This is a genomic window from Saccharopolyspora sp. NPDC050389, from assembly GCF_040655595.1.
Classification (GTDB): Bacteria; Actinomycetota; Actinomycetes; order Mycobacteriales; family Pseudonocardiaceae; genus Saccharopolyspora.
In genome coordinates, this window is the sequence record NZ_JBFAKG010000067.1 from 1 (window position 1) to 51,572 (window position 51,572).

Annotated in this window: 44 protein-coding genes; 18 read left to right on the plus strand and 26 right to left on the minus strand. The window is 70.6% G+C overall.

Translation table 11 applies throughout. The features are described 5' to 3' along the window. The first annotated feature begins 247 nt into the window (after positions 1-247). Positions 248-1,606 carry an NAD(P)/FAD-dependent oxidoreductase gene (locus tag AB0I53_RS33885; RefSeq protein ID WP_358612342.1) on the plus strand — a complete coding sequence of 453 codons (1,359 nt, stop codon included), beginning with the start codon at positions 248-250 and terminating at the stop codon, positions 1,604-1,606. An 8-nt stretch (positions 1,607-1,614) separates the two neighbouring features. Here the strand turns inward: AB0I53_RS33885 and AB0I53_RS33890 are convergent, their stop codons facing one another. The 5 genes from AB0I53_RS33890 to AB0I53_RS33910 form a co-directional block, all read right to left on the minus strand. Beyond that, positions 1,615-2,850, minus strand: a complete 1,236-nt coding sequence (locus AB0I53_RS33890; RefSeq protein WP_358612344.1) for a PAS domain S-box protein — start codon at positions 2,848-2,850, stop codon at positions 1,615-1,617. Between the two features lie 62 nt (positions 2,851-2,912). Then, positions 2,913-4,184, minus strand: coding sequence for an alpha/beta fold hydrolase (locus AB0I53_RS33895; RefSeq protein WP_358612347.1), 1,272 nt, complete (start codon positions 4,182-4,184; stop codon positions 2,913-2,915). 424 nt (positions 4,185-4,608) lie between these two features. Further along, positions 4,609-5,673: a hypothetical protein gene (locus AB0I53_RS33900; RefSeq protein WP_358612350.1), complete on the minus strand. Its 1,065-nt coding sequence runs from the start codon at positions 5,671-5,673 to the stop codon at positions 4,609-4,611. A 43-nt stretch (positions 5,674-5,716) separates the two neighbouring features. Then, complete coding sequence (locus AB0I53_RS33905; RefSeq protein WP_358612353.1) at positions 5,717-7,330, minus strand: OPT/YSL family transporter; 1,614 nt, start codon at positions 7,328-7,330, stop codon at positions 5,717-5,719. Positions 7,331-7,356: 26 nt separating this feature from the next. Continuing rightward, entirely contained in the window at positions 7,357-8,145 is a 789-nt protein-coding gene (locus AB0I53_RS33910; RefSeq protein WP_358612356.1) for an IclR family transcriptional regulator, read from the minus strand. Between the two features lie 163 nt (positions 8,146-8,308). Here AB0I53_RS33910 and AB0I53_RS33915 point away from each other — a divergent pair, with 163 nt between their 5' ends. Continuing rightward, positions 8,309-8,962, plus strand: coding sequence for a GntR family transcriptional regulator (locus AB0I53_RS33915; RefSeq protein ID WP_358612359.1), 654 nt, complete (start codon positions 8,309-8,311; stop codon positions 8,960-8,962). A gap of 93 nt (positions 8,963-9,055) precedes the next feature. On the opposite strand, the gene AB0I53_RS33920 is transcribed toward AB0I53_RS33915, so the two are convergent. After that, positions 9,056-9,247 (minus strand): WD40 repeat domain-containing protein, encoded by a 192-nt coding sequence (locus AB0I53_RS33920; protein ID WP_358612362.1) that lies wholly within the window; start codon positions 9,245-9,247, stop codon positions 9,056-9,058. A 138-nt stretch (positions 9,248-9,385) separates the two neighbouring features. Here AB0I53_RS33920 and AB0I53_RS33925 point away from each other — a divergent pair, with 138 nt between their 5' ends. Further along, on the plus strand, positions 9,386-10,867 hold the full coding sequence (locus AB0I53_RS33925) for an MFS transporter (RefSeq protein ID WP_358612365.1): 1,482 nt from the start codon (positions 9,386-9,388) through the stop codon (positions 10,865-10,867). A gap of 67 nt (positions 10,868-10,934) precedes the next feature. Here AB0I53_RS33925 and AB0I53_RS33930 read toward each other — a convergent pair whose 3' ends face one another. Continuing rightward, positions 10,935-12,275 (minus strand): WD40 repeat domain-containing protein, encoded by a 1,341-nt coding sequence (locus AB0I53_RS33930; protein WP_358612368.1) that lies wholly within the window; start codon positions 12,273-12,275, stop codon positions 10,935-10,937. Positions 12,276-12,485: 210 nt separating this feature from the next. Between AB0I53_RS33930 and AB0I53_RS33935 the strand changes: the two genes are divergently transcribed. From AB0I53_RS33935 to AB0I53_RS33955, 5 genes are read left to right on the plus strand one after another with little or no spacing between them, the layout of a single operon-like run. Further along, positions 12,486-13,268, plus strand: a complete 783-nt coding sequence (locus tag AB0I53_RS33935) for an enoyl-CoA hydratase-related protein (protein WP_358612371.1) — start codon at positions 12,486-12,488, stop codon at positions 13,266-13,268. After that, entirely contained in the window at positions 13,265-15,340 is a 2,076-nt protein-coding gene (locus tag AB0I53_RS33940) for an acetate--CoA ligase family protein (RefSeq protein ID WP_358612374.1), read from the plus strand. The genes AB0I53_RS33935 and AB0I53_RS33940 overlap by 4 nt, the downstream gene beginning before the upstream one ends. A gap of 3 nt (positions 15,341-15,343) precedes the next feature. Beyond that, on the plus strand, positions 15,344-16,675 hold the full coding sequence (locus tag AB0I53_RS33945) for an MFS transporter (RefSeq protein ID WP_358612377.1): 1,332 nt from the start codon (positions 15,344-15,346) through the stop codon (positions 16,673-16,675). Beyond that, a complete protein-coding gene (locus AB0I53_RS33950; protein ID WP_358612380.1) occupies positions 16,672-17,760 on the plus strand; it encodes an acyl-CoA dehydrogenase family protein in 1,089 nt (362 codons plus the stop codon). The genes AB0I53_RS33945 and AB0I53_RS33950 overlap by 4 nt, the downstream gene beginning before the upstream one ends. After that, positions 17,757-18,704, plus strand: coding sequence for an acyl-CoA dehydrogenase family protein (locus AB0I53_RS33955; protein ID WP_358612383.1), 948 nt, complete (start codon positions 17,757-17,759; stop codon positions 18,702-18,704). Before AB0I53_RS33950 ends, AB0I53_RS33955 begins: the two co-directional genes overlap by 4 nt. A 7-nt stretch (positions 18,705-18,711) precedes the next feature. On the opposite strand, the gene AB0I53_RS33960 is transcribed toward AB0I53_RS33955, so the two are convergent. Further along, complete coding sequence (locus AB0I53_RS33960; protein WP_358612386.1) at positions 18,712-19,404, minus strand: GPP34 family phosphoprotein; 693 nt, start codon at positions 19,402-19,404, stop codon at positions 18,712-18,714. Positions 19,405-19,542: 138 nt separating this feature from the next. Between AB0I53_RS33960 and AB0I53_RS33965 the strand changes: the two genes are divergently transcribed. Next, positions 19,543-20,160 (plus strand): TetR/AcrR family transcriptional regulator, encoded by a 618-nt coding sequence (locus AB0I53_RS33965; protein WP_358612388.1) that lies wholly within the window; start codon positions 19,543-19,545, stop codon positions 20,158-20,160. A gap of 20 nt (positions 20,161-20,180) precedes the next feature. Here AB0I53_RS33965 and AB0I53_RS33970 read toward each other — a convergent pair whose 3' ends face one another. Continuing rightward, on the minus strand, positions 20,181-20,552 hold the full coding sequence (locus AB0I53_RS33970) for a MerR family transcriptional regulator (RefSeq protein ID WP_358612390.1): 372 nt from the start codon (positions 20,550-20,552) through the stop codon (positions 20,181-20,183). A gap of 48 nt (positions 20,553-20,600) precedes the next feature. On the opposite strand from AB0I53_RS33970, the gene AB0I53_RS33975 reads away from it, so the two are divergent. Both AB0I53_RS33975 and AB0I53_RS33980 read left to right on the plus strand, forming a co-directional pair. Next, positions 20,601-21,482, plus strand: coding sequence for an NAD(P)H-binding protein (locus AB0I53_RS33975; protein ID WP_358612393.1), 882 nt, complete (start codon positions 20,601-20,603; stop codon positions 21,480-21,482). A gap of 551 nt (positions 21,483-22,033) precedes the next feature. Continuing rightward, positions 22,034-22,954: an MFS transporter gene (locus AB0I53_RS33980; RefSeq protein ID WP_358612396.1), complete on the plus strand. Its 921-nt coding sequence runs from the start codon at positions 22,034-22,036 to the stop codon at positions 22,952-22,954. Between the two features lie 86 nt (positions 22,955-23,040). Here AB0I53_RS33980 and AB0I53_RS33985 read toward each other — a convergent pair whose 3' ends face one another. From AB0I53_RS33985 to AB0I53_RS34010, 6 genes are all read right to left on the minus strand, one after another. After that, positions 23,041-24,798, minus strand: coding sequence for an acyclic terpene utilization AtuA family protein (locus AB0I53_RS33985; RefSeq protein ID WP_358612399.1), 1,758 nt, complete (start codon positions 24,796-24,798; stop codon positions 23,041-23,043). Between the two features lie 58 nt (positions 24,799-24,856). Beyond that, complete coding sequence (locus AB0I53_RS33990; RefSeq protein ID WP_358612402.1) at positions 24,857-25,882, minus strand: phosphotransferase family protein; 1,026 nt, start codon at positions 25,880-25,882, stop codon at positions 24,857-24,859. 86 nt (positions 25,883-25,968) lie between these two features. Further along, positions 25,969-27,627 carry a class I adenylate-forming enzyme family protein gene (locus AB0I53_RS33995; protein ID WP_358612405.1) on the minus strand — a complete coding sequence of 553 codons (1,659 nt, stop codon included), beginning with the start codon at positions 27,625-27,627 and terminating at the stop codon, positions 25,969-25,971. A 30-nt stretch (positions 27,628-27,657) separates the two neighbouring features. Continuing rightward, entirely contained in the window at positions 27,658-28,578 is a 921-nt protein-coding gene (locus AB0I53_RS34000) for an SMP-30/gluconolactonase/LRE family protein (RefSeq protein ID WP_358612408.1), read from the minus strand. After that, positions 28,575-29,915 carry a phosphotransferase family protein gene (locus AB0I53_RS34005; protein ID WP_358612410.1) on the minus strand — a complete coding sequence of 447 codons (1,341 nt, stop codon included), beginning with the start codon at positions 29,913-29,915 and terminating at the stop codon, positions 28,575-28,577. The genes AB0I53_RS34000 and AB0I53_RS34005 overlap by 4 nt, the downstream gene beginning before the upstream one ends. After that, positions 29,912-31,168, minus strand: a complete 1,257-nt coding sequence (locus AB0I53_RS34010; RefSeq protein WP_358612413.1) for an acyl-CoA dehydrogenase family protein — start codon at positions 31,166-31,168, stop codon at positions 29,912-29,914. The genes AB0I53_RS34005 and AB0I53_RS34010 overlap by 4 nt, the downstream gene beginning before the upstream one ends. Positions 31,169-31,336: 168 nt before the next feature. Between AB0I53_RS34010 and AB0I53_RS34015 the strand changes: the two genes are divergently transcribed. Then, positions 31,337-32,161 (plus strand): crotonase/enoyl-CoA hydratase family protein, encoded by an 825-nt coding sequence (locus AB0I53_RS34015; RefSeq protein WP_358612416.1) that lies wholly within the window; start codon positions 31,337-31,339, stop codon positions 32,159-32,161. A gap of 63 nt (positions 32,162-32,224) precedes the next feature. Here AB0I53_RS34015 and AB0I53_RS34020 read toward each other — a convergent pair whose 3' ends face one another. Together AB0I53_RS34020 and AB0I53_RS34025 are read right to left on the minus strand one after the other, a co-directional pair. Further along, positions 32,225-33,112 (minus strand): crotonase/enoyl-CoA hydratase family protein, encoded by an 888-nt coding sequence (locus AB0I53_RS34020; RefSeq protein ID WP_358612419.1) that lies wholly within the window; start codon positions 33,110-33,112, stop codon positions 32,225-32,227. Beyond that, on the minus strand, positions 33,109-33,894 hold the full coding sequence (locus tag AB0I53_RS34025) for an enoyl-CoA hydratase-related protein (protein ID WP_358612463.1): 786 nt from the start codon (positions 33,892-33,894) through the stop codon (positions 33,109-33,111). Before AB0I53_RS34025 ends, AB0I53_RS34020 begins: the two co-directional genes overlap by 4 nt. Positions 33,895-34,089: 195 nt before the next feature. On the opposite strand from AB0I53_RS34025, the gene AB0I53_RS34030 reads away from it, so the two are divergent. The 5 genes from AB0I53_RS34030 (at position 34,090) to AB0I53_RS34050 (ending at position 39,776) form a co-directional block, all read left to right on the plus strand. Beyond that, positions 34,090-36,003, plus strand: a complete 1,914-nt coding sequence (locus AB0I53_RS34030) for an NAD(P)-binding domain-containing protein (RefSeq protein ID WP_358612422.1) — start codon at positions 34,090-34,092, stop codon at positions 36,001-36,003. 2 nt (positions 36,004-36,005) lie between these two features. After that, complete coding sequence (locus AB0I53_RS34035; protein ID WP_358612425.1) at positions 36,006-36,698, plus strand: histidine phosphatase family protein; 693 nt, start codon at positions 36,006-36,008, stop codon at positions 36,696-36,698. A 177-nt stretch (positions 36,699-36,875) separates the two neighbouring features. Beyond that, entirely contained in the window at positions 36,876-37,148 is a 273-nt protein-coding gene (locus AB0I53_RS34040) for a circadian clock KaiB family protein (RefSeq protein WP_358612428.1), read from the plus strand. Between the two features lie 2 nt (positions 37,149-37,150). Next, positions 37,151-38,674, plus strand: a complete 1,524-nt coding sequence (kaiC, locus tag AB0I53_RS34045) for a circadian clock protein KaiC (protein ID WP_358612431.1) — start codon at positions 37,151-37,153, stop codon at positions 38,672-38,674. Further along, entirely contained in the window at positions 38,667-39,776 is a 1,110-nt protein-coding gene (locus AB0I53_RS34050) for a PAS domain-containing sensor histidine kinase (protein ID WP_358612433.1), read from the plus strand. Before kaiC ends, AB0I53_RS34050 begins: the two co-directional genes overlap by 8 nt. Positions 39,777-40,170: 394 nt before the next feature. Here AB0I53_RS34050 and AB0I53_RS34055 read toward each other — a convergent pair whose 3' ends face one another. The 4 genes from AB0I53_RS34055 to AB0I53_RS34070 all read right to left on the minus strand — a co-directional run bounded on the left by AB0I53_RS34055 (position 40,171) and on the right by AB0I53_RS34070 (position 44,439). Next, entirely contained in the window at positions 40,171-41,127 is a 957-nt protein-coding gene (locus AB0I53_RS34055) for an LLM class F420-dependent oxidoreductase (RefSeq protein ID WP_358612435.1), read from the minus strand. A 22-nt stretch (positions 41,128-41,149) separates the two neighbouring features. Then, positions 41,150-42,685 carry an acyl-CoA synthetase gene (locus AB0I53_RS34060; protein ID WP_358612437.1) on the minus strand — a complete coding sequence of 512 codons (1,536 nt, stop codon included), beginning with the start codon at positions 42,683-42,685 and terminating at the stop codon, positions 41,150-41,152. 333 nt (positions 42,686-43,018) lie between these two features. Next, on the minus strand, positions 43,019-43,678 hold the full coding sequence (locus AB0I53_RS34065) for a PaaI family thioesterase (protein ID WP_358612438.1): 660 nt from the start codon (positions 43,676-43,678) through the stop codon (positions 43,019-43,021). Continuing rightward, entirely contained in the window at positions 43,675-44,439 is a 765-nt protein-coding gene (locus AB0I53_RS34070) for a crotonase/enoyl-CoA hydratase family protein (protein ID WP_358612440.1), read from the minus strand. The genes AB0I53_RS34065 and AB0I53_RS34070 overlap by 4 nt, the downstream gene beginning before the upstream one ends. 322 nt (positions 44,440-44,761) lie before the next feature. Here AB0I53_RS34070 and AB0I53_RS34075 point away from each other — a divergent pair, with 322 nt between their 5' ends. Next, entirely contained in the window at positions 44,762-45,646 is an 885-nt protein-coding gene (locus AB0I53_RS34075) for a LysR family transcriptional regulator (RefSeq protein ID WP_358612442.1), read from the plus strand. Between the two features lie 76 nt (positions 45,647-45,722). Here the strand turns inward: AB0I53_RS34075 and AB0I53_RS34080 are convergent, their stop codons facing one another. The 5 genes from AB0I53_RS34080 to AB0I53_RS34100 all read right to left on the minus strand — a co-directional run bounded on the left by AB0I53_RS34080 (position 45,723) and on the right by AB0I53_RS34100 (position 51,417). Further along, the gene (locus AB0I53_RS34080; protein ID WP_358612443.1) at positions 45,723-46,595 is read right to left on the minus strand and encodes a LysR family transcriptional regulator; all 873 of its coding nucleotides are present in this window, start codon (positions 46,593-46,595) and stop codon (positions 45,723-45,725) included. An 85-nt stretch (positions 46,596-46,680) separates the two neighbouring features. Further along, on the minus strand, positions 46,681-47,241 hold the full coding sequence (locus tag AB0I53_RS34085) for a GNAT family N-acetyltransferase (protein ID WP_358612445.1): 561 nt from the start codon (positions 47,239-47,241) through the stop codon (positions 46,681-46,683). 58 nt (positions 47,242-47,299) lie between these two features. Beyond that, the gene (locus AB0I53_RS34090) at positions 47,300-48,445 is read right to left on the minus strand and encodes an acyl-CoA dehydrogenase family protein (RefSeq protein WP_358612447.1); all 1,146 of its coding nucleotides are present in this window, start codon (positions 48,443-48,445) and stop codon (positions 47,300-47,302) included. Between the two features lie 186 nt (positions 48,446-48,631). Next, positions 48,632-49,768, minus strand: a complete 1,137-nt coding sequence (locus AB0I53_RS34095; RefSeq protein WP_358612449.1) for an acetyl-CoA C-acyltransferase — start codon at positions 49,766-49,768, stop codon at positions 48,632-48,634. 113 nt (positions 49,769-49,881) lie between these two features. Beyond that, positions 49,882-51,417, minus strand: a complete 1,536-nt coding sequence (locus tag AB0I53_RS34100; RefSeq protein WP_358612451.1) for an AMP-binding protein — start codon at positions 51,415-51,417, stop codon at positions 49,882-49,884. Between the last annotated feature and the right edge of the window lie 155 nt (positions 51,418-51,572).

Sequence of the window (51,572 nt, forward strand, 5' to 3'; positions counted from 1 at the left end):
CCACCCACCGCTGATGATCACAGCAGCAGGCCAGCCAGCGTTCACGAGGTCCTGAGACACAAACTGTTCACGAGGTCCTGAGCGAGGACAGGTCGTCAGAGCGACCATCATCGCTCACGAGGCGAGGCGGTCGTGAGTGATCATGGTCGCTGGAGCGGCCATGATCACTCACGGCATTCGACGTGCGCGGGCCGGGCCGTGGTGTTGGGCTGGAACCGACACCGGAAGCTGAAAAGGGGTGGGTGCGGTGACCGAAGAGGTCGACGTCGTGGTCATCGGCATGGGCCCGGGCGGCGAGGACATGGCGGCCCGGCTGGCGAACGCGGGCCTGAGCGTGATCGCGGTCGAATCGCGGCTGGTCGGCGGCGAATGCCCGTACTTCGCCTGCATCCCGACCAAGATGATGGTGCGGGCCGCCGACGCCCTCAGCGAGGCGCGGCGGGTGCCCGCGCTCGCCGGGCAGGCCACCGTGCGGCCGGACTGGACGCCGGTGGCGGACCGCATCCGCGACGAGGCGACCACCGGCTGGAACGACGAGATCGCGGTGCGGCGCTTCGAGGACACCGGCGGCCGGCTGGTGCGCGGCGTCGGGCGGATCAGCGCGCCCGGCGAGGTCACCGTCGGCGACCAGGTGTTCCGGGCCCGCCGCGGCATCGTGCTCAACCCCGGCACCGACCCGTTCGTCCCGCCGATCGACGGGCTCGCCGAGAGCCCGTACTGGACCAACCGCGACGCGGTGCCCGCGCCCCGGGTGCCGGAATCGCTGCTGGTGCTCGGCGGCGGCCCGGTCGGCGTGGAGTTCGCGCAGGTCTTCGCCCGCTTCGGCGCCTCGGTGACGGTGTTGGAGTCGCGGCCGCGGCTGCTGGCGGTGACCGAACCGGAGGCCTCCGAGGTGCTCACCGCGGCGTTTCGCGCCGACGGCATCGAGGTCCGCACCGGCTGCGCCGTGGACCGCGTCAAGCACGACGACCTGTTCCAGGTGCACCTGGAGTCCGGCGAAGTGTTCACCGGCGAACGCCTGCTGGTCGCCACCGGGCGGCAAACCGACCTGCGCGCGCTGGGCGTCGCGGCCGTCGGGCTGGACGAGCGGGCCAGGAGCATCCCGGTCGACGGGCGGATGCGGGCCGCCGACGGCCTTTGGGCGATCGGCGACGTCACCGGCCACGGGGCCTTCACGCACACCTCGATGTACCAGGCGCGGATCGCGGCCGCCGACATCCTCGGCCAGGACTCCGAGGTCGCCGACTACCGCGCGATGCCTTCGGTCACCTTCACCGACCCCGAGGTCGCCACCGTCGGGCTGACCGAATCCCGGGCCCGGGAAGGCGGAATCCAGGTGCTCACCGCGGTCACCCAGATCCCCGCGTCGACGCGCGGCTGGATCCACAAGGTCGGCAACGAGGGCATCATCAAGCTCGTCGCCGACGCCGAACGGGGCGTCCTGGTCGGCGCCACCGTGGTCGCGCCGGCGGGCGGCGAGATCATCGGGGCGCTCGCGGTGGCGGTGCACGCCGAGGTGCCGGTGCGGCGGCTGCGGGAGATGATCTTCGCCTACCCGACGTTCCACCGGGCGATCGAAGCGGCCCTGGCCGAACTGGACGCCTGACGCGCCGGTCAGCGGCCCCCGCCATGCGACTCGCGGCGGCGCCGCTTGCTCGCGTACATGTCCCGGTCGGCGGCGTGCAGCAGCATGTCCGGCGCGATCGCGGGATCGGAGGTCGTGGTGTAGCCGACGCTGGCGCGCAGCCGGATCCGGGCACCGTGCACCGTCACGTCGGTGTTCAGGTGCCGCTCGACGCGATCCCGCAGGGCCCGCGCGGAGTCCTCGTCCGGCAGCAGGCTGACCACGACGAACTCGTCGCCGCCCAGGCGGGCGACGGTGTCGCCGGCCCGCACCGCCAGCTGCAGCTCCCGCGCGGCGGCGATCAGCAGCTGATCTCCCAGCGCGTGCCCGAAGCGGTCGTTGACCGGCTTGAGCTGGTCCAGATCCGCCAGCACCACCGCCAGCACGCCGTCGCCGCGCGCCAGCTGCTGCAGCCCGTGGTCGAGCCGGTCGGAGAGCAGCGCCCGGTTCGCCAGTCCGGTCAGCGGATCGTGCAGCGCCAGGTGCGCGAGGCGGGCGTCGACCAGGCGCTGCTCGCCGATGTCCTCGTACTGGCTGACCACGTACGCCGGGGCTCCGTCGGCGCCCGGCACGGTCGTCGCCCGGATCAGTATCCAGATCGGATGGCCCTGCTTGTGCCGGTAGCGCTTCTCCACGCTGGCGCTGTCCACGTGGCCCTCGACCAGTTCGGAAAGCGCGGCCATGCCCTGCTCTTCGTCTTCCTCGTAGGTGATGTCGGTGAACGACATCGAGAGCATCTCTTCGCGCGTGTAGCCGAGCATGGCGCAGAGCGTGTCGTTGACCGCGGTCCACGCGCCCTTGAGGTCCAGCAGCGCCATGCCGATCGGCGCGTTGGCGAAGCTGCGCTGCCACAGCAGCTCCGCCTCCCGGCGCCGGGTGATGTCCTGGATCTGGGACAGGAAGTGGATGGCCCGGCCGTGGCTGTCCCGGATGAACGACCGCGCCACCAGGGCCCAGATGACGCTGCCGTCGGAGCGGATGTAGCGCTTCTCCAGCAGGTCCGGGGACTCCATCGGCCCCTCCGGGTCGATGTCGTCCGGATGCGTCACGGCCCGGTAGTCAAGGCCCTCCAGCTCCTCCCGCCGGTAGCCGAGCATCCGGCACATAGCTTCGTTGACGTACAGGTAGTGGCCCTGCAAGTCGAGGATCGCCATCGCGGACGCCGCCTGGTCGAAGACGCGCTGCCAGGGCACGCCAGCGGCGAAATTCGGCTCCGAGGGGGACATGAGAACCGAACCATAGCGGGCGCGACCGCAGCACGCATCGGCGTGGTGGCCCACCGTGCACGTCAGGCGTCGCCGCGGTTCATAGCCAGCAGCCGATCCAACACGGCCGGTGACGACTTGACTCCGTCGTGCTCGTACTCGTTGGTTACCCACGCCCGCGCGTTTCGCACCTGCTGCGCCGACTCCAACGCCTGGTCGCGGTCGACGAACATGTCGTCGTGGTAGACCGCCGCGGCGACCGGCACGTCGTTTCGGGCCAGCCGGTCGAGGTCGTAGAGGTGCGGCCAGTCCTGCTTGGCGGCCAGCAGCTCGGCGGCCTCCCGCAGCGGCACTAGCGACGGGTCCTGCTCGAACATCCAGGGGTAGATCATCTCGCCGGTGAAGTTGACGCGGCCGGCCCGGGACCAGTCGAACTCGTCGAACTCCGCGCGCACCCGCTGCGCCGACCACTGCGACGCGGTGCCCTGGCAGTAGATGGCCTCGTGCAGCGCGGCGTACAGCGGGCGCTCGGCGAAGGAGAGCGCCGCGTCGACGCCGCGCAGGAAGGTGTCCGAGAGGACGCTGCCGGCGAACGCCTCCTCCAGGTGGTAGTGCAGCGCGTCGAACCGCGACGCCTGGCCGAACTGGATGCCCAGCGACTGGAAGCGCTCCGGTGTCAGCCGCTCCCCCGTCGGCATGATCACCTCGTGCTCCGCGAGGTGGTCGACGACGCGGCGCGCGATGGCGGCGTCCTCCGGATAGCGGGCGAAGTAGGCGTCGTTCTTGCGCAACGTGCGCGGATACGCGGCGCGGTAGACGTCGTCCGCGTGTCCGGTCAGCGTCGGGATGCCGCCGGTGATCATCACCTGGCGCAGCCCCTCCGGCGCCAGCGAGAGGTACGTCAGCGCGCAGAAACCGCCGAAGCTCTGCCCCAGCACCGACCACGGCTCATCGCCGATCAGCTGCTTGCGCAGCACCTCGGCGTCGCGGACGATCGAATCGGCGCGCAGCAGGCTCAGGTGCTCGGCCTGCTCCGCCGGCGACAGGCCCGCCAGCGTCTGGCGGTTGGCCGGCGTGCTGCGTCCGGTGCCGCGCTGGTCCAGCAGCAGCACGCGGTAGTCCTGGAGGGCGCGGCGCAGCCACGCGCTGGTGCTCAGCGGCCGTTCCGCCTTGCCGCCCGGCCCGCCCTGGAAGTAGATCAGCCACGGCAGTTCCTGGTCCTGCTTGCCGGGCGCCACCACCGCCCGGCCGAAGACCTCGATCTCCCCGGCACCCGGGTCGTCGTGGCGCAACGGAACCCGGAAGACGTGGTCCCGGGCCACCAGGCCCGGGCGGCGATACGTGACGGCGGACATCCGACCTACCTTCCAAAGTGGACCAAGAGCTTCGCGGTTGGCGGGGAGCACGGTGCCGTGAGTCTTTTGGGCTGCTATAGAGCCTGTTTCCGAACTCGTCCTGCGTGGCGGTGTGGGTGGCGGCCCCCCTGCGGGAGTCACCGCGGTCTTCCCGCTGTGGGATCCCCGACATCATGAATGCCAATTCACCACGTCGGGGCTGTCCTCGCTGGAAGAACCCCAGAGGGGTGGGCACCGTGAACCCGCGGCGGTGCCGGTTGCGAGGGTGGGCTAAGCGGCTGCGCCGCTTCAAAGACAAAACGCCCGCGTTACCACACCCGCACGTCACCACATCCAAAACAGCCTCTACAGCGACCCAAAAGACTCACGGCCCCGTGCCCTGCCGCAGATTCAATTAATACCCGGGCTCTCAGTACCCGGGCTCTCAGTACCCGGGGACGCCGATCTCGCGGCAGATCCGCACCAGCTCCGGGTGCACGTAACGGCCGTCGAGCTCGATCGCCGCGCCGTCGAGGTAGATCGACGGGCCGAGCACGCTGCCGTCGGTGTGCGCCGCCGCCACCCACGGCTCGCCGCCGATCCACGCGCCCTTGGTGCCGATGCCGATCTCCACGCAGCCGAACACCCGCTCGTCCTCCACGATGCGGCCGGTGGGCACCAGCACGCCCGGGTTGAAGCCCAGCGACCAGTGCGCCAGCCGGAACATGTTCGGGTCGTCGAAGGACTCCATCCAGTTCCGGAACACCTCGGCGTCGCGGTCGCCGGTGATCTCGGTGACCACGCCGTTCTCCACCTTGCAGCGCACCGGGGAGCGCAGCAGCCCGATCTCGGCCGGCGGCCACAGCGCGCCGTCGAACACCAGGGTGCCGTTCTGGGTCTCCTCGATCGGGTTCCAGGAGATCTGGCCGGAGAGCATCACGGTCTCGCCTGGCTTCTCGGCGGGCTTGCCACGCAGGTTGATCGGGCGGCCCTGGTTGCGGCCGACCAGGTCGGTGCCGTTGGCGGCGGTGATGCGCACCTCGTCGGCCTGCTCCAGCAGCGCGACCAGCGCGCGGCCCAGCCGCATCACGCCCTCGAAGTCGGGCTTGCCGACGGTGTCGACCAGCATCGGGATGTCCATGCCGGTCAGGTTGGTGTAGCGGGCGCCGTTCGCGATGGCGGCGCGGAAGGCGTCGCTGTGCATGATGTAGGCGACGCTAAACTCGATCCACACGTCGGCCTTGGCGATCGCGCCGGCCACCGGAGCCGGCGGTTCCATCGCCGAGCTCGGCCGCGTCTCGTACCAGATCACGGTCGGCGTGGCCCCGGCCGCGGCGACCGCCTGCGCGGTGAGCTCCACGACGCGCCGGTCGGTCGAGGTGTCACCGGTGAGCACCACCTCTTCGCCCGGCTTGACCAGCATGACCTGCTCAACGAGCTTGCGGGCGCCGATCGCGGCCTCCCACGACAGGTACTCCGGCCGGGATTCGACTCGGCTCACAACCTCCACGACAACTCCCCTTCTCTCATTACATTTCCGCGAAAAGACCGGGTCACTTGGATTCGAAGATCCGGCTGGTCGAATAGAGCGCGTCGCCTGCGATGAGGCCCGCGCCGACGAGGTTGAGGTCCTCGTCGGCCTTGTCGCCGCGCCGCCAGCGGTAGACGATCCGCACCACCAGGGCGCCGAAGACCAGCCAGCAGGCCTGCGGGGTGGCGATCAGCAGGCCGGTGGCCAGCAGCACGCCCATCTGCCGGCTCGCGCCGCCGAAGAACTGGATCAGCGCGCCGGGAATCGCCCACAGCAGCAACGTCATCAGCACGTTCGGATCGGACAGCCCGGCGTGGATGGTGGCGGCGTAGACCTTGGCGACCGGCGGCAGCAGCCCGTCGCCGAAGAAGGCCTGCCACGAGACGGCGACCGCGACGGTCGCCACGGCGAAGCCCACCAGCGAGGCGAGGTACTGCTGGAACCGGCCGGAGCGCTCGAAAGCGTCGTAGGGCCGGTGTTCCTTGCGCAGCAGCCAACCCGCCTTGAAGTCGTAGCCCATGTCGGCGAACGCGGGCCCGGTCGCGGAGGTGTAGCCGACGAACAGCGCCAGGGCCACCGGCGGCACCCCGAGGATCAGGCCGAGCACCAGGAAGATGAGCGTGACGGCGAAGGCCGGGAACCAGCCGGAGTGCATCGCGGCGAGCCCCACGATGATCTCGTGGATGATCGCGGCCAGCGCGGCCGCCAGGACCCAGAGGATCAGCGCCGGCACCGACAGCTCCGAGATCAGCCCGCCGGCCAGGGCGACGACGGCGGCACCGAGCACGAACAGCGCGTAGCCCTGCAGAACGCCCTTGCGCAGCGCCTTCTCGTCGACCTGCGGCACCTCGCTCGGATCGACCGAGGTGGTGCGCTCGGTGCTCCGCTCCTTCTTCCGGAACATCAGGTAGGCGGCCTGCCCGAGGGCGACCAGGCCGGCGCCGATCATCACGCCGTGCGGGATGTAGAGGCTGCCGATGTTGACGTTGAACCAGGTGGGGCTGTACTGGCTGAACAGCAGCCCGACGCCGAACATGCCGAGTGCCCAGATGTTGCCGATGAAGGCCACGCCGGCCGCCGAGACCGGCAGCTTGAAGAAGGCGCCGATGAACCCGACGATGGCGCCGCCGGCCAGCACGGCGGCCCGCCGGCCGCCCTTGTCCCCGGCGATGATGGTGTCGGCGGCGGCGATGCCGGGCGGCCAAGGGGCCTGCGCGGGCAGCAGCCGCGAGTTGAAAAGCCGGTACAGCACGAAGGAATCGGCGAACAGCCCGATCGCGACGCCGGCGAAGACCGGCCACACCAGGTCGGCGCGGCCGAACGCGAAGGGCACCGCGATGGGCGCCAGCAGCGAGTTCGCGGCGGCGAAGGTGGAACCGGAAACGGCGCTCTGCACCAGGTTCTGGCGGTGCACGGAGCGCATCTTGCGCAGCGCGGCGACGTTGATCCGGCCGATGATCATCGCGATCAGCGCGCCGATGACGGAGGTGTTGGCCGAGATCCCGAGCGTGGTGATCAGGTGCAGGCCGATTATCGCCCCGACCACGGAGAGCACGATGGTGATCACCAGCACGGTGGGCTCGAAGGCCCGCGGATGCGCGCGTTCGGCGCCGGCCACGGGGTCGCTGATGGTCATGAACAGCCTTTCCGGAAAACGGTCGGTCAGCTGGGCGACCCGGCGCTGCCGGGCGCGAGTCGGCTGGACAGGTCGGCGCCGGCGGCGCGCAGCGGGGCGATCAGGTCGCCGATCCGGCCGGTGACGCGTTCGGCCGGGCCGATCAACGTCAGGGAGGCGACCGTCGCGCCGGAGAGCAGCAACGGCACCGCGACGGCGCCGACGTTCGCGTCGAACTCGCCGTCCGACACCGAAACCCCGGTGTCCCGGACCTCCTGCCACCGCTGCGCCAGTTCGGCGTAGGTGGTGGGGGTGTTCGGGGTGAACCGGGTGAGCGGTTCGGGCCCGAAGAACTCGCGGACTTCGTCGAGCGGCTGCCCGGCGAACAACGCGTGCCCCGAACACCCAGCGTGACCGGGCATCACGTGCCCGACGATCGCCGAGTAGCTCAGCGGCCCGCGAGCGTCCACCGCGGCCACCGTGCGGTAGGAGCCGCCGTGCGCGACGTTGAGCACGGCGCTCTCCCCCGTCTCCCGGGCCAGCTTCGCGAGCACCGGCCTGGCGATCAGGCTCAGCGCACCGCTGCGCTCGGCGACCCGGGCGAGCTGCGAAATCGCCGGTCCGAGCCGGTATCGCCGGGTCTCGGGGTCGGCGATGACGAAGCCGCGGCTGGCGAGCGTGGCCAGCAGCCGCTGCGTGACGGACTTGTCGAGCCCGAGTTCACGGCCGAGCTCGCTGACGCCCCACTCCGGCCGCTGGTCGGAGAAGGAAAGCAGCACCTGCATGGCCCGATCCGCGGTCTGCAGGAGTCCCGAGCTCGCCAAACCGGCCTCCAACCTTTAATGTTGCGATATGCACAACGCTGTCGCTATTTACGCACCGCGTTGGGGGATACGGTGCGCTCGGCCAGCGGGTTTGTCAATACGTTGCGCCCGAAGTCGGATCACCACGGTGCGTTACTCTCGCGAGCACCGATCCAGCGGAGCGTGAGGTGAGGGCATGGCGGAGACTTCGGTGGGCCGCGCCGTCGAGTTGATCCGGCAGATGATGCGCAGCCAGGAGCTGCTGCCGGGCCAGCCGCTGCGCCAGGAGGCGCTCGCCGAACGCTTAGGCGTCAGCCGCGTGCCGGTCCGCGAAGCGCTGAAGTCGCTCGAAGCGGAGGGCGTGGTGCGCCACCAGCCGAACGTCGGCTACACGGTGGCCCGGCTGTCGTCGGAGGAACTGCGCCAGGCTTATCTGATGCGCGCAGCACTGGAGGCGATCGCGCTGCGGGAGCTGCCGCGGCTGAGCACCGCGCAGATCATCGAGCTGACCGAGATCAACGAGCGCATCGCGGACGCGGCCGAGGCGGTCGACGTCCTGCGGATCATCGAGCTCAACCACGACTTCCACTTCGTCATCTTCCGCAGTTCGGGCCTGAACCTGGTCGTCGACGAGATCGAACGCATCTGGAAGATGACGGAGGCGTACCGCGCGGTGTACCTGTACGACGAGTCGGCGCGCCGCCGGATCGTCCGCGAGCACCGGCAGCTGATCAACGCGCTGCGCCGCGGGCAGACCGAGCGAGCGATCGCGATCATGGACTCGCACCGCGACGCCACCCCGGCCCAGCTCGCCCCCACCCTCGGCGCCAGCCTGCCGCTGCCCGGCTGATCTCGTCCACAGTGGACGATGACGCGAATGCCAGATCTGATCCACTTTGGACAACTCGGCGCCCGCAACCGGGAGCCCGCCCGGCTGAGGCGGTCAGGGACGGCTCGGCGACCGCAGGCCCTCAGGGGCTTCCTGCGGCAGGCCGGTGCGCATCACCCGGATCACACCGTCGACGAGGCCGATGACGAGCCAGCGGCCATCCGGTGACCACGCCATGCCGACGAAGTGGTCGCCCGGCCGGTGGCTCATGACGATCTGGCCGTCGGCGATCCGGCGAACGCACAACTCGCCGCCTCGGTCGTCCCAGAGGTCCTCCTCAGTCTTGGAGGCGCGACCACAACTCCTCCGACTTCCCGGCGCGCGAGCACCTTTTCGGGTCCTTCGGTTCTGTGGACGGTGCCGGATCCGGGCGATCGTGGCGGTATGAGCGCTCTGGCGGGTGGCGCGGAATCCGGCGTGCGCGCGGGATGGGGTGTCCTGGGCACGGCGTGCTTGTCCACGTTCGTCGTCAACGCCAACACCTCCGCTGTGAGCATCCTGATCCCCTCGATCAGCGCGGACCTGGGAACCCCGATCAACGTGCTGCAGTGGGCGGTGACCGGCTACCTCCTGGTCGGGGCCGCCGTGATCGTCACGTCCGGCGCGCTGGGCGACGTCTTCGGCCGGCGGCGCTTGTTCCTGGCGGGCTTGGCCCTGTTCGTGGTGTCGTGCGTGCTCATCGGCATTGCCGGAACCGGGGTGCAGGTCATCTTGGGCCGCTTGATCCAGGGCGCGGCCGGCGCGACGATCCTGGCCAGCGGGCTGAGTTTGCTCGCGGTGAGCTCGTCCGGGGCCGCGCAGATGAAGGCGGTCGCCCTGTGGGGCGCTGCGGCCGCGGCCGGGGCCGCGGCCGGCCCGGTGGTCGGCGGCGTGCTCAACGAGGTCACCGGCTGGCAGGGATTGTTCTGGATCGACGCGGCGATCGCACTGGTGTGCATCCCGTTCACGCTGGGCACGGTGCCGGAATCCCGCGACCCGAACCGCGCCCGCACGATCGATCTGGCGGGCACCGGCCTGGTCGCCGCCACGCTCGTGCCGTTCGTGTTCGCCATGACCGAGGGCTCGTCCTGGGGTTGGTTGTCGCCGCCCACGGTGCTGTGCCTGGTCCTGTCCGCGCTGGCCGCGGTCGGATTCGTGGTGGTCGAACGCCGGGTGACCGCCCCGCTGGTCGACCTGAACCTGCTGCGCAACGCCCTTCTGGTGGGTTCGACCGGCGCGATTCTGATCGGGGCCGGGGCGATCGCCGCGCTCAGCTTCCTGGTGAGCCTGTACTTCCAGGCCCCGCAAACCCTCGGCATGACGAGCCTGCAAGCGGGGCTGGCGACGTTGCCGGTGGCCGCGGTCGTGGTCCTCGTGGCGCCGTTGGTCGCGCCGTTGGCGTACTACTTCGGCGCGCGCCCGGTCATCGTGGCCGGATTCGCGATCCTCACCGCGGCGTTCGTGGCGCTCGCCGCGGTTCGGCCATCGTGGGGTTACGGCGCGTTCGTCCTCCCGCTGCTCGGTGTCGCCGTGGGGCTGGCCCTTTCCAACAGCCCGGCATCGTCGGTCGCCACCGCGGCCGTGTCACGCGAGCAGGTGGGCGCGGCTTCCGGGATCTCGAACATGGCGCGGTACGTGGGCGGCGCGGTCATGACGGCCGTCGTCGCCGGGATCTACGCGCAGGTCGCCACCAGAAGCGCAACCGGAGGCGAACCGCCCGCGGACGCCCTCTCGACCGGCCTGTCGCGAGCGTCGATCGCGCTCGCCGCCTTCTCCGCAGCGGGCGTCGTACTCGCGTTGCTGGTCGCCCGCCGCCCGGCCAAGCCACGGCTCGGCGACTACGCCGCCGCCACGGCCGCAACGACGCACACGCTGCCCATCACCTGACCACGACCGCGGCCCATCATGAAAACTGCGGCGCTCCAGCCGAGGGAGCGCCGCAGCACGGGGCGAACTAGGCGGTAGGCGCGGCAGGAAGCAGCTCTGCGGGCGATTCCGCTGGCAGTCCCATGCGCAGGACCCGGGTTTCTCCTGAACCGTCGGAGTCCTCGAACGAGACCGCGAGCCAGCGGCCGTCCGGAGACCACGCCAGGTCCACGATGTCGGCGCCCGGCGAGTGGCGCACGACCACCTCGCGGTCGCTGAGCCTGCGGACGCACAGCTGGTGCCCGCAGTCCTCCCAGGGGTTCTGCGCGGGCTTCTCCGCGGTGGCCAGGTATCGGCCGTCCGCGCTCAGCGCCAGCCCGACCACGTCCGCCGCGACGTCCGGGATCTTGTCGACCACTCTCCTGGACGAGGTGTCGATCACGTGCACATCGGGCCCGCTCCCGGCCGCGAACAGCCGGGACTCATCCTCGGCGAAGGCCACGAACTCGATCCGCAGTCCTTCGGCCGGGCTCACGCGCACCGATTCGCCGCCCTCGACGTGGAATTCCACGCCGTCCTCGTAGCCGAAGTCGATGCGGTGGGCATCGTTGCGCGAGCGCGCGGTGCCCAGTTCCAGAGAGATCTCAACCTTCGCGCGGGCGTCCACGTCGTACGCCAGCTGCCTGGTTTCCAGCGATTCCAGGTCCGTCTGCACGATCACGTGCCGACCGGGAGCCCAAATCAACCGCCAGTTGAACATCCTGTACCCCAAGGTGAAGCGGTCGTGCTCCGACCAGTCGGCGCAGTCGTACACCACCAGTTCCTCGTCGTAGCCCGAGACGACGAGGAAGCGGCTGTCGTCGGAGAAGGCCACCTTGTGGATCCCGTCCTCATCGGAGGGCACCGCCAGGACCGGGTCGTGCACGTTCGGCAAATGCGGCAGGTCTTCGGGAGATGGGCAGTCCGCGTGCACCGGATACGCGGCGGCGCCCCACGCCTGACCCGGCTTCAGGTGCTCGATCCAGGCCGGGTCGGTGACCCGGACGGTGTAGTCGGCCTGCACGAGCAGGTCCTCGTCTTCCCAGGAGCCGAAGCGCTCGTAGTAGAAGTCCTGGAGCTGCTCCCAGTTCTCTTCCGAAGGCGGGTCGTTCTCCACGGCCGTCCGCTCGACGTGCTCGACGAACCAGCGGGCGTTCTCGACCATCCAGTCCCGGTCGCCGATCTGCTCGACCGACACGGCTTCGCCGATCCGGTGTTCGAAGCGACCGGCCTGCCACAACAACGCCAGGAAGAATCCCGGATCCCGTTCGGGCGGCGACAGGTAGGTCCGAGAACCCGAGTCGTAGTAGACGACGTACACGCACAGCTGCGCTTCGCGGCGGTCGAGATCGACGTCGAGGACGCGAATCCCGAAGAGGTCAGTGGCCATGGGCGCTCAACTCCGGGGAAACGACAGGCCGGGGGCCCGACGAGGGAAGCCAGTTGATCACGGCTCAGGACCGTATCGCCGCGGTCCGGCCCCCCACCCGCGGTTCGGCCGCATCCGCGAGCTCCCGAAAATTGAATACAATTTTGTATGGACTCCGCTGGTGTCGAGTGCTTAACTCGGGCCCGGACCAACGACGGGGAAGGGACGGACATGGCGGATCTCGAGTACCAGGTCAAGGACGGGATCGGGACGATCCTGCTCAACCGCCCGAAGCGCAAGAACGCCTTCACCATGGAGATGATCGACGAGTGGGCCGCGGCCATCCGCTCCGCTCGCTTCGACCCCGAGGTGCGGGTCCTGGTGCTCACCGGCGCCGGCGACGCGTTCTGCTCGGGCGTCGACCTGGACGCCTTCACCTCGGGCGAGAAGTCGGTGCTGGACCACAAGACCGTCCTCACCGACCGGATCCACCAGGTCGCCCTCGCCCTGGAAGACCTGGACAAGCCGGTCATCGCGGCGGTCAACGGCGTCGCGGTCGGCGCGGGCATGGACATGGCCCTGATGTGCGACATCCGGTTCGTCGGCGAGTCGGCCAGGCTCTCCGAGGGCTACGTCCGCGTCGGCCTGGTCCCCGGCGACGGCGGCTGCTACTACCTGCCGCGCCTGGTCGGCACCGCGAAGGCGCTGGAGCTGTTGTGGACCGGCGACTTCGTGGACGCCAAGACCGCGGTGGACGTCGGCATCGCCAGCAGGTGCGTCCCCGACGCCGAACTGATGGACGAGACCTACGCGTTCGCCCGGCGCCTGGCCGACGGCCCGCCGGTGGCGATCCGGGCCATCAAGCGGACCGTGTACCAGTCGGCTCGCACCGACCTGCGCACCTCCCTCGACCTGATCTCCTCGCACATGGCCGTCGTGCAGTCCACTGAGGACTCCGCCGAGGCGATGCAGGCCTTCCGCGAGAAGCGCAAGCCCGAGTTCCGGGGACGGTGACCACTGTGGACGGACTGCTGCGCCCGCGGGCGGTGGCCATCGTCGGGGCCTCGGAGCGCTCCGCGATGGCCGGGCGGCTCACCCGCTACCTGCGGGACTTCGACGGCGCTGTCTACCCGATCAACCCGAACCACCGGGAGATCCACGGGCTGCCCTGCTACCCGTCGCTGCTGGAACTGCCGGGCCCGGTGGACCTCGTGCTGGTGCTGGTTCCGGCGTCGCGGGTGCTGCCGGTGGTGGACGAGGCGGGCCGCGCGGGTGCGTCCTGCGTGGTGGTGCTGTCGTCGGGGTTCGCCGAGATCGGCGCGGACGGCCGGGAGCTGCAGGATCAGCTGGTGGCGGCGGCGAAGCGGCACGGGCTGCGGCTGATCGGCCCGAACTGCCAGGGCCTGATCTACCGGCCCACCGGGCTGACCGCCACGTTCACCGCCGCCGCGGACGGTGCGCAGCCGGGCGATACCGGCATCGCCTACGTGGGCCAGAGCGGCGCGCTCGGCGGCAGCTTCCTCGGGCTGGCGCGGGATCGCGGGATCGGGCTCACCGCCTGGATCAGCGTCGGCAACCAGGCCGACCTGACCGCGACCGACGCCGCCGAGCTGCTGGTGGCCGACCCGAACGTCCGGGTGCTCGCCTGCTACCTGGAGGAACTGCCCGACGGGGCGCGGTGGGCACAGCTCACGGCGCGCGCCGCCGAACTCGGCAAGCACATCGTCGTGCTGCGCTCCGGCCGCTCCTCGGCGGGCGAACGCGCCATCGCCTCGCACACCGGCGCGCTGGTGCGCTCCGGCGCCGCTTTCGACCTGCTCACCCGCGAATCCGGCGCGATCCAGGTCGACGACCTCGACGAACTGCTGGACACCTCGGTCGCGTTGACCGGCGCCCCGAGCCTGCTGGCGGGCCGCATCGGCGTCATCACCAGTTCCGGCGGGGCGGGCGGGCTGGCCGCCGACCAGGCCGAGGAAAACGGCCTGGAGCTGCCCGAGCTCGACGCCGCGACGCAGGCGGTCCTGGAGCCGCTCATCCCGTCGTTCGGCAGCGTCGTCAACCCGGTGGACGTCACCGCGCAGGTCATCAACGACCACGCGCAGCTCGGCGCGGTGTGCGAAACCGTCGCGGAATCGGCCGAGGTGGACGCCGTGCTGGTGGTGCTGACGACCATCGGCGGCGAGCCCGCAGTGGCGGTGGCGGAGTCGATCCTTCGAGCCGCTAAACGCACCGCCAAACCCTTCGTCGTCGCCTGGATCTACTCCCACGACCAGATCGCCGCGGCGGCCTCGTTGCTGCGCCGCAACGGCGTTTCCGTGCTGGGCACGACGACCGCCGCGCTGCGCCTCATCGCGCACCTGGTTCCCCACGACGAGCGCCGCGCCGCCGTCGCCGCGCCGCGCGGCCTGGCCGGTTTCCTGGACCGGCCGGCGCTCACCGAGGCCGATGGCGCGGAACTGCTCGATGCGATGCGGATCGCCCGGCCGCGGGGACGGCTGGCGGCCGATCCGGCCGAGGCCGGATCGGCCGCCGAGGAGATCGGCGATCGGGTCGTGCTGAAGGTCCAATCTCCTGATCTGGCGCACAAGAGCGATGTCGGCGGCGTCGTGGTCGGCGTTCCGGCCGAGCAGGTTGTCGACGCCGCCAAGGACATGCTCGAAACCGTCGCGGTGAACGCACCGCAGGCCCGCATCAACGGCGTGCTGGTGCAGGAACTCCTGCCCGGCGGCGTCGAGCTGCTGGTCGGCGTGCAGGGCGGTGAGCACGGCTTTCCGCCCGTGCTGACCGTCGGCATGGGCGGCACCACGACCGAGCTGTACCGCGACGTCGTCTCCGCCCTCGGGCCGGTGGACGCCGAGCAGGCAACCGCGTTGTTGCGGCGGTTGCGCGGCTGGCCGCTGCTGGACGGCTTCCGCGGTCGCCCGCGCTGCGACGTGGCGGCGGCCGCCGCCGCGATCGCGTCGATTTCCCAGGCCGCCGTGGAACTCGGCGACCGGCTGGGCGAACTGGAGATCAACCCTCTCGTGGTCCACGGGTCCGGCGCGGTCGCCGCCGACCTCGTCGTGACCGGAAGAACCCGGAGGTAGCACATGAGCGGGTCGACGAAGCCCCGCCGATTCACCCACGCCCGCGCGGTGCTCAGCGGGTCGATCGGCAACACCGTCGAATGGTACGACTGGTTCGTCTACGCGAACTTCGCGCTGTACTTCGCCGGGCAGTTCTTCCCGAAGGGCAATCCGACCGCGCAGCTGATGAACACCGCCGCGGTGTTCGCGGTGGGTTTCCTGGCCCGCCCGCTGGGCGGCTGGGTGCTGGGCCGGATCGCCGACCGGCGAGGCCGCAAGTTCGGCCTGACCCTGTCGGTGACGATGATGTCGTTCAGCGCGCTGCTGATCGCGATCGCCCCGACCCACCAGCAGGCCGGCTACCTCGGCGCGGTGCTGCTGCTGGTCGCGCGGATCATGCAGGGCATCAGCCTCGGCGGCGAGTACGCGGCCAGCGCTGCCTATCTCACCGAGGTGTCGCAGCGGGGCCGGCGCGGCCTCGGTTCGAGCTTCCAGTACGTGTCGGTGACGATCGGGCAACTGCTCGGGCTCGTCGTGCTGATGGTGCTGCAGGCCGTCATGACCGAGGAGCAGCTCACCGCGTGGGGCTGGCGCATCCCGTTCGTCATCGGGGCGATCGCCGCGCTCGTGGTGTTCTACCTGCGGCGCCGGATGCACGAGACTTCGGCTTACGTCGAAGAGGAATCGCACGACGCGCAGATGCGCCGGGGCACGTTGCGCGAGGTGTGGAAGCACCGCCGGGCCGCGGTGCTGGTGTTCGCGCTGACCCTCGGCGGCAGCGTGGCCTTCTACACCTACACCACGTACCTGACGAAGTACCTGGCCAACTCCGTGGGCTTGAGCAAACCCGACGCCGCTCGGGTCATGTTCATCGCGTTGTGCCTGTTCACCGTCCTGCTGCCGCTGGGCGGGGCTCTCTCGGACAAGATCGGCCGCCGACCGGTGCTGATCTTCTTCGGCGTCGGCACCACGCTGGGCACCTATCCGATCATGACGTCGATGCAGCGCTGGACGAGCTTCGGCGTCGCGCTGGCGCTGACCATGCTGGCGTTGACGATCGTGGCCGGGTACTCGTCGGTGAACGCCTGCGTGAAGGCCGAGCTGTTCCCGACCGGCATCCGCACGGTCGGCGTCGCGATCCCCTACGCGCTGGCGCAGGCGATCTTCGGCGGCACCGCGGAATACGTGGCGCTGGCGTTCCGCGACGCGGGCGTCGAGAACTACTTCTTCTTCTACGTCTCGGCCTGCGGTCTGGTGTCGCTGCTGACCTACCTGCTGATGCCGGAGACCAAGACCGCGGCGCTGAGCCGTGCCGAGCAGGAGCTGCAGAGCACCGGAAAGGAGACCGTCGCATGAGTCCGTTGTCCGACCTGCGCCGGGAAGTGCGCGATCTGTGCCGGAGCTGGCGGGCCGACGGCCGGTACCGGCCGCGGCCGGACGCCTGGCTGCGGTCCTTCGACCTCGCCTTCAGCAAGGAACTCGCCGAGCGTGGCTGGCTGGGCATGACCTGGCCGCGTTCGGTGGGCGGCGCCGAGCAGTCCAACCTGGCACGGCTGGTCGTCACCGAGGAACTGCTGCGGGCCGGCGCGCCGGTGGCCGCGCACTGGATCGCCGACCGGCAGATCGGCCCGTCGATCCTGCGGCACGGCACGCCGCGGCTGCAGCAGGAGATCCTGCCCGGCATCGCCGCGGGCGAATTCGTCTTCTGCCTGGGCATGAGCGAACCTGACGCCGGATCGGACCTCGCCGCGGTGCGCACCACCGGCACCCGCGTCGCGGGCGGCTGGCGCATCGACGGCCGCAAGATCTGGACCAGCCACGCGCACCACGCCACGCACGCCTACCTGCTGGCGCGCACCGAGAAGTCCGAGGTGAAGCACGCCGGGCTGACCGAGTTCGTGCTGGACATGAGCGATCCCGGCGTGTCGGTGTCGCCGATCATCGACATGGCCGGTTCGCACCACTTCAACGAGGTGGTGTTCGAGAACGTCTTCGTGCCCGAGGAGCGGGTGATCGGCGTCGAGGGCAACGCCTGGCGGCAGGTCACCGAGCAGCTCGCCTACGAGCGCGGCGGGCCCGAGCGGGTGCTGTCCACCTATCCGGTGCTGGAGGAGCTGCTGGGCAGTGGTGACGAAGGCCTGGCGGCCGAAGTCGGCGAGCTGGTGGCGCGGTTGGCGACGCTGCGGGCGTTGTGCGTGCAGGTCGCCGAGGCGGTCGACGCGGGCGAGGCTCCCGTGCAGGCCGCCGCGACGTTGAAATACCTCGGCACCGCCTTCGAGCGCGACGTGCTCGAATGTGCCCGCCGGGCAATGGATTCCGGGATCGTCTCGCCCGAGAGCACGCTCGGCGAGGCCATCCTCGCCTCGCCCGGTTTCAGCATCCGCGGTGGCTCCTCGGAGGTGCTGCTGTCCATCCTCGCCAAGCAGGAGGCCCGACGTTGAGCAACTCGCTGATCACCGATGTCGCCGCGGACGTGCTGTCCGGGGCTTCGCCGGAGGCGCCGGACGGTGCGCTGCACCCGTTGTGGCCGACGCTGGTCGAACTGGGCTGGCCGCAGGTCGGCACCGCCGAGGAGCGCGGCGGGGCCGGCGGGACGCTGGGCGACCTGGCGGAGCTGATCGCCGCGACGGCGGCGAGCGGCGTGAGCGTGCCGCTGCTGGAAACGTCGTTGGCGCAGTGGATTCTCGGCGAGCAGCTCCCGGCGGGGCTCGTCGTCGCGGCCACCGGCCTCGAGAACGTCCCGTGGGCCAGGCACGCCGACCACGTCGTGGTGCGTCCGGAGCGGGAATCCGCCTATCTGGTCGAGCTGAACGGCGACGTCGAGCACGGCCAGAACCTCGCCGGTGAACCGCGCGACACGATCCGGGTTTCGGGTGCCACGACTCCCCTGCCCGACGCTCCTTCGCACGACGCCGTCCTCGCCCGCGCCGCTGTGCTCAACGCGGCCGCGCTGCTCGGCGCCGCGCGTGGCGCATACGCGCGCACCCGCGAGCACGTCACGCAGCGGGAGCAGTTCGGTCGTCCGCTCATCGCGCTCAAGGCGGTGGCCAACGGGCTGGCCGAGATGAGCACCCACCTGGTCGCCACCGAAGCCGCGGTGGCGCGGGCGGTGCGGATCCACGAGGAGGACTCCGCAGAACGCGCCTTCACCGCCTCGGCGACCGCGAAGATCACCGCAGCCCGGACGGCCACCAGCATCGCCCGTGCCGCGCACCAGCTGCACGGGGCGATGGGCGTCACCCGCGAGCACTCGCTGCACCACGTCACACGGAAGTTGTGGGCGTGGCGCGACGAATACGGCAGCGAGCGCCGCTGGTCGGCCGAGCTGGGGCGGGCGGCGCTCGCCGCGGGCGAAACCGGCCTCTGGGAGCACCTCACCGCCTGAACGGCCGTCACCCGCTCTTCGCGCTCATCGGCACTGTCGAATCGAGCGCCACGCTGGTGTCGCGCAGTTCCTCGGGAACGGACGCCACCGCTCCGATGCCGCGGCCTTGATCCAAGCGCTGGCGCATGGTCAACCGGTTCCCCAGCTCCAGGTCGGCGGCTTGGGCGAGGCCGCACAGCAACAGCATGTGCTCGTCGTACCGATCCTGGCCGATGGCGGACTGGATCGCCGCGAGAAGCATGCCGCGCGCCGCGTAGTCCGGGTAATGGCGTTCGCCGCGGAAGATTCCGGCGAGGTCCTTACCCGGCTCGTGGCGCAGCAGGTCGCGCTCGACCAGCGCGGCCCGGTGCAAGGCCAAAGCGACGCGGCGCTGCCGGACCCAGCGGCGCAGGCGGACGTTCCCACCGACTTCGGCGGCGCCGCGTTGCGCCAGCTCGGCCAGCAGCTCGTCCACCCAGCCCAGTCCGGTGGGCGAGGCGTCGAGCAACTGGATCCTGGCATCCGACGGGAAGTAGACGTCGAAGCCGAACTTCTTGCCCTTCCGGATCCGGACCAGCAGCTTGCGGCGCAATGCGAGCTCGCCGAGCTCCGCTGCCGCGCAACCGGCCGCGACCTGGGAGGAGTCGTGCACCGTGCCGCCGTCGCGGTAGGAGAGCAAGACGAATTCCTCGGGCAGCGACAGACGCGATGGCAGGACCACAGGCACCTACCGTGCCAGGCCCGGAACCGCCATCGATCGGACCGGCTGCAAGATGCGCCGAAGGGGCAACTCGACTGCCCGAGCACCCCGAGCCCCGCACCATGTTCGATGCCGGGCCGCAGCCCGTATTCTGATGGCGTGACGGCGGCATCCGAATCCTCTGCCCACAATGGCTCCGCCATCCCGCGTGGCCAGGGCGGCGACGCGCTTTCCGTCGCGGCGCGCGAGATCTTCGCCGAACGCGGATACCACGGCGCGTCCATCCGGGACATCGCCAAGCGGGCCGGGTTGAGCCTGTCCGCGTTGTACTACTGGCATTCCAGCAAGCAGGAGCTGTTCGCCGGGCTGCTGGAGGACAGCGTCAACGACTACGTGCAGGCCTGCGACGCGGCACTGCGCGACTGCGGCGAGGATCCGGCCGAGCGCCTGAGCGCGATCGTGCGCGCAACCGTGGACTACCGGGTGCGGCGGCGGGTGGAAAGCACCATCGCGGTGCGGGAGATCCGCAACCTGGAGGACGAGCACGCGCGGCGGCTCGGCGCGCTGCGTGAGTCGGCGACCCGGCTGTTCCAGGACATCATCGACGACGGCGTGCGATGCGGGAGCTTCCGCTGCGAGCATCCCGCCGAGGCCCGCCGCGCGATCCAGGCCGCCTGCAACGCGATCCCGCAGTGGTACGACCCGGAAAGCGACGTGGGAGCGGCCGAACTCGCCGACCGCTACGTGACGATCGCGCTGCGCGTCGTCGGCGCCTGACCGGGCGTTCGCCGGGCGGCTCAGAGCTCGCGGACGAAAGCCGCGCATTCCGGGCATTCGTCCAGATACCGATGCCGGCAGTCGACGGTGTGCTGGAGGTACGTGATGGCCTGCTGCGCGCGGCCGACCTCGCTTTCCAGCGCGGCGATCTTCGCCCGCACGACCGCCTGCGCCGCCGACTTCTTCGGCGCCATGGCGGCGGTCACCTCCGGCAACGAGAGACCCACGCGCCGTAGTTTCAGCACGGTGCGCGCCTGCTCCAGAGCGTCGTCGTCGTAGCTGCGGTAGCCGTTGCCATCGCGGCGCACGGTGAGTGCACCGACCTGCTCCCAGTGCCGCAGCACGTGAGCCTCGATTCCGAGTTCTGCGGCCACTTCCCCGATCGTCCTCATCACGCGCATCTTGCCTTCATGTCGACCTGAACCCCTAGCGTCCGCGGCATGCCTGGAACCATTCTCCCCGCGGTCGACGGCCGGACTCCATCAGTCCTGGTCACCGGCGCAACCGGCAACCTCGGCCGGGAAGTCGTCGACCGCCTGCGAACCCGCGATGTGCGGGTGCGATGCCTTTCGCGCGACCAGATCGATCCGCGCCCCGGAGTCGAGTCGGTGCGCGGCGACCTCACCGATCCCGCGGTCGTCCGCTCCGCGCTTGCGGGCGTCGATGCCGTCCTCCTCATGTGGCCGCTGCTCGATTCGGCCCCGGCCCGTGATCTGGTCGCCGAACTCGCGGCAGCGGCACCTCGCGTCGTCTACGTGTCCTCGACGGCCATCGACGACGAAGTCGCCCGCCAGAGCGATCCCATCGTCCAGGTGCACGCGGACATGGAAGCCCTGCTCAACGACGCCGGTCTGCGGCCGGTGGTACTGCGCAGCGACACGTTGGCGTCCAACGCCCGCGGCTGGGCAGCGCAGGTGAAGGCTGGCGACGTGGTGGCCGGCCCGGACATCGCGCGGACGGCCGTCGTGGACGAGCGTGACGTGGCTGATGCGGCTGTTGCCGCACTGCTCTGGGACGACGACCAACGAGAGCACGGCCCGCACGTGTTGACCGGCCCTGAGATCCTCAGTCGTGCCGACCAGGTCGCCTCCCTCGGTGCCGCACTGGGACGCAGCCTGCTCTTCGACGTGGTTCCCGCGGACCTCGCGCGATCCCGAATGCTCGCGGATGGTCGTCCCGAGCACCTGGTGGAGGCGCTGATCGCCGCTCCGGTGCGCCGCCCGGAGTCGAACCGCATCACCGACCACGTCGAACGCCTGACCGGCCGACCGCCCGGCACTTTCCGGCAATGGGCCGTCGATCACGCGGCCGAGTTCAGCTGACCGGGGCGTCGTGCAGGGTTCCTTCCTGAAGTTGGGACGCTCTGGGATCGGGCGAACGTGGCGTCCGATCCCGGAATCGGAAGTTGACCTCTAGTATTGTCGAAGTTCTAGCGTCGACCGCGTGATCGAAAACGAACCCGCCGCTGCGGCCCCCTGGAGTCGTGAGCGGCCATGACGAAGAACGACACCGCGGTCGACCCGCCGGTACCGCCACCATCCGCCCCGCCGGGATTTCCCCGCGTGCTGCTGCCTTTCCGCCGTTCCTCCTACCGCCGGCTCGCCGCCGCCCTCTTCTTCGCGCTGTGCACGAGCGGGCTGTGGGTTGTCGCGCAGGTCTGGGAAGTGGTGCGGATCGGTGGCGGTGCCAGCGAACTGTCATTCGTCGCGGCAGCGGCTTCGCTCGGCGCGCTGCTACCCGTCCTGCTCGGCGGCGCGATCGCCGACCGGGTGGCGCAGAAGACGATCCTGATCGTCGTCCAAGGCGCCCACACCCTCGTCCTGACCACCGCGGCCGTGCTGTCACTGACCGATCAGCTGCGGCTGTCCTCGTCGTGGTCGCGTTCCTGGGCGGCACCGCGACGGCGTTCTACTTCCCCGCGTATTCCGCGTGGCTGCCCGCCTTGCTGGCCGAGGACGAGCTCATGGCGGTCAACGGCTTCGAGGGAATGTTGCGGCCGACCATCCAGCAGGCCGCCGGGCCCGCGATCGGCAGTCTCATCATCGCCGCCGTCTCCCCCGGCGCGGCGATGGCCGTGGCCGCGGCGACGGCCTTCGCCGCCTGCTGCGCGTTCCTGACGGTTCCGCGCACGCCGGTGCGCAGGAGGGACGATGCGCGCAGCGTCATCGCCGACATCGCCGAGGGATTCCGGTACATGGTGGCGACGCGGTGGCTGCTCGCCTCGCTGCTGTTCGCGTCGCTCATGGTGATGGTGGTGCTGGGTCCTCTGCAGGTGGTGCTGCCGTTCCTCATCAAGGACCGGCTCGGCGGCGGTGCCGAGCAGCACGCGATGGTGCTGGCCGCGTGGGGAATCGGCGGCGCCGTCGGCTCGCTGATCATGGGCTCCCTGCGGATGCCTCGCCGCTACCTGACCGTGCTGATCGGGTTGTGGGGAGTGGGTTGCCTGCCGCTGGTCGTCATCGCGTTCGCGGGCGAGCTCTGGATCGTCGTCGCGGCCGCGTTCGCCGTCGGGGCGATGTTCGCCAGCCCGATGGTCCTGTGGGGAACGCTGCTCCAGCGCCGGGTTCCGCCGCATCTGCTGGGCCGGATCACCAGTCTCGACTTCTTCGTGTCGATCGCGTTCCTCCCCGTCTCGATGGCGGCCGCTGGCCCGGTCGCGGAGCTGATCGGCGCACCTGCGACGTTCGTGGTCGCCGGGACGGTGCCAGCGGTCGCGGCCGCGGCGGCGATCGTCCTCGGCAGCCTTCCCGCCGACGAACTCGCGCATCCGCTCGACCCGGAGCGCACCGCCTAGCAGTGCGCGCCAACGTCGGGTGGAGCGAAACAGCCTCTGCAGCTAGGCAGGTGGCGCGAGCGGATGTGTCGCTCGCGCCACCTTTGTCATGCCTGGTCCAGCAGATCCACCGGCACTTCTACGTGGCGGGCGCGGAGGAACTCTCCGACCGCCTTGCCGATCGGGTCGACCCGCAGGTTGCTGGAACCACCGGTGCCCAGCAGTCCACGCAGGACGAAATGCACCGCGCGGAGGTTGGGGAACTCGTGCCGGACGATCTCCAGATCCTTCGCCTCCGGCATCAGCCGCCGCAGCTCCTCGGTGCTGAGCAGGCCGCGCAGCCACGGCCACGCCTTCGGATCGTCGACCCACAGGCCCACATTGCTGTTGCCGCCCTTGTCGCCGCTGCGCGCGTGCGCGATCCGGCCGAGCGGGACGCGGCGCGTTTCGCCCGCCGGGTTCGGCTCGGGCTCGGGATGCGTGGGCTGGGTCGGTTGTTCGGTGGCGGGCGGGGCGATCGGGATTCGGGTGCCGTCGTCGAGCACCGCTTCGTGCGGCACGGCGTCCATCGCCAGCAGCGACGGCCAGTAGTCGATGCGCGGCTTGGGCGTTCCGGACTGCCGGGCGGCGCTGTCGGTGTAGAAGCCGGGGATGCTCGACAGGAACAGGCCGCCGAGCCCTTCGGCCAGCTTTTCCAGCGGTGCCCGCTCGGCAGCGGTGGCCATGATGCGCACCTGGACCGTGGCGTCCCACTGCCGTTCCGGGTCCTCGGCCGCGGCGCCGAGGGCGCTCACGTCGAGCTCCGCTTCCGCGTCGTCGAGCAGCGCCTCGGCCTGGGCGCGGACCAGCGCGACCTTCTCGTCGATGTCCAGCCCGGTGGCGTAGAGCGTCGAGACGAGCTGGTGGCCGATCGGGGCGAACACCGCGACCTTGGTCGTGGGCGGCGGCGGCGAGCCGGTGGTGCCGGAGAGCTCCACCCGGTCCGGGCCGAGCTGCCGCAGCCGCACGGTGTCCAGGTGCGCGGTGACGTCCGGGTTCAGGTAGCGCGGACCCTGGATCTCGTACACCAGCTGCGCGGTCACGGTGTCCACTGTGACCATTCCGCCGTCGCGGGCGTGCTTGGTGATGACCGCGGTTCCGTCGGCGGCGATCTCGGCGACCGGGAATCCCGGCGCCACCATGCCGGGCACCTCGGTGAACCCGGAGAAGTTGCCGCCGACCGCCTGCGGGCCGCACTCGATGATGTGCCCGGCCACCACCGCGGCGGCGAGTTCGTTCCAGTCGGTGTTGCGCCAGCCGTGCCACCAGGCGGCCGGGCCGACGGTCAGCGAGGCGTCGGTGACGCGCCCGCAGACCACGATGTCGGCGCCTTCGCGCAGCGCGGCGGCGATGCCCCAGCCGCCCAGGTAGGCGTTCGCCGCGATCGGCCGGACTCCCCAGTCCGACAACGGCGCGCCGCTGTCGAGGCTCTGCAGCGGGTGCCCGGCAGCCTGCAGATCATCCAATGTGGACAGCACGTTGTCGCCTTCGACGTGCGCGACGCGCAGACGCACGCCCGCCTCGGCGATCAGCGCCCGCACGGCGTCGGCCAGGCCCGCCGGGTTGAAGCCGCCGGCGTTGACCACGACCCGGGTGCCGCGCTCGGCCAGCGTCGCCAGGTGCGGGCGCAGCTGGTCGAGGAAGTACTCGACGAAGCCCTTCGACGGGTCGCTGCGGTGCCTGGCCGCCAGCATGGCCAGCGTGAACTCGGCGAGGTAGTCGCCGATCAGCACGTCGCACGGATCGCCGGCCACCGCCTCAGCCAAGGCGCTGCGCCGGTCGCCCAGGTAGCCGGAGAAGCCGGCGATGCGGATCGCCCTGGTCATGAGTTCCTCCTGTTCCGCGGTCGTGAGCGTTCATTCCGGTAAGAACCGGAGTGAGCGCTCACGAGAGCTCTTGCACCGCTTGCCAGGCGGCTTCGGCTTGGCGTAGTTCGTTCTTCGCGCGGGATTCGGCGACGTAGCCGTCGTCGCCCATCACGCCCGCCAGGTAGCGGGCCCGCACACCGGCGCTGATGCAGCACGACCGCCACCGCTGGAACGCCACGTAGTACGGCAACTCCGAGGCGTCGCGGCCGGAGAGGGCGACGTAGCGGTCGATCAGCTCCGCGCGGGTGGGGAAACCCGGCTCTGCGGTCGGGCCGAGAGCGGTGGCGGGAGGCAGTTCGTCGCCCGGCTCCACCCACGTCGCCAGCAGCCAGCCCAGGTCGGCGAGCGGTTCGCCGAGGGTGGCGAGCTCCCAGTCGAAGACGGCCAGCACGTCGCCGTCCGGCGAGAACGACAGGTTGCCCGGCCGGAAGTCGCCGTGCACGATGCCGGTCTCCTGCCTCGGCACCTTCGCCAGCAACGCGTCGTGCACCGCGTCCAGCAGCGGCAGATCCGGTGCGCCGGACTGGTGCACCTGGCGCTGCCAGCGCCGGAGCTGCCGCTCCAGGTAGCCGTCGCGACGGGCGGCATCGCCCAGCCCGACCTCGTCCGGGTCGACGCCGTGCAAGGCCGCCATGCACTCGACCGTCGCCAGGCCCGCGCGCCGCCTTGCCGCCGGCGAGAACGATTCCGCCGAATCCGGACCGGCGAGCACATGGCCGTCCACGAAGCCCATCACGTAGAACTCGGCGCCGGTCACCGACTCGTCGTCGCAGAACGCGAGCGGCTCGGGAACCGGCACGTCGGTGCCGTGCAAGGCGGAGATGAACCGCCACTCGCGGCTCATGTCGTGCGCCGTCGTCAGCACGCCGCCGGTGGGTGGGCGGCGCAGGGCCCGCACCACGCCGTCGGCGTCGATGACCTGGTAGGTCAGGTTCGACCGGCCGCCGGAGACCAGCGAGAACGTCACCGGCGTGCGGAGCCCCGGCACGTTCTCGGCCAGCCAGCGTTCGGTCGTCTCCGGCTCGATGCCACGCAGTTCCACGTCAACCTCGCACTACCTTGGCGTTCGTCTTGTCAGCGGCGACAGCCGTTTGCGGTGTGGGACTCGGCTCGCACCGCCACTTCGAATCAGTCCTTCGTGCCGATCTGCTCGCGCAGTTGGCGTTTGAGGACCTTGCCGGTCGGCGTCCGCGGCAGTGCTTCCGCACGCACCACCACGTGCGCCGGGACCTTGAACGCCGCCAGCCTCGCCGCCACGTGCGACCGGAGTTCCTCCGCGGGCACCGGCGAATGCAGGTTCACCACCGCCGCGACCTCCTCGCCGAGCGTCGGGTGCGGCAGGCCGATGACCGCGACGTCGGCCACCTCCGGGTGCTCGTAGAGGGCCGCTTCGACCTCGGCGCAGTACACGTTCTCGCCGCCCCGGATCACCACGTCCTTGAGCCGGTCCACCACGTACACCCAGTCGTCCTCGACGTACCCGAGGTCGCCGGTGTGGAACCAGCCGTCGGTGAAGGATTCCTCGGTGGCCTGCGGGTTGTTCCAGTAGCCGCGCACGATGTTCGGCCCGCGGAACCACAGCTCGCCGATCTCGCCGGGCGCGGCGTCCTCGCCGGTGGCCGGTTCGACGACACGCAGGTCGGCGCCCGGCATGCAGCGGCCGACGCTGTTGGAGCGCGCGAGGTAGTCCGCGCCCGCGTTGCTGACCACGGCCGAGGTCGTCTCGGTGAGGCCGTAGCCGTTGGAGGGCGCGACGCCGGTGCCGAGGGAGCCGATGCGCTGCACCAGGTCGGGCGGGATCGGCGCGCCGCCCATGTTCACGCCGTCCAGCCCGGCCACCGCGTCGCCCTGCTCGACCAGGTCGCGCATCACGGTCGGCACGCCGGCCGCGCTGGTCAGCCCCTCGGTCTTGATCAGCTGCGCGGCGGCCTCCCGGTCCCACCGGTACATGGTGGCCAGCTTCGCCCCGGCCAGCGTGCCGAAGTACAGCGTGGTGAGGCCGGCGATGTGGAACATCGGGAAGGTCAGCAGGACGCCGGGCTGCGGCCCGTCGCCCAGCGGCGGGAACTCGCCGCCGTTGGCCAGCGCCGCCTGGACGCGCCGGTTCACCACCGTGTTGAGCAGGTTCGTGCAGTGGTTGCGGTGCGTGCCGATCGCGCCCTTGGGACGGCCGGTGGTGCCGGAGGTGTAGAGGATCGTGGCGTCGTCGTCGGGCCCGATCGCCACATCCGGCAGATCCGCGTCCGCAGGCAACGATTCCAGCAGCTCCGCCCACGCCCGCACGCCCGGCGCCGGTTCGTCGCCGCGCACCTCGACGACCGGGATGTCGCGGTCCAGCAAGGCGGTTCGCTGCGCGTCGGCGAACACCAGCTTCGCGCCGCAGTCGGTCAGGCCGTAGCGCAGCTCCGCGTCGGTCCACCAGGCGTTGAGCGGCACCGCGACGAGCCCGGCCGCCTGGATCGCCCAGAAGATCGGCACCCATTCCGGGTAGTTGCGCATCGCGATCGCCACGCGGTCGCCGGAAATCAGGCCGTACTCCTCGCGCAGGCTGCGCGCCAGGCCCGCCACCAGCCGGTAGTGCTCCGCGTAGGTGCACCGGTAGCCGTCGTAGACGAGGAAGTCGCGCGCGCCGTAGCCCTGGCTGAACAGCACCACGTCGCGCAGCGTCGTCGGCCCCTTGGCGTACACCCGCATCGGGACGCCACCGACGTCCTGCGGCACGATCTCGAACTCACCGCCCGGACCGGTGAGCTCCTCGAACAACCGCCGTCGCTGGTCCTCCGGCACATCCCCTCCTTGAATGTCCACTGTGGTCTATCAAGCTTCGTGGTTGAGGCGCAGGCCTGGGCAATGCCATTCGGCGGCGTAGAGGATTCCCCAGCCGGACGAGGTGATGTAGGCGGTGCGCAGGTCCGGGCCGCCGAAGCAGATGTTGGTGACGTGGAAGTCGTGCTTCGGCGTCTTGATCACGTCCTTGAGCTCGCCGTCCGGAGACAGCACGCTGATCCCGCCGGTCACCAGAGTCGCCACGCAAACGTTGCCCTCGGAATCCACGGCCAGCGAGTCCAGCAGCTGGTAGCCCTCGAATCCGTGCAGCAGCTTGGCGCCGGCCGGGCCCTTGCCGCCCCGGCCCAGCTTCCCCGGGCCTTCGACGTCCCAGTACCAGACGCGGCCGGTCGACGTTTCCGCCACGTAGACCCGGGAACCGTCCGGCGACAGCCCGACCCCGTTGGCGTCGGCCAGCGGGTAGGCGATCTCCTCGATGCGGCTGCCGTCGGCGGTGGCGTAGTACAGCCCGCCGCGGTCGGTTTCGCGCGGCCGGCGCTTGCCGAGGTCGGTGAAGTAGAAGCCGCCTTCGGCGTCGAAGACGATGTCGTTGGGGCCGCGCAGGCCGTGGCCGTCGACGGCGGTGTAGAGGTCGGTGACCTCGCCGTCCATGGTGACCCGCTGGATGCGGCCGCCGATGTAGTCGTCGGGCTGCATGCCGGGAACGTCCCGGCCGCCGATGTCGTGCCACTCGAACCCGCCGTTGTTGCACACGTACACCGCGCCGTCCGGCCCGATCGCCGCCCCGTTGGGCCCGCCGCCGCAGTCGGCGACCACCGACACGGTGCCGTCCGGCGCGACCCGCGACAGCGTGCCGCGCTTGATCTCCACCAGCAGCACGGAACCGTCGGCGAGGGCCACCGGTCCTTCCGGGAACTGCAGGCCCGATGCGATCTTCGTCAGCTCGGTCATGAGATTCCTCTCGGGTGCCGCGGATTGGCCACCGCGAGCCGGTCCAGCACCGACCCCCACACGGCGGCGGCCGCTTCCGGTTGCCAGGGATCGAGTTCGCCGTCGCGGATCGCGGCGGCCAGCGCCGCCCGATCGGCGAGGCCCAGGCCCGCGAGCCGGCCCTGGTGCCGTTGTTCCTGCCGCTCTCCCAGCGCCAGCTCGCGCCCCACAATGGACAACGTGTTCGCGGCGACCCGGGACTGGAACCGCATCCGGCCGGTGCTGGCCGGCACGACCTCGTCGCGCAGGAAGTCCGCCACCGCCGCGACGAGCTCCGCCGCCGAAGGCCGCCCGTGCAGATCCGACACCGGCTCCCGGCGTTCCTGCCCGGGATCGACCGGGCGGGGCACGCCGAGCTCCGCCAGCAGGTCGTGCTCCTGCTCGCAGACGCGCCGGCCGATCGCGGCGAGCTCCATCGACGGCCGCTCGCCGCTGAGGTGCCGCTGCGCCTGCGAGCGGCAGATCACGCCCCACCGCGCGGTGCCGAAGATCTCCCACCAGCGCACCGCGTCCGGATCCGGCCGCTGCCCGGCGACCTCGGCGTAGCCGTCGAAAAGTTCCTCCCTGGTGCCGAAACCGCCGACCGGCAGCGGCGAACCGAACCGCCAGGCGTTGACGCACAACCAGCCCAGATCCTCCATCGGATCGCCGAGGTGCACCAGCTCCCAGTCCAGCACCGCGCGCAGCCCGTCCGGGCCGACGATCAGGTTGCCGTTGCGGAAGTCGCCGTGCACCAACGTCCTTCCGGTTCCCGCCGGCCGGTTCGCGCGCAGCCAGCGGAACGCGATCTCCACCGCGGGCAGCGGTTCGCCGAGCTCCTCGTAGGTCGCCACGAGCTGGTCGAGCGGGTCGGCGGCCGGCAGGTCCGGCGCGGGAATGCGGTGGATCCGGGCCGCGGCGCGGCCGAGTTCGCGGGCCAGTTTCCCGCGCGCCGCGGCGAATTCCGGCTCGCGCAGCAGGCGTCGGGGAATCGACTCGCCGTCGATGTGCTCGGTGAGCACGTACGGCGATCCGAGGATCGATGTGTCGGTGCTGTGGTCCACCAGCGGCGGCACCGGAACTCCCCCGGCCCGCGCCGCTTCCAGCACCACCGCTTCGCGTGCCATGCCCTCCGGGCGCGCCGCGCCGACCGGGTCGCGGCGCAGCACCAGCCGCCGGGCTCCGCCGTCGAGCTCGACGAACCACGTCTCGCGGCTCGCCCCGCCGCTGGCCTGCGCCAGCCCGGTCACCTCGACCGGACGGCCGAGCACCGCGGGCAGGCGGCGAGCCAGCTCATCCAGCGGCTCGGCCGCGCTCACCGGCGCTTCCCCGGCCCGGCGAAGCCGAACAGGTAACCGGCGACCTTCCGCTTCTGCACCTCTTCGGAGCCCTCGGTGATCCGGTAGCGGCGGTGGTGGCGGTAGATGTGCTCGAACGGGGTGTGCCGGGTGTAGCCGAGCCCGCCATGCACCTGCATCGCCTGGTCCGCCGCCTCGCACACCAGTCGGTTGGCGCGGAAGTTGCACATCGACACCCGGTCGCTGATCTCGAAGTGCGGCCTGCGGTCCAGTTCCCAGGCGGTCTTGCGCACCAGGCCGCGCAGCAGCTCGGCGTCGGTCTGCAGCTCCACCAGCGGCCACTGGATGGCCTGCCGGTTCGCCAGCGGCTGCCCGAAGGTGACCCGTTCGCGGGCGTATTCGACGCTGCGGTCGATGCAGTACTGCGCCGCGCCGACACCCGAGGCCGCCTGCCTGATCCGGTTCTCGTGCACGAAGTGCTGCGCCAGCGCGAGCCCGCCGCCGACCTCGCCGAACACCGCCGAATCCGGCACGCGCACGTCGCGCAGCGTCACTTCGGCGTGGTCGGTGGGCATGTTGAAGGTCCACCAGTGGAAGTCGACGGAGAAGCCCGGCGCGTCGGTGGGCACGATGAACGCGGTGATGCCGGTGGCCTGGCCGGGCTCGCCGGAGGTGCGGGCGAAGACGATGTCGTGGGTCGCGGAGTGCATCCCGGAGTTGAACCGCTTGGCGCCGTTGATGATCCAGTCGCCGCCGGCGCGGACCGCGGTCGTCTCCAGCCAGGTGGCGTCGCTGCCGTGGTCGGGCTCGGTGAGGCCGAACGCGAGCCGCTTGCGGCGCTCCAGCACGGGTTGGAGGAATCCTTCGCGCTGCTCCGAGGTTCCGAACGCCAGCAGCATGTGCACGACCGGGAAGTTGCCCACCACCGACGACTCGTTCTGCAGGTCGTTGTGCAGGCCCAGGCCCTTCGCGGCGAGGTGTTCGCGGATCACCGCCATGTCGAAGTTGGTGCCGTCGGAGCCGCCGACCTCCGCCGGCAGCCCGTAGCGCAGCCAGCCCGCGCGGTCGGCGCGGCGGAACATCTCGCCGAGCAGTTCCTCCCACTCCCGGCGCGGCGTGCCGCCCGCCTCGAAGTCGGTGCGGGCGAATTCCCGGCGGTGGTCGAAGAACCGCTCGTTGTCGTCCTGTTCCTGCAGCGGGCGGATTTCGGCGTCGATGAACGCGTCGAGCTCGGCGAGACGGCTGACCAGCTCGGCCGGGAGAGCGAAGTCCATGCGTCCTCCTTAACGCTCGTTCAGTGACCCTAGACACGTCGTCGCAGGTAGCACAAGGGGACGAACGAGGGCGTTCTTGACGTCTCGTTCGACCGCGCCATAACGTGCGGAAATCCCTGGTGCGCAAGGCGAGTGCCCGCACCGGTTCCAGCGCTCTCAGGAGGGTTCGTGACCACAACGGCCGAGCAACGGGTCAGCTGCACCATCACCGACGGCGTGGCGGACGTGCGGCTGACCCGACCGGACAAGCTCAACGCGCTCGACCAGGCCATGTTCGACGCCCTGGTCGCGACCGGGCTGCGGCTGCGCGAGGACAACGGCGTGCGGGCCGTGGTGCTCTCCGGCGAGGGCCGGGCCTTCTGCGCCGGGCTGGACTTCGGCAACTTCCAGCAGATGGCCGACGGCAGCGGCCTGGTTCCCGACCGCAAGGCCGTCACCACCGAGCCGATCGGCCCGGCTAAGGCGCGCGGCCAGCAGGCGGCGCACGTGTGGGCGACGCTGCCGGTGCCGGTGATCGCGGCGGTGCACGGCGTGGCCTTCGGCGGCGGCCTGCAGGTGACGCTGGGCACGGACATCCGGCTCGTGGCGCCGGACGCGAAGCTGTCGGTGATGGAGATCAAGTGGGGCATAGTGCCGGACATGACCGGCACCCAGCTGCTCCCGGAACTGGTCGGCCGGGACGTGGCGAAGGAACTGACCTACACCGGCCGGGTGATCAGCGGCGAAGAAGCGGCCGCGCTCGGCCTGTGCACCCGCGTCGAAGCCGATCCGGTCTCGGCGGCCCTCACCCTGGCGGCCGAAATCGCGACCAAGAGCCCCGAGGCGATCCGCTACTCCAAGCAGCTCCTCGACATGGCGGGCCGCGCGACCCTCGCCGAAGGCTTCGAAGCGGAGCAAACGGCGATCAAGGCCCTGATCGGCAGCCCCAACCAGGTCGAGGCGGTCAAGTCCAACCTCGAGAAGCGCTCTCCCGACTTCACCGACCCCGCCTGAACACCGCAGTCGTGAGTGGCAACGGCCGTTCCAGCGGCCATTGCCACTCACGACGAGACGGGTTCAGATGCCGTTGGGCCGTTGCGGCCAGGGCGGGATGAACTCCGGGTAGTCCTGGCTGACCTTGAGCGGGAACTCGGCCGGGCGCTTGGCCAGGAACGACGCGACGCCTTCGGCCGCGTCGGCGGCCGCGCCGAGGTGGTTGATGCCCTTGGAGTCCAGGCGGTGCGCCTCCCACGGCGAATCCGCGCTGAGCATGCCCCACAGGAGCTGGCGGGCCACCGCGACCGAAACACCCGAGGTGTTGTCGGCGATCTCGCGGGCGATCGCCCGGGCCGTCGGGAGCAGTTCGTCGTCGGGAACCACGCGTGAAACCAGGCGGCCCGCCAGCGCCTCGTCGGCGCCGAAGACGCGGCCGGTCGCCACCCACTCCATCGCCTGCGAGATGCCGACGACGCGCGGCAGGAACCACGTCGAGGCCGCCTCCGGGAGGATGCCGCGGCGGGCGAAGACCAGGCCGAACTTCGCCGACTCGGCGGCCAGCCGGATGTCCATCGGCAGCGTCATGGTCACGCCCACTCCGACCGCCGGGCCGTTGAACGCCGCGATCACCGGCTTGCGCGACGCCGCAATGCGCAGCGCCACGGTGCCGCCGCCGTCGCGTGGCACACCGCCGATTTCCCCGGCCGCCCAACGGGCCTTCGCGCGCTCCTCGTCGGCGTCGGCGTTGAAGGTGTCCGAACCGGAGCTGAGATCCGCGCCGGCGCAGAAGCCGCGGCCCGCACCTGTGACGATCACCGCGCGCACCGAGTCGTCGGCGTCGGTGGTGTCGAAGGCGTCGATCAGCTCCTCGCGCATGACGTGCGTGAAAGCGTTGAGCTTGTCGGGCCGGTTCAGGGTGATGGTCGCGATGCCGTCGGCGGCCTCGTAGGCGATCTGCTCGTAGCTCATCGCACCATCCATTCGCCGGTGAACGACGGTTCCGCCTTGTTCACGAACGCTTCCCGCGCGGCCGGGCCGTCCGCGGTGGCGAAGTTGATGGTCTGGGCGCGGGCCTCGTTCTCCAGCGCCTCCCGGTAGCTCTGGTGCGAGCCGGCGTGCAGCATCTCCTTGCTCTGCGCCATCGCGATCGGCGGGCCCTGCGCCAGCCGGCCGGCGAGGTCGGCGACGAACTCGTCGAGCTCGTGGTCCTCCTTGATCCAGGTGACCAGCCCGAGCCCCAGGGCCTCCTTCGCGCCGATGATCTCGCCGAGCAGCGCGAGCCGCTTCGCCTGCTGCATGCCGACGATCCGCGGCAGCAGCCAGGATCCGCCGAAGTCCAGCGACAGCCCGCGCTTGGCGAAGATCTGCGAGAACCGCGCATCCGGGGCGGAGACCACCAGATCGCAGCCCAGCGCCAGGTTCCAGCCCGCACCGACGGCGACGCCGCGCACCTTCGCCACCACCGGCTTGGGCAGCTCGTACAGCGCCAGCGCGATGTCGTTGATGCCGTGCATCCGGTGCAGCGGGTGCTGCGAGCCGCGGTCGCCACTCAGGTCCGCGCCGGCGCAGAAGTCGCCGTCCGCGCCGGTGAGCACCAACGCCCGCACGCTGTCGTCGGTCGCCGCCTTCTTCAGCGCATCGTGCAGCGCCGCCCAAGTCGGCCCGTCGATGGCGTTCTTCCGGCGCGGCCGGTTGATCGTCACCGTCAGCACGGGGCCGTCCTGGGCCAGCAGAACCGTGTCACCGTCCATTGTGCTCACATATCCCCATCGTTTCGGGTGCGGCGGCGCGACCCGCCAGCCGTGTATCGTTCGTTAAGTTAGCATCCGGCGGCATCACCTCCCAAGCATCGATTCGCGCTTGAAAACCACCCGGCGCAATGGAAAAGTCGAGCCTCATGCGCCCCGGCGCGCGCCGGGATCCGACCCCTGCGCGGAAGGGAAACGATGGCCATCAACGAAGATGACGACTTCCTGCGCGCGGCGATCGACGAGGCCGAGATCCCGGCACTGCTGCCCGCGCTCGCCCAGCTGACCGGTGACCTGTCGCTGCTGCGCGACGACCTGCGCCCCGATCCGACCGACCGCTTCAGCCCGCAGGGCGCGCTCGGCGACGAGCAGCTGGCCACCGCCCGCGAGCTCGCGCTGCGCACGCTGGCCGACTGGCGCGACCGGGGCTGCCCGGCCGCGCCGGAGCTCGCCGCCGACCAGATCCGCCGGCTCATCGAGTTCACCACCGGCGGCGCCCTGGACCGCTACCTGCCGCTGCTGGTGGAGGAACTCGCCAACGACGGAGACCCGGGCCGGCCCGACTGGACGAAGGCCGAACTCGCCGCCGAGGCGCCGCTGCACGTGGTGATCATCGGCGCCGGGATGTCCGGGCTGGCCGCCGCGCACCGGCTGCAGCAGGCCGGGGTGTCGTTCGAGATCTTCGAGAAGAACGGCGATGTCGGCGGCACCTGGCTGGAGAACACCTACCCGGGCTGCCGGGTCGACGTCACCAACCACCTCTACAGCTTCTCCTTCACCGACAACCACGACTGGCCGGGGCACTTCTCCACGCGGCAGGCGCTGCTGGACTACTTCCGGGACTTCGCCGACGAGCAGGACCTCAAGCGGCACATCCGGTTCAACACCGAGGTCGTGGCGGCGGAGTACGTCGAAGCCGAGCACTGCTGGGAGCTGGAACTCCGCGACGCTGGCGGCTCGCGGCGGCTGCGGGCGCAGGCGGTGATCAGCGCCGTCGGCCAGCTCAACCGGCCCAGCTACCCGAAGATCAGCGGCGTGGCCGACTTCGCCGGGCCGAGCTTCCACTCCGCCCGCTGGGACCACGACGTCGACCTGACCGGCAAGCGCGTCGCGGTGATCGGCACCGGGGCCAGCGCCGTGCAGTTCGTGCCGATCATCGCCGAGCAGGCCGCCGAGGTGCGCCTCTTCCAGCGCACCCCGCCGTGGCTGGTGCCCACCCCGGACTACCACGATCCGGTGTCGCCGGGCCTGCGGTGGCTGCTGCGCAACGTGCCACATCACTCCCAGTGGTACCGGTTCTGGCTGTTCTGCCGCTCCGCGGAGGGCGTCCTCCCGGCCGTCGAGGTCGACCCGGACTGGACCGGCGATCCGCGCTCGGTGTCCGCGCGCAACGAGGAACTCCGGCAACTCCTGGTCGCATACCTCGAAATGGCCCTGCCCGACGATCCCGAACTGGTCCGCAAGATCACCCCGCAGTACCCGCCGGCGGCGAAGCGGATGCTGCGCGACAACGGCACCTGGCCCGCGACGCTGCAGCGGGAGAACGTGCACCTGGTGACCGAGCCGATCCAGGAGGTGACCGCGACGGGCGTGCGCACCGCCGACGGGCAACAGCACGACGCCGACGTGCTGATCCTGGCCACCGGCTTCCAGGCGTCGAACTTCCTGACGCCGATGCGGGTCACCGGCCGCGACGGCGTCGACCTGCACCGCCGGTGGGACGGCGACGCGCGCGCCTACCTGGGGATCACGGTGCCGGGATTCCCGAACTTCTTCGTGATCTACGGGCCGAACACCAACATCGTGGTCAACGGCAGCATCATCTTCTTCTCCGAGTGCGCGGTGAACTACATCGTCGGCTGCCTGCGGCTGCTGCTGGAGCGCGGCTCGGCCGCGCTCGAATGCCGCGAGGAGGTGCACGACGAGTTCAACGCCGACGTCGACCGCGCCAACCTGCTGATGAGCTGGGGAAAGTCCACAGTGCACAGCTGGTACAAGAACGAGCACGGCCGGGTGGCGCAGAACTGGCCGTTCTCGCTGATGGAGTACTGGAAGCGCACGAAGCGGCCCGATCCGGCCGACTTCCTGCTGCGCGGCGGAGAAAGCGAGTGAGCATGTCCGAAGTGGAGTACCGGCAGGCGCGGTTCTCGGCACCGGCCGGATCCACCGATGTCCTGCTGATCCGGCACGGCGAATCCGAGCCGGCGCGACCGGACCGGCCGTTCCGGCTGGTCGACGGCCAGGGCGACCCGGAGCTGGCACCGGCGGGCCGGGAACACGCCGAGCGGGTCGCGCAACGCCTGGCCGGCGAAGACCTCGACGCGATCTACGTGACCACGCTGCAGCGAACCGCGCAGACCGCGGCGCCGCTGGCCGCCCGCCTCGACCTGACGCCGAGGATCGAGCCCGGCCTGCGCGAGGTGCACCTGGGCGCCTGGGAAGGCGGGCTGTTCCGGCAGAAGGTCGCGCAGAACGACCCGGTGATCCAGAAGATGCACGCCGAGCAGCGCTGGGACGTCATCCCGGGCGCGGAATCCACCGAGGCGCTGACCACCCGGGTGCGCGAGGCGATCGAACGCCTCGCGGCCGCGCACCCGGACCAGCGCGTCGCGGTGTTCACCCACGGCGGCGTCATCGGCCAGGTGATCGCCATGGCCAGCGGCTCCCGGCCGTTGGCGTTCCTGGGCGCGAACAACGGCTCGATCTCGCAGATCGTGGTCACCGAAGACCGCTGGATAGTCCGCCGCTTCAACGACTCGGCCCACCTCGACGACGGCCTCGGCCGAGCGGCCTCCGCCCTGAGCTGACCGCCGCGGCAGTCGCCGGAGCCGCACCTCCACGCACGTGGGCGGGCAAGTTGGGCGATCCCGGGTTACAAACGGGGGTGCAGTAGGCCAGTACCACGACCGCGCCCCGTTGCGGGCCGGTCCCGGTGTGGGGCGGAAGTGCTTGCTCAGGTGGCTGTGTACTCGTTCAGGTTGTACGTGGCGGGACAGACGGAGCGGTCCCAGGCCGCGCTGACGAACCTGCGCTCGCTGTGCGAATCCATGATCCCGGGACGCTACGAACTCGAGGTCATCGACGCCGCCGAACGCCCCGACGCGGCGTCGGAGGAACGAATCCTGGCCACGCCCACGGTGGTCAGGCTCGCGCCGCTGCCACAACGGCGGGTCATCGGGGATCTGTCCGATCACGGCCGCACCGCCGCGGCCCTCGGCCTCCCGGTCCCGGGCGCGTCGCCCTCGGAGAGGCGGTGACCATGGCCGGTCGCAACGAGATCGAGCGGATACCCACCGGTATCAGCGGCTTCGACCAGGTCGCGCTGGGTGGTCTTCCCGCTGGACGGTCCACGCTCGTGACCGGCACGACCGGCAGCGGGAAGACGCTGTTCGCCGTCGAGTTCCTCGCCCGCGGCATCCGCGGTTTCGACGAGGCCGGGGTGTTCGTCACCTTCGAGGAGACACCGACCGACATTCGCCGCAACGCCGCTTCGCTGGGGTTTCCCGTCCAGCAGTGGGAGGCCGACGGGAAGTGGGCCTTCGTCGACGCGGCGGCCGACGTCGGCGAGACCTCGACCATCGGGAACTACGACTTCAGCGCGCTGGTGGCCCGCATCGAGCACGTGGCCCGCCGGATCGGCGCCAGGCGCGTCTCGCTCGACTCCCTCGGCGCGATCTTCAACCGCTTCAACGACATCGGCAACGTGCGCAGCGAGTTGTTCCGGATCGCCTCCGCCCTCGAAGCCCTCGGAGTCACGTCGGTGCTCACCGCGGAGCGGGCCGCCGAGCACAACGGCGTGTCCTGGTACGGCATCGAGGAATTCGTGCTCAACAACGTGATCGTCTTGCGCAACGTCCTCCAGCAGGAGAGGCGACGCCGGACCATCGAGATCGTCAAGTTCCGGGGTGCCTCGCACCGCACCGGGGAATGGCTGTTCGCCATCGACCCGCAGGACGGGATCGTCGTCATGCCCCTCGCCTTCCTCGCGTCGCGCGAGCGCGCGTCGCAGGACCGCGTCTCCACCGGCATCGCCGAGCTGGACGAGATGTGCGGTGGTGGTCTCTACCGGGACGCGATCGCCCTGCTCAGCGGGTCCACCGGTGCGGGCAAGACGTTGACCTGCCTGTGCTTCGCGGCCGCCGCGCTCACCGCGGGAGAGCGCTGCCTGTTCTACACCTTCGACGAGACCCGCGAGCAACTCGGCCGCAACGCCGTGGGCTGGGGACTCGATCTCGACGCCATGGAAGCGACCGGGAGGCTCCGGATCGTGTCGGAGTACCCGGAGGTGGCTTCGCTGGAAGACCACTTCATCCGGCTCAGGCGCAGCGTGGTGGAATTCGCCCCGGACCGGATGGTCATCGACACGCTGTCCGCGCTGGAACGCGTGGCCACACCACGGGCGCTGCTGGACTTCCTCATCTCGCTGGGTGCGGTGCTGCGGCCCCGCGAGATCACCGCGCTGCTCACTTCGGCGACCGGTGTCCACCTCACGTCGTCGCTCGCCTCCGCCGGGGCGGTGGAGATCGCCAGTCTCGCCGATGTCACGATCCTGCTCCACGACTTCGAACACGCCGGCGAGATCCAGCGGGCCATCGCCGTCGTGCAGGCCCGGGGAACCGCGCACGACCACAGCATCCGCCAGGTCACGATCGACGGCACCGGCATGCACATCGGCGAACGCCTGCGCGGTTTCTCCCACATCCTCGCCGCGAATCCCCTCGTCGAGGGTCCGCAGTGGACGACAGCGCCCGAGCGATCACAGGGACCGACGACCGATGGATGATCCTCGCTCCGACGAGCGTTCGGCGGCGAACACCGGGCCCGGGCGAGCCACCGGCTCCAGGTTCCGCGACGGCGCGAACCAGGTCATGGTGGAGGCGTCGGCGGACGGAATCGTCGCCGTCGACGAACAGGGGATCATCCGCCTCGCCAATCCGGCCGCCGAGGCGCTCTTCGCCCGACCCACCGGTGATCTCGTGGGCAGCGCGTTCGGTTCCCCGACGGTCGTCCACCAAACCAGCGAGATCGACCTGATCCGACCCGACGGTTCCGCCCGCGTGGTCGAGATGCGGGTCACCGGCACGACCTTGCACGGAGAGCACATCTACGTCGCCGCGCTCCGCGACGTCACCCGGCGAAAACAAGCCGAACAGAACCTGGAAGTCGCGCTGGAACACCAGACCACCGTGGTCGCCGTGGCCGCCCACGAGCTCCGCACGCCCGTCGCCGCGATCAAACTGCTCGTGCACCAACTGCGCGACCGGCGCGCCGCGCTCAGCGAGGAACAGGCCGTCGAGATCATCGACCAGATCGCCGCTCGCGTCGACCTCCTCCAGGCCCTCATGAACAAGCTCCTCGTCGCCTCCAGGATCGACGCCGAGGGCACCCGGGCGCCCTCGCAACCCGTGCGCGTGCTCGAAGCACTGCTGGAAAGACTTGCCGAACTCGCCGAGAAAGCCCAGGAGGTGAGCCTGTCGTGCGCCCCCGAGCTGGAGGTCTTCGTCGACCGGCAGGAGCTTTCCGAAATGCTCACCAACTACCTGGAGAACGCCTTCGCCTACGGAAGCCCACCGATCGAGGTGCGGGCCACCGAGCAGTCCGGGTGGGCCGAGATCCGGGTGTGCGACCACGGGCCGGGTGTTCCGGGCGCGTTCGTGCCCCGCTTGTTCGAACGCTTCAGCCGCGAGGCGCGCGCCCAGCGGGAGAGCGAAGGCACCGGGCTCGGCCTGTGGATCGTCCGAAGCCTCACCCGGGCGATCGGCGGCGACGCCTGGTACGAGCCCAACGACGCCGGAGGCGCCTGCTTCTGCCTCCGCCTGCCAGGAGGGACGTCCTCCTCCGGCGCGGTCGAGCGAGCGCCGTGCGACGGCCCCCGCACAAATTGAGGGCCCCCGCACCTGCGGAGGCCCTCAACTGAACGCTGCCCGAGTCAAACGAGCGTCTTTCGTACTTCTGAACTCCACTTTACCCCTCACCATGGGGCTCAGGACTACGAATGTCCTTTACGTTGGACCATGCGTTCCCTCGGGGCTGTCGTGCCATCGCCCCTGCGGTTTCCCGATCCTTCCAATCGCTTGACCGCACGTTCAGTACACACCCGAACAGGGTAAACGTCAATGAACCGGGACCGATGGCGGAGCGCCGCCACCGACCTGTCGTGAGTGCCCATGGTCGTCACAGCGGCCACCGGCACTCACGACACCACCACGGATATGCCGTGCGAGGCCGAAAGGGGCTGAATGGAAATCGGCGGACCGATTTCCATTCAAATCGGCCCGACTACTTCAGGCCCAGGGAGCGGACCGCCGCGGTGGGGTCGCCCTGGGTCATCAGGGCGATCGCCGGGGTCGTGACTCCGTTGGCCATGTACTGCTGGACGCGCTCCCGGCAGTACGCCGCCGGGCCGTGGACGACCAGGTCGTCGACCACGCTGTCCGGGATCGCCGTCAGCGCCGCCTTCCGGTCTCCCGACTCCCACGCCTGCCACATCGGCTTGAGCTCCTCGCGCCCCAGCCACTCGTGGAACGCCCGGTAGACCGGCACGTTCATGTACGCCGCGATCTGCCGCCGGGCCACGCCGCGCGCCGTGTCGGCGTCGGTGTCCGGCATGACGAAGATCCGCGCCACGATCTCCTTGTCCGCCCCGCCCTCGTGCACGTGCGGGACCACGGTGCGCACGTCCTCGGCGGACAGCCAGTTGATGATCGCCCCGTCGGCCTCCCGGCCCGCCAGCCGCAGCATGCCCGGCCGCAGCGCGGCGACCAGCAACGGCGGCGGCGGATCGGCGACGACACCCGCGGTGAAGCCCTGCACCTGGAAGGTGTCGTAGTTCTCGGTGACCTTCTCGCCGCGCAGCGCCTTGCGCAGGAACCGCACCGTGTCGCGCACCCGCTTGTAGGGCTCGTCGAACGGAATGCCGTTCCAGCGCTGCACGATCACGTTCGACGACGTGCCGATGCCCAGCGCGAACCGGCCCGGCGCGGCCGCCGCCAGCGTCGCCGCGCTCATCGCCAGCGTCGCCGGGCCGCGGGTGTAGACCGGGACGATCGCGGTGCCCAGCCGCAGCTGCGGCGCCCACACGCTGGCCAGCGCCAACGGGGTGAACGCGTCGGTGGCGTTCGCCTCCGCCGACCACACATCGGTGTAGCCCAGGTCCGGCAGTTCGGCGATCAGCTCCCGCTGGTCGGCCAGCGGCAGCCCCTGCAACGGGACCGTGATGCCCCAACGTCGTTCCACGACAATCCCTTTCGTCGTTGCGTCACGGACGCGCGTAGCGCGCCTTGAGCTTTCCCTTGACCAGCTTCCCGGTCGGTGTTCGCGGCAGCTCGTCGAGGAAGTCCACGCTGCGCGGCGCCTTGTAGTGCGCCACCCGCTCCCGCGCGTAGGCGAGGATCTCCCGCTCCAGCTCCGGCCCGGGCTCCGCGCCCGGCGCCGGCTGCACCACCGCCTTGACCGACTCGCCCATCTCCTCGTCGGGCACCCCGAACACCGCGACGTCGAGGATGGCCGGGTGCAGCGCCAGCACGTTCTCCACCTCCTGCGGGTAGATGTTCACCCCACCGGAGATGATCATGAACGCCTTGCGGTCGGTGAGGAACAGGTAGCCGTCCTCGTCGAGGTAGCCGAGATCGCCCATGGTGGCCCAGTTCTCGTGCTCGGCGTGCTTCACCGACCGGGTCTTCTCCCGGTCTCCCAGGTATTCGAAGGTGATCTCGTCCCGCTGGAAGTAGATGCCGCCGACCTCGCCGGGCGGCAGCAGCCGGCCGTCGTCGTCGCAGATCCGGACCTCGCCGAGCACCGCGACGCCCACCGAGCCGGGTTTTTCCAGCCACCGCGAAGAATCGATCATCGTCATGCCGATGCCCTCGGTGGAGGCGTAGTACTCGATCAGGATCGGGCCCCACCAGTCGATCATCTGCCGCTTGACGTCGACCGGGCACGGCGCGGCGGCGTGCACCGCAACCCGGTGGCTGGAGAGGTCGTAGCGCCGCCGGACCTCCGGATCGAGCTTGAGCATCCGGACGAACATGGTCGGCACCCACTGGCTGTGCGTGACGCCGTAGCGCTCGATGGCCCGCAGCGCGCCTTCGGCGTCGAAACGCTCCATCATCACGACCGTTCCGCCGAGCGCGTGCACCGAAGCGCAGTACCGCAGCGGCGCCGCGTGGTACACCGGCGCAGGCGAGAGGTAGACGGCGTCCTCGTCGAATCCGTACACGTTGCGCAGGAGCTCGACGAGCGTGTCGCCGGGCTCGTCCACCTGCCGGTCCGGCAGGTTCGGCTTGATTCCCTTGGGGCGCCCGGTGGTTCCGGAGGAGTACAGCAGATCCGCGCCGCGCGGCTGCACCGCGGGCACTTCGTCGGACGCGGCGGCCAGGGCCTTCTCGTAGTCCTCGTAGCCGCGCACCGAGCCGCCGTAGGCCATCCGCACGCGCACGCCGGGAACCTGGCCCGCGACGTCGTCCGCGAGCTCGCCCAACGCGGCCGACACCACCAGCGCGCTGGCGCCGGAATCGTTGACCACGTATGCGATTTCGTCGGCTTGCAGGTGGTTGTTGACCGCGCACACGTACATCCCGGAACGCACCGCCGCCCAGTAGACCTCGTAGGCGTGGACCGAGTTGTCGGTGAGCAGCGCGACCACGTCGCCCTTGGTCAGCCCGGCGGCGCGCAGCAGGTTCGCCAGCCGCAGGGATCGGTCGTCGAGCTCGCGATAGGTCAACCGCTCCCCCGATCCGGCCATGATCAGGGCCGGCTTGTCGGGGTTCGCGGCGGCATGCATTCCTGGGTACATGCGGCTCCTGCTTCCTACTCGTTTCATACTTGTTCGAGTAGGACACTTCGCTCTCCGCCGCACCACCAGTGCACGGCTGGAGTCCAGGCTGGGCAGTCTCAGCCGATCGGCCATCGTTCCGCAACCTGCGGCGATGACTACGTTCCATTCCCTTCCCAGAGAACCCCGCACGAACGGTGACGCACCAGCACAAGCCGATACGTGTGATCCCTGGGTCCTGAACGGGCCGTTACCGGGAACATCCCGACCCTGGCAGCCTACTCGATCTCTCCAGTTTTGATCGAACCGGGCAAGAAAACCGACTTCTCCTTGAATCTAACCAATTCGCGACGGTCACACGATGCGCTCCAGCTCCCCGAACAGACGCTTGTTCTGCTCGGCGTTGGGCACCACGAAGGTGCCTTCGGCTTCCACCAGCACGGTGTCGGGATCGTCGGCGGTGCTGATCGTGGCGACCGAATGCGTCCACCGCCCGTCGAGCTGGACCACGCGGCCGACGATGCGCAGCGGCGCCTTCAGCGGCACCGGCCGCCGGTAGCGCAGCGCCAGCTTCACGGTCATGCCGGGCTTGCCGTTCGCGGCGTGCGCGTGCCCGAGGATCTGGTCCAGCAGCATCGCGCTGATGCCACCGTGCACGTAGCTGGGCGGGCCCTCGTAGGCCAGGCCGAGTTCGCAGGTGCCGATCGCGATGCCGTCGACGATCTCCACCCGCATCGGCGGCGCGATCGGATTGCCCGGCCCGGCCGCCGGGCTGTACATCCGCCGGGGCCGCCTTCCATCGTCCACAGTGGCTAGTTGGCCGCGGTCCCGGCGCGCTGCGGCCAGAGCGGGCACCAGAGCGCGGATCTGCTCCGCGGCCTCGACCAGCGTCTCGGTGTCGACCTCCGTCGACACCGCGGCGTCGGTCAGCTCGCGCAGGGCGGCACCGAGCTCGCGCACCGCTCGACGGCGCTCGCGCAGGTCGGATTCGGCGTCGTGCGACAAGGCGCTCACTCACCTCGCCAAACCGGCGCGCGCTTCTCGGCGAATGCAAGCGCGCCTTCCTGGGCATCCGCGGATTTGAACACCGGCGCGGTGATCTCGGCCTGGTTGGCGAAGGCCTCCGCGTCGGTCCAGCGGACCGCCCCGGCCACGATCTGCTTGGTGGCGCGGACGGCCAGTGGCCCGTTGGCGGCCACCCGGGCGGCCAGCGCCTTCGCCCCGGCCAGCGCGCCGCCGGGCTCGGTGAGCTCGTTGACCAGGCCGTGCGCGTGGGCGACCTCGGCGGTCAGCGGGTCGCCGGTCAGCGCGACCTGCATGGCCAGCTGGTACGGCAGCGTCTTCGGCAGCCGCAGCAGGCCGCCCGCGGCCGCGACCAGGCCGCGCTTGACCTCGGGCAGGCCGAACTTCGCCTCGCGGGAGGCGACGATCAGGTCGCAGGCCAGCGCCAGCTCGCAGCCGCCGGCCAGGGCCCAGCCCTCGACGGCGGCGATCAGCGGCTTCGACGGCGGGCGTTCGGTGACCCCGCCGAAGCCGCGGCCGGGGATCGACGGCCGCTCGCCGCGGGTGAAGGCCTTGAGGTCCATGCCCGCGCAGAAGGTGCCGCCGGCGCCGGTGAGGATGCCGATCACCGCGTCCGACCGCTCTTCGAGCTCGTCGATCGCGGCGGCCAGCCCCTCGGCCACGGTGCGGTTCACCGCGTTGCGAGCTTCGGGCCGGTCGATCGTGATCACGGCGACGCCATCGGCGATCTCGGTCAGGACGCTGTCACCCACGCTGTCTCCTCCGGTTGCAGGCAATGAGCGGCTTCCAGTTTTACCCGCCCGCCACCGGCAGTCCAGACCGACCGTCCGGTCTGACGCAGATCCAGCGCCGCACAGACCCATAGCCACGACCAATAGCACCCCGTCCGCACGTCTTTTTCACCACGCACGCAACCCGCACCGCCGCGGGTTCTCAGGAGTCTTTCTCGGAGGACAGCCCCAGCGCCGCGCATTGGTCATACACAAGTCGGGGATCCCGGACCGAGAAGGCTTCTGAGGTTCCGCCACCCGCGCCGCGACGCAGAACGACCCGAGAACCGCCTATCCTGCGGTGATGGATCTGCGGTTGGTCGAGTACTTCGTGGCGGTCATCGACCACGGCAGCGTCACCAAGGCTGCGCAGGCCCTCTACATCGCGCAGCCGTCGTTGTCGCAGGCGATCCGGAGCCTGGAGCGACAGCTCGGGGTTCAGCTGTTCCACCGCACCGGCCGCCAGCTGGTGCTCAGCCCCGACGGAGAGGCGTTCGTCGAACCGGCCCGCCGCATCCTCCGGGACGTCGACCGGGCGCGCAGCGCCGTGCACGACGTGCGCGCGATGGGCAGCGGGCAGCTGGACATCGCGGCCCTGGCGACGCTGGCCGCGCACCCGCTGCCGGAGCTGGCCGGCGAGTTCCAGCGGCGCTATCCCGGAGTCCTGCTCAACGTCATCGACCCCGGCGGATCCGCCCGCGTCGTCGACGAGGTGCGGCGCGGCAACGCCGAGCTCGGCCTCACCAAGCTGCCGCCGCAGAACTCGTCGCTGCGGTCCCGCGAGCTGTGCACCCAGGAGGTCGTGCTGGTGCTGCCGCCGGAGCTCGCCGACCGGCTGCCCGACCCGGTGCCGCTGGAGGCGGTCGCCGGCATCCCGCTGGTCCTGGAGTTCACCGACAGCACCACCCGCACCATCGTCGACGACGTCCTGGATCCGGCGGTGCAGGCGGTGGCGGTGGAATGCGCGAACCGGCAAGCGGTGTGGGACCTGGTGACGCACGGCGCCGGTGCCACGTTCCTCCCGCGCCACCTCGCCGAAACGGAACTCGAAGGCGTGGTGCTGCGCTCCACCGCGCCGGAGACCTGGCGCAGCGTCGGATTCGTGCACCGCCCGGGACCGCTGTCCCCGGCGGCCGAGGCGTTCCTGGAAATCGCGGGGATCGACGTTTCCGCTGGTCAGCAACCGTGAGTGTTTTGTGTCGCTATAGCAGCACAAAACGCGCACGGGTCATGGCCTGCCGAAACGCCGATCCGATGCCGTGCGATCAGCGCGGGGTTCGGGCCATCCGGAGGAGCGCCCGCCCGGCCGGCGACAGCACCGCCGGGTCGTAGAGCACCCCGTACGGGAGGCTGATCGGTGGGTCGATCGCGCGCACCAGCGCGCCGCGCGCCGCGGCCTGCTCCGCCAGCGGCCGCGCCAGGATCGTGCCGCCGACACCCGCCAGCACGAACGGCAGCATGGACTCGCGGTGCTGCACGATCGCCGATGGCCGGGTGCGCTTCCGCGCCGCGCTGAGGGCCTTCTCGATGGCAGTGCGGCCAGTGCTCTTGGGCACGATCACCAGCGGCAGGTCCGGCAGTTCGGTCAGCGGCAGCGGATCGCGCTCCGGCACCGCGGTGCCGGGCGGGAACACCAGCCAGTACTCGTGCTCGCCGAGCTCCTCCACCTGCAGATCCGAGGAGTGGACCGGGAGGTTGGTGAACACGATCTCGCAGTGGCCCTCGCGGATCAGCGCCACCACGCCTTCCTCGTCGCGGAGGTCGGCCAACCGCAGCGAGACGTTCGGATAGCGCTTCCGGAACCGGCCGACCAGCTGCGCGACCGGGTGCACCGCCAGCGGGGCGGCCACGTGGATGTCGAGCCGGCCGCGCGGCAGCCCAGCGGCGTCGACCATGGTCGCCTCGGCGGCCACGACGTCACGCAGGATCTGCCGCGCCGGCCCGACGAACGCCTGCCCCGCCGAGGTCAGCACCATGCCGCGACCGATGCGGTGGAACAGGTCCACCCCGAGTTCGCGCTCCAGCCCGCGGATCGCCTGCGAGACGGTGGGTTGCGCCAGTTGCAGGGCGCTCGCCGCGGCATTGATGCCCTTGTGATCGACGACCGCCAGGAAGTACTCCACCTGGTGCAGTTCCACCCGGGCAGCTTAATTGTTAATGCGACGTGAACACCGAGGTGTGTCCCGGACCACTACAGCTCGACACCGACCCTGTTTCGCCTGCTCAGTCGGCCGCGAACACGCTCGGGTCGGCGGGCACCTCGAAGATGATCTCCAGGCCGTCCTCGTCGTCCCACTGCTCGCCGACCTCGGCGAAGCCGAATCCGGCGATCGTCGCCAGCGAAGCCGCGTTGTCCGGGCCGATCGTCGCCCGCACCGTCTCGACCGCCGGATCGGCGGCCGCCCGGCGCAGCAGCTCGACCAGCATGGCTCGCGCGTATCCCCGGCGCCGGAACTCCGGCGCCACCGAATAGCCGATCTCCACCATGCCCGCCGCATCCGGCGGCCCGTGGAACCCGCAGTGCCCGACGACCGAGCCGTCCGCCCCGACCACCGCGAATCGCACCATCCAGCGCGCCTGGGCCGGATCCGCCGCCATCTGGTCGAGCCGCATCCGCCAGAGCCACCGCGCCCGGTCCGTCACGAAGTACTCGGACAGCGCGACGCCGGCTGCGGGCAGGTCCCCGGCCAGCAACGCCGACATCGACCTGCCCGCGAGCTCGACGAAACGCACGCGCTGCTGGCCGGTGGGAAGCGGCTTGCGCCGATCGGTTCGATCCGTCACCGCCGGATGATCCCGAAGCGAGCCGTCCGGCGTCCAGCGAATTGATCGGCGCCCGGCTTCACAGCCCCAGCGACTTGGCGATGATCGTCTTCATCACCTCGGTGGTGCCGCCGAAGATGCGGGTCACCCGCGCGTCCGCGTACATCCGGGCGATCGGGTACTCCAGCATGTAGCCGTAGCCGCCGTGCAGCTGCAGGCAGCGGTCGATCACCCTGGACTGCAGTTCCGTGCAGTACACCTTGACCTTCGCCGCGTCCGCCGCGCTGAGCTCGCCGACGTCGTGCTCGTCCAGCGCGCGCTCCAGCATCGCCCGCCCGGCCTCGATCTCCACCTCGCACCCGGCTAGCTCGAACTTGCTGTTCTGGAAGCTGGCCACCGGCTTGCCGAAGACCTTGCGCTCCCGCACGTACGCCAGGGTGGTGCGCAGCGCCGCCTCTGCCGCGGCCTGCCCGGCCACCGCGATGCCCAGCCGCTCCTGCGGCAGGTTCGCGCTCAGGTACTCGAACGCCCGGCCTTCCTCGCCGAGCAGGTTCGCCGCCGGCACCCGCACGTCGTCGAAGAACAGCTCCGCGGTGTCCTGTGCCTTCAGCCCGAGCTTGTCGAGGTTGCGGCCGCGGCTGAACCCGGCCATGTCCCGCTCGACGACCAGCAGCGACAGCCCGTCCCGGCGGTTCTCGCCGTGCCCGGTGCGGGCCACCACGATCACCAGGTCGGCGTTGTGCCCGCCGGTGATGAACGTCTTGGCGCCGTTGAGCATGTAGTACTCGCCCTCGCGGGTGGCGGTGGTCGCCATGCCCGCCAGGTCCGATCCGGTGCCCGGCTCGGTCATCGCGATGGCGCTCATCAGCTCGCCATTCGCCAGCCCGGGCAGCCAGCGCTTCTTCTGCTCCTCGTCGCAGATGGAGATGAAGTACGGCACGACCACGTTGGCGTGCACCGAGAACCCGCCCAGCGAAACCCCGGCGCGGGCGGTCTCCTCGGTGATGACCGCGTTGAACTTGAAGCTGCTCGTGCCCCCGCCGCCGTATTCCTCCGGCACCTGCAGGCCGAGCATGCCGATCTCGCCGGCCTTGTTGAACAGGTCCCTGGGCACCAGCCCGGCCTTCTCCCAGTCGGCGAAGTACGGCACGACCTCCTTGGCCAGGAATTCCCGGACGACCTCGCGGAACGCCTCGTGTTCCGCGTTGTAAGCGGTGCTGCGCATCCGCCCTCCTCCAGAATCTTCTTGTGTCCGAAGGAAATTCGGACACGGCTCATGTTGGGTCGTGAGTGGTGGTTCCGGTTCTTACCGGAACGACCACTCACGAGCGGCAGCGAACGCTCGTGAGTGAAGGTTCCGGTTCTTACCGGCATGAGCACTCACGAGCGGCAGCCTCGTCGGATCTCGTCGTCAGAGCAGTTCCAGGATGGTGGCGTTGGCCATGCCGCCGCCTTCGCACATGGTCTGCAGGCCGTAGCGGATTCCGTTGTCCCGCATGTGGTGGACGAGGCGGGTCATCAGGACCGCGCCGGAGCCGCCCAGCGGGTGGCCGACGGCGATCGCGCCGCCCAGCGGGTTGAGCCGGGCCGCGTCCGCGCCGGTCTCGGCGAGCCACGCCAGCGGCACCGGGGCGAACGCCTCGTTGACCTCGAAGGCGCCGATGTCGTCGATGCCCAGCCCGGCCTTGCGCAGGGCCTTGTGGGTCGCCGGCCACGGGGCGGACAGCATCATCACCGGGTCGTCGCCGGCCAGCACCGCGGTGTGCACCCGCGCGATCGGCTTCAGTCCGCGCTCCTTGGCGATCTCGCTGGTGGTGATCAGCAGCGCGCCGGTGCCGTCGGAGATCTGCGAGGAGTTCCCGGCGTGGATGACGCCGTCCTCGCGGAACACGGTCTTCAGCTTGCCCAGCGTCTCCACGGTTCCGCCGCGGCGGATGCCCTCGTCGGACTCCAGCACGCCCGGCAGCTTCGCCAGCTGGCCGTCCAGCGCGCCGGCGTCGACGGCCGCTGCCGCCTTGGCGTGCGAGGACAGCGAGAACTCGTCGAGCTGTTGCCGGGAGAAGCCCCACTTCTCGGCGACCATCTCGGCGCCGATGCCCTGGTTGAAGCCCTTGACGCCGTAGCGGTCGAGCACCGACTGCGCCATCGGCTTCTCCACGCCCTGCCGCGCGAAGCCCATCGGCACCCGGCTCATCGACTCGACGCCGCCGGCGACGGCGATGTCGTAGTACCCGGCGATGACGCCCGCGGCCGCGGCGTGCACCGCCTGCTGGCTCGATCCGCACTGCCGGTCGACCGACGTCGCGGGCACCGACTCGGGCCATCCCGCGGCCAGCACCGCGGTGCGCGCGATGTTGCCGGCCTGCTCGCCGGCCTGGCTGACGCAACCCCACACCACGTCGTCCACGTCGCCGGGCTCGATCCCGGCGCGCTCCACCAGCGCGCGCAGCACGTGCGCGGACAGGTCGGCCGGGTGGATCCCGGCGAGCGCGCCATTGCGCTTGCCCACCGGCGTGCGAACGGCCTCGACGATGACAGCGTCCCTCATGCGTTTCTCCTGTCTGGCAAGCGGGCGCACCCGGCCGGTTCCCTGGTTCCGAATGAACCACCAGAGCCGGGCGGACGCAAAGATCGGGCGTGGAACGTTCGGATAGGCCGCGCCTATGCACCCCAGTACGGGGCACGGAGCTCGCGGCGCAGCAGCTTGCCGGTGTCGGTACGGGGCAGCTGCGGGCTGAGGTCGATGCGGCGCGGCACCTTGAACCCGGCCAGCCGCTCGCGGCAGTGCGCCGCAAGCCGCTCGGCCAGGCCGTCGGCCGCCTCCGGCGCCGGCTGCACGATGGCCAGCACCGACTGGCCCCATTCCTCGTCGGGGATCCCGATCACGGCCACGTCGGCCACCTCGGGATGCGCGAGCAGCGCCGCCTCGACCTCGGCCGGATAGATGTTGACGCCGCCGGAGAGGATCAGGTCGGTGCGCCGGTCGCACAGGAACAGCCAGCCGTCGGCGTCGACGTAGCCGACGTCGCCGACGGTGATGAGGTCGCCGTGGCGGGCGGTGGCGGTCTTCTCCGGGTCCTTGAAGTACTCGATGCCGGAGATCCCGCTGCGGAAGTACACGGTGCCGATCTCCCCGGCGGGCAGCGGCTCGTCCTGCTCGTCCAGGACGTGGATCTCGGCGCCGGGCAACGGGAAACCGACGGTACCCGGCTTGCTCAGCCATTCCGCCGACCGCACCGCCGTGGCGGATCCCTCGGTGGCGCCGTAGAACTCGGTCAGCACCGGGCCCAGCCATTCGATGCAGCGGGTCTTGACGTCGACCGGGCACGGCGCCCCGGCGTGGACGACGCTGCGCAGGCTCGACGTTTCGTAGCGGTCGCGCACCTCCGCGGGCAGCCGCAGCAGCCGGTGCAGCACCGTCGGCACCGTGAACGTCGCCGTCACCCGGTGCTCGTCGATGAGTTGCAGGACCTGTTCCGGCTTCGCCCGTTCGCTGAGCACCACGGTGTGCCCGAAGTTCAGCCCGGTGAACGCGAAAGTGCCGGGCGCGGCGTGGTAGAGCGGCGAGAGCACGAGGTGCACGCCCGCGCCGGGCTCGATGTCGAGCCGTCCCATGAAATCGAGGTGGTACTGCGAGACGGACGGCGGACGGCCGGTCAGCGGACGCCGCACGCCCTTCGGGCGCCCGGTGGTGCCGGAGGTGTAGAGCATGACCTCGCCGGCGGTCCGCTCGTCTGGAGCGGTCCGCGGCCGCCCGTCGAACAGCTCCTCGTAGTCCCGCCAGCCCGGCGAACCGCCGACGGCGAACCGCAGCTCCGCCGGCACTCCGGCGGCGTCCATCGCCGGGCCGCACAGCTCGGCCAGCGAGGCGTCCACCACGACCAGCTTGGCCTCGCTGTTCTCCGCGATGTAGCCGATCTCCGCCGCCGCCAGGTGGTGGTTGATCGGCGTGAAGTACAGCCCGGACTGCCAGGTCGCCAGCCGCAGCTCGAAATACTGCAGTCCATTGTGGACCAGTGCGCCGACGCAGTCGCCGGGCCGCAGTCCCATCGCGCGCAGCGCGTGCGAGAGCTGGTTCGCGCGCTCGGCGAGCTCCGCGAAGCTCACCTCGCGCCCGGTCACGTCGATCACGGCTGAACGGCCCGGATCGGTCCGCGCGATGTTGAACACTCCCAGCTCGCCGACCGCGAGGGACATGCCTACCTCCTTGAAATTTGGCGGATTATCGCCCGTTTTCGCTGATCACGGGGCCGTGAGTGTTTTGGGTCGCGATAGCACCCCAAGACGCCATCGGCGTGGTCGGCCACAGCGAGGGCGCCGTCCACGCCATGTCCCTCGGCTCGGATCCGCTG

Coding starts and splice junctions, on each gene's coding strand:
- AB0I53_RS33890 (WP_358612344.1), bottom strand. CDS start 2,850: ATGTCCCCCTCGGAGCCGAATTTCGCCGCTGGCGTGCCCTGGCAGCGC.
- AB0I53_RS33895 (WP_358612347.1), bottom strand. CDS start 4,184: ATGTCCGCCGTCACGTATCGCCGCCCGGGCCTGGTGGCCCGGGACCAC.
- AB0I53_RS33905 (WP_358612353.1), bottom strand. CDS start 7,330: ATGACCATCAGCGACCCCGTGGCCGGCGCCGAACGCGCGCATCCGCGG.
- AB0I53_RS33915 (WP_358612359.1), top strand. CDS start 8,309: ATGGCGGAGACTTCGGTGGGCCGCGCCGTCGAGTTGATCCGGCAGATG.
- AB0I53_RS33925 (WP_358612365.1), top strand. CDS start 9,386: ATGAGCGCTCTGGCGGGTGGCGCGGAATCCGGCGTGCGCGCGGGATGG.
- AB0I53_RS33930 (WP_358612368.1), bottom strand. CDS start 12,275: ATGGCCACTGACCTCTTCGGGATTCGCGTCCTCGACGTCGATCTCGAC.
- AB0I53_RS33935 (WP_358612371.1), top strand. CDS start 12,486: ATGGCGGATCTCGAGTACCAGGTCAAGGACGGGATCGGGACGATCCTG.
- AB0I53_RS33945 (WP_358612377.1), top strand. CDS start 15,344: ATGAGCGGGTCGACGAAGCCCCGCCGATTCACCCACGCCCGCGCGGTG.
- AB0I53_RS33950 (WP_358612380.1), top strand. CDS start 16,672: ATGAGTCCGTTGTCCGACCTGCGCCGGGAAGTGCGCGATCTGTGCCGG.
- AB0I53_RS33970 (WP_358612390.1), bottom strand. CDS start 20,552: ATGAGGACGATCGGGGAAGTGGCCGCAGAACTCGGAATCGAGGCTCAC.
- AB0I53_RS33975 (WP_358612393.1), top strand. CDS start 20,601: ATGCCTGGAACCATTCTCCCCGCGGTCGACGGCCGGACTCCATCAGTC.
- AB0I53_RS33985 (WP_358612399.1), bottom strand. CDS start 24,798: ATGACCAGGGCGATCCGCATCGCCGGCTTCTCCGGCTACCTGGGCGAC.
- AB0I53_RS34000 (WP_358612408.1), bottom strand. CDS start 28,578: ATGACCGAGCTGACGAAGATCGCATCGGGCCTGCAGTTCCCGGAAGGA.
- AB0I53_RS34010 (WP_358612413.1), bottom strand. CDS start 31,168: ATGGACTTCGCTCTCCCGGCCGAGCTGGTCAGCCGTCTCGCCGAGCTC.
- AB0I53_RS34020 (WP_358612419.1), bottom strand. CDS start 33,112: ATGAGCTACGAGCAGATCGCCTACGAGGCCGCCGACGGCATCGCGACC.
- AB0I53_RS34025 (WP_358612463.1), bottom strand. CDS start 33,894: ATGGACGGTGACACGGTTCTGCTGGCCCAGGACGGCCCCGTGCTGACG.
- AB0I53_RS34030 (WP_358612422.1), top strand. CDS start 34,090: ATGGCCATCAACGAAGATGACGACTTCCTGCGCGCGGCGATCGACGAG.
- AB0I53_RS34035 (WP_358612425.1), top strand. CDS start 36,006: ATGTCCGAAGTGGAGTACCGGCAGGCGCGGTTCTCGGCACCGGCCGGA.
- kaiC (WP_358612431.1), top strand. CDS start 37,151: ATGGCCGGTCGCAACGAGATCGAGCGGATACCCACCGGTATCAGCGGC.
- AB0I53_RS34050 (WP_358612433.1), top strand. CDS start 38,667: ATGGATGATCCTCGCTCCGACGAGCGTTCGGCGGCGAACACCGGGCCC.
- AB0I53_RS34060 (WP_358612437.1), bottom strand. CDS start 42,685: ATGTACCCAGGAATGCATGCCGCCGCGAACCCCGACAAGCCGGCCCTG.
- AB0I53_RS34075 (WP_358612442.1), top strand. CDS start 44,762: ATGGATCTGCGGTTGGTCGAGTACTTCGTGGCGGTCATCGACCACGGC.
- AB0I53_RS34090 (WP_358612447.1), bottom strand. CDS start 48,445: ATGCGCAGCACCGCTTACAACGCGGAACACGAGGCGTTCCGCGAGGTC.
- AB0I53_RS34095 (WP_358612449.1), bottom strand. CDS start 49,768: ATGAGGGACGCTGTCATCGTCGAGGCCGTTCGCACGCCGGTGGGCAAG.
- AB0I53_RS34100 (WP_358612451.1), bottom strand. CDS start 51,417: ATGTCCCTCGCGGTCGGCGAGCTGGGAGTGTTCAACATCGCGCGGACC.